Here is a 55149-nt window from a genome sequence, read left to right on the forward strand (position 1 = left end):
GTATATATCTTTTCCTCCTTTGAAAAGTCAATAACACTTATGCTGGGATTATTTTGAAAAGCAGGGATAACAAATTTAGAATATTGTGTTTCTCTATCAGAAACAATAGGAATGAGGATAGAAAAATTAAAAAAGTCCAATCTAAAAAGTAATTTTGTATACTCGCAGGGAGCTTTTTCATTCCTTTGATACAAAAATGCAGACACTCCGTTCAGGGGGTTAATTCCCGGAAATTGTGCTAGTATTCCTTTATTTGGCAAACCGTTTATATATTTTTCTGATTCAGTATTATTGTCAAACGGTGGTTCATTTCTTACATATAATCCCAAAGATGTAATACCTATCGCATATTCATCCCACAAATCAATAGGAAGCAAACTGTATCCCATTTTTAGCAATGCAGCATACACCAAGCGTGGATTATATCTGTTCCTTGGAATCTCAATTGCGAATCCTTCTTCTGTTTCTCGGAAAATTCCTCTTCCACTTTTTTCAATAATATAGTCCTGTGGGAAGTAATTTTTATCCGAATTACTACCACTTCCTCTTTCTAGTCGATAAGTTTTATACGATAACTCTTTATCTTCTGGCATGTCTTTAATAGTAATAGTCCCATTTTTCCCCTTTATCTGAGAAACGAACTTGAATGGAGCAATATATTTACCAAATGCGTCCTCTAATTTTTGCCCAAATGCAAAATTACATTTATCACACTCGAAATGATTAAATAATGTTTTATTACCTATAGATTCCGAAACTGCATGAGCAATTTTGGAAAATTTAACATCTGGATATGATTGAGCACAAAACATGCAGGTTCGTTCATTTTTAGCTATCTGCAATCCATGACATTCACGCCGTACACCCGTGACATCAATTTTTTCAAATTTTATTAGTGGATCATATATTTCATTGAAAATCACTTTGTTCACCAGCCTAACCTGAATCTTAGCACCATTTTTGACCATTACTCTAACGTGATGTTAAATGAAACTTTAGCAATTAAAAAATTTCTCCAATAAAGTTGTAAACAATCCTGACTTCCTGCTCCTTTTGCCCATCAACTTTCTTGACTTCACCGACCAGGATACGGCTGATCAGGCGGTTCAGCACCGTTTCATCCAGTTCCTGAATTGTGGCATACTGCCGAATCTCCCGGATAAAGGTACGGACTTCACTTTCCTGAGCATTGGACTGCTGAAGCATTCGCATCAGTTCCTGCAACCGGCGCTGATTTTCTTCCTGTTCCTGCTCCATAGCGGCGGTCAACTTCATAAAACGCTGCTCAGAAAGCACACCCTTGGCCTTGTCGGTGTAAAGGCTCAGGAACATATCGTCAATTTCTCGGTTTCTGGCTTCCAGACGCTCACGCTCTTTCTGCATCTCGGAAGCATCCGCCATATATCGGCGCTCCATCCGGCTGCTCAACCGCTGATAAAAGGCATCTGCATCTTTGAGCGCCGTCGCTGCCAATTCCTGAATGTCCTTCAGGACAAGATTATACAAATCCCTGGCTTCGATCTTATGGCTGGTGCAGGCGTTTTTGCCCAGCCGGTTGTAGGTCTGGCAGATATAATACGCCTTATCAATCGGCTCCCGCTGCTCACCAGTAAATCGGTTTTTGCCAGTTCTGCCGACCTTTTCATACCGTACCTGCATGGATTTCCCACAGGTAGCGCAGTAGATAATGCCGTGGAACAAATTATAGAACGGGCAGGCGTTTCCCTGCATAATGGTTGGTCTGCGATCGATTAGCTCCTGAACCTTTGCCCATTCCTCCGGTGTCACAATCGCTTCATGACAACCCTCAATGATTTCCCAGTCCTCACGGGGAATGATGTCATAGGTGTTGGAACGAATCCCTTTCTGGTGTGTCCGGCAAACCAGATGAGCGCCCTTATAAAAGGGGTTACGCAGGATATGGCTGATTCTTGCGCCGCCCCACGCATAGTAGTTGACATCGCAGGCTGTATTTCCTTTTACTCTGGTGATGGGAACCTTGTCCTCCATCAGCTGCTTGGCAATCCGCATACAGCCCCAGCCATCCAGTGCCAGGTCATAGATTTTGCGAATCACCGGCGCAGTCTCCGGGTCAAGGATCAAATGTCCCCGATCCTCCGGGTCACGCATCAGCCCCAGGGGAGGCTGTCCGCCACAGAACTTTCCCTGTCGGGAACGGGTCATACGCCCCGCCAGCACTTTCTTGGAAATATCCCGGCTATACATATCGTTCAGGATATTCTTGAAGGGCGTGATGTCCATTTCCTGACGGGTCAAACTGTCCACGCCATCCGTAATGGCAATATAGCGGACATTGTGTTTGGGGAAGAAGATTTCAATATAGCTGCCGGCTTCGATATAATTTCTTCCCAGTCTGGACAGGTCTTTGGTAATGACACAGCTAATTTTGCCGGCCTCAATATCGGAAATCATCCGCTGAAAAGCCGGACGATTGAAATTTCGGCCTGTGTAACCATCGTCCACATAATACTCATACTGGAACATCCCGTTTTTCTCGGCAAATTCCTTGAGCATAAGTTTCTGATTGCTGATACTCATACTCTCGTTATCGCCGCCATCGTCCAGAGAAATACGGCAATAGAGGGCTGTGATTTTCTGATTGACTTGTTTTTTCCTGCTCATAGTAATCTCCTTCTATGAACAGGGACACGATATGTATATTATATCATGTCCCTGTTTTTCCTTCAACCAATTCCCTCAGCTTGCCTTGCGTTCCAGCCATTCTTCAAAGTGTTCGCAGGTTTGCCGTTCAATGAGCTGTTCAAAGGCTTCCTGCATGGTTTTATCACCTGAAAACTCCCGTACCACGATAAACTTTACTTTTTTGCTCTGCTTGTTTTCTTGCTTTTGAGTTTTCTCCATAGGCTACCTCCATAGATCAGAAAAGCCAGACAAAGGGCATCGGCAACGAAGTCCGGCAACGGAATCCGAAAAACCTGTAACCTATCGTCTGGCCATCGTTTCTTACTTTTCAAATTTTCTTGTGAAATCTCGTTGCTTTCGTTGTCAGAGAACAGATACCCGTACCAAAAGCCTTGCTTTACGGGCATTTATCGTGTCTACACCCACATTTTTACAGCAACAAAGTCGGCAACCAGCCGACAACCAACCGGGCAACAGGCCCTGTAAATCAGGCAATCCACTCCTTTGGCAGCTCCAGTTGACGGACCTCTTCCTCGCTCAGCTCCACAAACCCACCTTCGTTGTCGGGCACTTCGTTGCCGGAAATCTCTCGTTCCCAGCCACGCTGCCGCCCATATCCAACAAACATCCGTGGGTTAGAGAAAGGCTTCCAGCCCATCACCACCGTGTTCATGATCTCATTGATGTTGTGCAGTTGCCACCGCTTTGGCTCCTCAAAAGCGTGTCCCAACGCTTCCTTGAACAGCTGCTTGGAGCAGACCACATTTCCGGTGTAGTGTTCCAGGAAGCCCTGAATCTGCCCGGCCTCAGTATCCTCCGGCATGAAGTCTTTCTGAACCTCCACCAGCTGCCGCTGAATCTCCTTTGAAAACTTCATAGAATACTCGCCGCTGCGGTAAATGGTCATAGCCTCCGCCCACATCTGCAACAGATATTCTCTGGAAGCGGCTTCATCCTCCAGAATGTGAACCTCCGCTTTCTCCGGGTAAATCATCACTGGCAGGAACCGGCGGTTCCCGGCCCGGTCAAGTGGGAGAAAGTCCAGCGTGTTGGAGGAACCACCGAACACACACTGCCTCAGCCGGTCTTTGGGCTGGGTCTCATAGGGCGTGCGGTAGGTTTCCTTTTGGCGGCTGATAAAGGAGCGGATCTCCTCGATGCTCTTGGCGTTACTGGTGGCCAGCATCTCCGACATCTCGATGATCCAGTGGCCTTGCAGCTTGGCAAACACCTTGTCATCATCCAGCTTTTTTAGGTCATCAGAAAACCACTCATCCTGTATCGCCAGGAAGCGAAAGAAGGTGGATTTTCCGGCTCCCTGGCCGCCTACCAGACAGAGCAGCTCCTCATACTTGGAGCCTGGATGGAATACCCGGCGGATAGCTCCCAGCAGGAAGTGTTTGAGCATTTCTTCCACATAGTCGCTCTCATCTGCCCCTAAAAAGTGATGCAGGCAAGAGCGTATCCGGGGTATGCCGTCCCACTCCAGGCTGTTCAGCACATCCTGGATAGGGTGATAGCAATTTTCGTTTGCCACGATAGAGAGCGCCGCCATTAGCTTCTTCTCACTGGTCAGGCCGTAGTTCTGTTCAAAGTAAAGGAGCAGATATTTGACATCAGTATCAGTCAAGGCGCTGGTGCTTCTACGCCAGCCCAGATCCCGCACAATATCCACACGGTCGGTCAGCAGATTCAGCCGGATTGCGCCCCGCAAAAACGGATCTTGGCAAAACACTGTGCGGCAATTTCCAATGGTGTTGGCCGGTTGTCCTTTTTCTGTCGTGGAAAGGCTTTCCCGCACTTCATAAACGTTCAATGTATCACTTTTGGCCTGCTGGGTTACAGGCACTAAACTCTGCGATTCGCTGTGCAATGTTTCTCACCTCCTCAAAGGAAAAGCATCTGATTTATTCGCAAAATCAGATGCCTTAAAGCTCCATATCCTGTTTTTCCTGCTGCTTTTTCCGGTTAGATTCTCTCTGTGCGCTATCCTGCTTGGCTTTTTTCAGGAAAGCAAGAATAGATTCCTTGGCCTTTTCCTGAATCTGCTGTTTGCCAGCCTGCTTGACCTCCGGCTGCATCAGCTTCTTCTGGATTTTTGTCAGCGCAGACTGCATGGCGTTTTTGATTTTTGTAATGACCCCATCCAACCGAGCGGCGGCATACTCACGCTCTTTTTGCGGCGCTTTCCGTTCCGGCGAGAGTACCCAGTTTTTCGTTTCCTCCACCAATCGGAGATCCTCCCTATGGGTTTCCTGCCGGACAGTATCGGTGACAACCTCCACCGCCTTGTCATAGGCAATATCCGAAACTTCCTCCACCAGCGTTTCCACATCCTCAATTTTCAGGGTCAGCTCCTCCAGCTTCTGTTCTTGAGAGGCCAGCTGCTCCTTTTGCTTCATCAGAATGTAGTCCTGCTTTTCCAGATACGCCCGCCCACCATAGGACGGCTCCTGCTCCAAATGCACCCCATGTTTGCGGCTGATGTCAAAGAGCATCGTCCGGCATACTGCATCAAAAGTCTGTTTTCGGTTGTTGTGTTTGCCCTTGGGTTTACTCGGATCAGGCAATTCAAACCCCAGTTCTTCCAGCGCCTTTTCCTGTTGGGGACACAGCTCCCCATACCGGTTTTTACAGTCAAACACATGGCGTTCATGGATGTGGGGCGTACCCTCATCCAGATGCAGCGCCCAGTCCAGAATGTGGATATGGGAACCAAAGCGCCGTTCAAACTCCTCATAAAATTCGCTGACAATGAGTGCCAGAGTACCCGGTGGAACGGATTCTTCCATGGTGCCGATCTGGTAGATACTTTCCTCCGGGCAAGTTTTGTTATTTTTCAAAAGGTCTTCTACCGTGCGGTTGCGCTCGGTGTGTCGTGTTTTCTCGTTCCGGGCATTCTGGGCATCCACATGGTCGGAGTAATGCTCGTAGTAGTACATCCGCTCGATTTCTTCGAAGCTAAAATCCGGCTGTTCCGTTTTCTCCCGAAGTTCCGGGGTAGTGAAGCCCCGGTAGCAGTCCCAGTACACATTTTTCTTGGCTCGCTGGGCATCAATGTGTTCGCTGTTCTCGACATCAAACCGGCGGTCATTGTGCCGGGGATTATAGGTGCCATGCTTGCCGGAGCGTCCGTTGTGCCGTGTCAGTTTCAATTTCCATCCCTCCAATCTCTGCTGATTTTTCCCGAATGGGGAGCAGCGGCGAAGCCGCCAAACCTGCGGATTTCTGCGTCAGGTAATACCCAGTACGAATTGACGCAAAGCATCAACTCTCCCTGGGCAAGGCGTTTCACCCTTGACCCGATGGGGCGGCTGCCCTCAACCCGCCAATGGGCCTTGCCCCTTGACCCCAACAGGGCGCTGCCGCCCCTGCACCCAGGCACAAAGGGCTTGCCGCCCTCTGTACTCCTGCCCGGAGAAGCTGACTTTCATCGCTTGTGCGGTTTCTGTCAGCTCCTCCGGCTCTGAATGCTCCTTTTGTCGCATTTCCCGGCAGGGGGATGCAGGGGTATCCCGTTACCAATTCACCGCAAAATACCGGGTGCAGACCCGCCATTTTCCTGTGAATTGACCCGATTTCAGGCGCTTTTCTTGTCCGTCCGCAAGACCTGAAATCCGTGCTGTTTGGCGTATTCTCTGGCAGCCGCCAGCCGCTCCTCACTGTACGGCGGCACCAAACGGATGGACAGGCGGGACTTGTCCATCACATAGGTCACGCTGCCCTCAGTAGTGCTGCGCTCCAACCGGCACAGCTGGGGATACTTCCGGCTGAACTCCGCCAGCCTGCGCTTCAGATCGGCGTTGAAGGTGTAGATACTGGCGGCGTCTTCCGCCTCATTCCAGTTGATGATGGTTTCTTTCTCATACTTAGACAGCTTCGTCATACAGATCCTCCTCATAGTCGGTGTTTTCCTTTACCAAACGCAGGCGGCGCTTGGCACGGTAATACTCGTCCATCTCCGCACGGAGCTGGTGATAAAAGCCGGTGTACCAGCTTTCTGCCATCTCCGTTTCCATCTTCCGGGCCAGCTCCAGCATCCGGTGCTTGGCCTGCGGGTCAACAGTAAGGGCAGTCAGCCATTTGAGCCTTGTCACCGTGTTGTGGTGGTTGGGACAGGCAAAGTCGTACAGCACTTTCTTTTCTCGGATACTCAACTTCATAAAAAACAACCTCCTAAAAGTTTATTTTCCATGTGTTAGTTGCCGGTTTGTCTGCAATCGCTCCTGCCCGGATTTTTCCCAGCGTATTGTCCTCCTTGGTGCGCTCCTGTCATGGCGTCACCTCCCCAGAGGTCATACCCCTTGCAGCCGGTCATTCAATTTTCAAGGTTCTGTGTCTCCTGACAAAACTCATTTTACCGAAAAAACAGGCCCTCTCCCGTATGTCTAAAACGATGGAAAACGGCTTGAAACCAGCATATTTCCACGCTTATGGAATCATGGTATAATGGTTAAAAACGGCAGGATTTTCCTGATGAGAGGGGGAGTTTAGATGCATACAAAACTGTCTATCCCGGAACGATTAAAAGACTTGCGGGTGGTGGACAAGCACCTGACGCTGGAGCAACTGGCCGAGCAGACCGGGCTTTCCAAATCTGCGCTCAGCAAATATGAGAGCGACGATTATAAGGACATCAGCCCCTTTGCCATCGCTACGCTGGCGGAATTTTACGGGGTGTCCACCGATTACCTGATGGGATTGTCAGAAAATAAAAATCACCCAAACACAGAGCTTCAGGCCCTGCATTTGAGTGATGATATGGTTACATTATTGAGCAGCGGGAAAATCAACAACCGGCTGCTGTGTGAGATTGCTACACACGAAAACTTCCAGCGGCTGATGACGGATATTGAGATTTTCGTTGACCGGATCGCCGATATGCGGATTGCCCAGATGAATCTGGTGCTGGAGGCCACCCGACAGGAAGTGATCCGCAGCCATGCGCCGGGGGAAAACGACCTTTATGTCCGCACGCTGGAGCTTGGACAGGTGCAGGAGAGCGATTTTTTCAGCCACACGATCCATGATGATTTGGACAGCATCGTCCAGGACATTCGTAAGTCCCATGTTACCGACCGCACCACCGCCGATCCACAGCCAACTTTTACAGAGGTCAAGGAAAAATTTGACCGTGCCATGCAGTTGGGCAGTAACGAGGAACGGGTGATTCATGAGTTCTGCGACCAGATGCAGATTCCCTTTGACAAGATTGCATCCGAGGATTTCTCAGCGTTTATGCGGATATTGAGCCTGTCCAAGTTGCTGAAGAATCCCAACAATATGAGGGGAAAGGCTCGGCCGCAAGTCTATCACAATGCCAAGAAAAGAAAGAAGAGATAAGACTAAATGAAGTGATACCGACTTGAGCATTTGACTTGCTATGTTTTAGAAAACATCGTAAGTCAAATATGGCAGAAAATGTGTAGCCAAAACATATCTGTTTGGGACGGTAATCAGATTGATCGTCTCCTTTACGACTCTATAGTTGCTCCCCAAGGGCCTGGATTCTACTTGTGATGTAAAATCCAGGCCTTTTGATTCCCAAAGTAATCAAACTGAGGCTTCAAATAATAATGTGATTGGGTTGCCTTGAAACACATATAATTTTGTGATTTGGCTTGTGTTTTTTGCTGTTTTGGCATATAATAAAAGTGTGATTAAGAAGCACTGGATCTATCATAAAAGTGTGATGGGGTGTATATATGGAACGATTGATTTTGAAGAAACTACTGAACTGGAAGAATTCTCCCTATCGCAAGCCTTTAATTTTGAAAGGTGTGCGTCAAGTCGGCAAGACCTGGATTCTGAAAGAATTCGGCAAACGCTACTACGAAAACACTGCTTATTTCAACTTTGATGAAAACGAAGAATATAAGCAATTCTTTGAAACCACAAAAGATGTGGACCGGATTTTGCAGAATCTCATGCTGGCAAGTGGTCAGAAGATTATGCCAGAAAAGACCCTCATTATTTTTGATGAGGTACAGGACTGCCCTAAGGTCATCAATTCTATGAAGTACTTTTGTGAGAATGCGCCGCAATATCACATTGCCTGCGCTGGTTCTCTCCTGGGAATTGCCTTAGCAAAACCTTCTTCTTTTCCGGTAGGTAAAGTCAACTTCATGCAGATTGATCCTATGACCTTTACAGAATTTCTATTGGCCAACGGGGATGAGAATCTGGCAAACTATCTGGAGACAGTAAACACCATTGAGCCGATTCCCGATGCCTTTTTTAATCCTCTGTATGAAAAGCTGAAGATGTACTATGTGACCGGTGGTATGCCGGAATCCGTCAAGATGTGGACGGAGGCAAGAGATGTGGATGCCATGCAGGAAGCCCTGTCCGGGATTATTGGTGCTTATGAGCGTGACTTTGCCAAACACCCTAATATCAGCGAATTCCCCAAGATTTCGATGATATGGAAGTCCATACCGTCCCAGTTGGCAAGAGAAAACAAAAAGTTTATCTACAAGGTAGTCAAAGAAGGGGCACGGGCCCGTGAATACGAGGATGCTTTGCAGTGGTTGGTGGATGCCCGACTGGTGCATAAGATCTACCGCAGTACTGCTCCTGGCCTGCCTGTAGCTGCCTATGATGACCTCTCTGCCTTTAAGATTTATCTGGTAGATGTGGGACTGCTCCGCAGACTGGCGCAACTGGCGCCGACTGCCTTTGGCGAGGGCAATCGGTTATTTACCGAATTCAAGGGGGCATTAACCGAAAATTTTGTGCTTCAGACTTTGATTACACAGTTTGAAGTGACACCTCGGTACTGGACGCAGACAAATCCTCCTTATGAGGTGGATTTCCTGATTCAGCGTGAAAACGATATTTTCCCTGTGGAGGTCAAGTCCGAAGCCAATACCACCAGCAGGAGCCTTAAGAAATTCAAAGAGTTGTTCCCGGATCAAGTTAAACTTCGTGTCCGGTTCTCACTGGATAATTTGAAGTTGGATGATGATGTGCTGAATATCCCGCTGTTTATGGCAGATCAGACCGATCGGCTGATTGGGATTGCACTGGAACAAAAGAAGGCATAAAGGAGATAATACCATGAATTACAGAACAGAGGATGAAGTAAGAGATAGTGCAAAGCTCATTCTTGGTTTTGACAAAACTGAACCTAAAGTTAAACAAGGAACAGGCCAGATTACAACTTTTAACCAGCTGGGATTTAAAGGCATAATTGACAAACCAGATGGATGGTACCTGCCGGATGACAAAGGGATACCTGCAATTATTTTGGAAACAAAATCCGAATCAGAGGACATTACTTTACAAAAGTGGGTCAATGAACTGACAAAAAACTGCAAAATCGCTTTAACACAATATAAGCACGTTGTTGGTATCTTGTATAATGGAAACGGTGTTCGTGTATTTCTCGACAATATTGAGGCAGAGTCTACGGCACCGACATTGCAAGATAAATCCTATTATTTGACGTTGTTTACTAAGAACACGATCGATAAGCAGCAGATATATAACCTCACAAAACGTATAAATGATTGTCTGCATATCGATTTTGGCATTAAGAATTTATATCATCGGATGATTTTCACTGCATGTGCCTTAGTTGGTAAACGCTACGGTGCCTTTATGGTTAAAGGAATGGATTTCACTTTGATGAAAAATTCTATTCTTAGTACGCTCTCCAAATCCTTGGAGGAAAGTAGAAAGCAAAATCTTAAACTTGACCTCCTGATTGAAGTTTACTCTGAAATCAAAATGAACAATACAACCAATCAGGATGCAATCGATAATTTTATTGAGTGGATTACACAGATTTCTGACTGCGTTAATTCTGACTATTGGAATGGCGAAGATGTCATGGGCATCTTTTTTAACGAATTCAATCGTTATAAGAAAAAATCCGAAAGCGGCCAGGTATTCACTCCAGACCATATTACGTCGTTTATGTATCGCCTGATTGACGTAGACAAAGATGATCGTGTTTTGGATGCAGCTTGTGGTTCAGGTGCATTTCTTGTAAAGTCCATGTGCAACATGATAAAAGAAGCAGGCGGTGTAAAAACTAAGAAAGCTGCTGCCATCAAGGACGTTCAACTATACGGCATTGAATTTGATCGTGAAATATTTGCACTGGCCTGTGCAAATATGCTTATTCACAAAGATGGAAAGACAAATCTGGAACAGTTGGATAGCCGGACACAGGAAGCATGTGACTGGATAAAGTCCAAAAATATCACGAAAGTATTAATGAATCCGCCCTTTGAATCTAAGTATGGTTGTTTGACTATTGTCGACAATGTGTTAAAAAGCGTACCAAAGGGGACTAAATGTGCATTTATTTTGCCGGACAAAAAACTGGAAAAGGATAGAAAAGGCAAGAAACTTCTTTAGCATAGTACATTACATAAAATTATTAAGCTTCCGGAAAAAGTATTCTCCGAAGGTGTTACCGCATCAATTTTCATATTCGAGGCCGGAGTACCTCAAAAGGATCGAGAAATTTTTGCCTGTTATATTGAAGATGATGGGCTGGAAACAGTTAAGAATCAGGGCAGACAAGATACTAAAAATCGTTGGCAGAGCATCGAAGACCAATGGATCGACACTATAAGGAAACAATCCGGCCATGTAACCATTCAATGGATTAAACCCAAAGAGCACTTGAGCTATCAAATGCCCAAGAAAGAGTTTGAGATATTTGAAGAAGATTTTGCAAAAGCAGTTACAGACTACCTTATGTTTAGCAAAGGAATCGATGTTAGAGAGTTCAATGAAGCTTTAACATCGAAAATTGTATATAGTAGCAAAATTATGCCTTCTGAAACATCAATTTCTATTCTTATTGATCGGGAAGGTGATTTGAATGAGTAAAATAGATACTACACAATGGAAAGATTATGCTATAGCCGACCTGTTTGAAATAAAAAAGGGGACTCGTCTGACTCGAGCGAATATGAAAGACGGTGACATACGATACATTGGTGCATCAACCTTCAACAATGGTATCACTGCCCAAATTTCGAACGACGAGCATCTTCATCCAGCCAATAGCATTTCAGTAAGCTATAATGGATCTGTAGGAGAAGCTTTTTACCAAGATGAACCTTTTTGGGCTTCAGACGATGTGAATGTTCTTTATCCCAAGTTTCAGCTTACTCGCAATATTGCACTTTTCATCATTCCAATTATTAAGCAAATCGGAAAGCAATACGCCTTCATAGATAAGTGGAAAAAAGAGGATATGGAAAGGGATATGCTTAAACTTCCGGCAAAATCTGATGGAACCCCTGACTTTGATTATATGGAAGAATATATTGATAAGCAAATTGCTCGTTCTTCCACATTTATCGCACAATTCAGACATAGAGTTCCATCTTCGAAAGGGAAAATAACGACAAGCAATTGGAAATCCTTTCGTATAGAGCAGTTGTTTGATGTTGTAAAGGGAAGCCGTTTAACAAAAGCGGAAATGAAGGATGGTACAATTCGATATGTAGGGGCATCATCGTTCAACAATGGCATTACAGCTTATATATCCAATACGGAGCAACTCCATCCCGCAAACACCCTTACGGTATGTTACAACGGTTCTGATATTGGACGAACCTTCTATCAGACAGAGCCATACTGGGCTACAGATGATGTGAATGTTTTATATCCTAAGTTTGAAATGAATGAAGATCTGGCAATGTTTTTTGCTCCAGTCATAAAATGTGTAGGCGGACTACATGAATATGGTGATAAATGGAAACTGGAGGACATGAAGAAAGATGTCATTAAACTCCCGGTAAAGGATGATGGAACTCCAGATTTTATGTTTATGGAATCATACATTCAAAAGATCAAAAAAGCCGCAACAGAACGCATCTCAATTCTTCGTAATATTTAAGATTAAACGCTGGTATGCAGACTGGAGTTCCACAAAGGAGATAGCGGATTATGCAATTATCAAAGATTAAAATAAAAAACTACCGATTGCTTATTGATGCTGAACTGGAAGTCGATCCAAAAACAACCTTAATTGTAGGACGCAATAATACCGCCAAAACCTCGTGCTTCGAGTGCATCGGTAAAGTATTGGATGGAACTCCGTTTTCTTTCAATGATTACCCCTTGTCGAAAAGGGACAATCTATATGCTAATATTGCTTCGTTCATGGCAAAGGAAATTGCTTTTGAAGATCTATGTGAACGGCTGGAACCAATATCCATAGAGTTCCTTGTAGACTATTCCCTGGATGACCCGGAGGATAACTTAGGCGCATTGTCTCCGTTTATCATTGATGTAGATGTGGATACCACTACAGCGTTGATTCGTGCCGAATACAAATTGAAAGCAGACGAGAAAGGTATTTTGAAAATTTTAGAGCCAAACTATTATGAGAATGGGAGCTTTTCTCCTGCTGATGATGTCCATAATGCTATTATAAGCAATTTCCACAAGCTTTTTGAAATGACGATTTGTGCGATAAATCCAAAAAATCCAGAAGAAAAGCAGAGTAAAAAGCAGAAAGAGCTGGCCGAATTATTTCCGTTTCACATTATTCAGGCAGAGCGCCGCCTTGGTGAAGACGGAACCCAAGACAATTCTTTGTCTTCGCTTATCTCTGATTTCTTTGACATGAGTGAAGACGAATTAGATCCAAGTGTTTCTGAAAAAGTTAAGGAACTTCGAGCTATTGTTGAAAACGCCAACAAAAACGTCCAACAACAAAGCGATAGCATCCTAAGCGCTCTGGTTAGCAACGCAGTTGGGTTCGGTTATCCCAATGGAGAAGAACTACAGTTAGGGGTTACAACCCAACTAAGCATTGATGACCAGATAAAGAATCAAACACAACTTTCTTATACTGCTGGAACAAGTAAAGAGCGACTCCCCAGTACTTATAATGGCTTGGGATATAAAAATCTGATCAAAATGGAATTTCTTCTTGCAGCATTCGCCAAAAAGGTAGAAAAATGTGGGGACGCCTGTATACCGTTGCTTTTTATCGAAGAACCAGAGTCTCATATGCACCCGCAGATGCAGCACGCCTTTGCAGAGTACTTAGAAGCGTTTCTGGCGAAAATTACTTCTGTAGGGATTCAAACTTTGATAACTTCGCATTCTGCTCATATTGCGAACACAATGGTTTTCTCTAAAATTCGATATGCGCAAAAAACAAAGGCCGGTGTTATCTATAAAAATCTAAATACGTTTGCTCAGGAGAATCCGTCTAACACTGATTTCATCCGAAAGTATCTTACTCTAACCAAGTGTGATTTATTTTTTGCAGATAAAGCAATCTTTGTTGAAGGGGCGTCAGAACGTTTGTTGTTACCCGACATGATCGATAAATGCGCTAAGGCGGGGGACTTTGATTCTCGGGAATATAAACTACCTGCTCAGTATTATGCCTTGGTTGAAATCGGCGGTGCGTATGCCTATAAATTTATTCCGTTCGCTGAGTTTTTGGGTATCCCATGCCTTATTCTTACTGATTTGGACTCTGTGTCTGGCCAAAAAGGTGCGAATGGGAGAATATATTATAAGTCTGTTCCGGTTTCATGCGGTGAAACAACATCTAATGAAACTCTAAAATGGTGGGTCCGGAAGATCAAAGGGCTTTCAGCGGAAGATAATACTCAAATCGCTCTAACTGATATTACATCGATGTCTCCTGCTGATAAAACTCGATGCAAATGTCACATTGAATTCCAAACAACAGAGAACGGGTTGTGCGGACATTCTTTGGAAGAAGCAATCCGGAATGTCAACCGTGCACATTATGAATTAGGGGATACTCCTACTGAAGACGATCTTGAGTTTTCAGGGAAGAGTAAAACAGATTTTGCTCTTAATCTCATTTGTGAATGTGAGGATTATGCTATTCCAGCCTATATTAAAGATGGGCTGGTGTGGCTCAATGACCAACGGGTGCTTGAGTAAGGAGGTGTAAGTTCGTGAGTGAAGAATACAAAAGGACAAACTACGACCTCGCAAAAGCTGAAGCCGATAAAGTAGATGAACAAATCATTTCAGCACTTCAGAATGGGATTAGCTTTCGTGTGGAGGCTGGTGCAGGCTCAGGCAAGACATATTCGCTGAACAAAGCCATTGAATGGATTCAGGCAAATAAGTGGACGGAGTATCGCCGAAAGAAACAAACTGTAGTTTGCATCACATATACTAATGCTGCGGTGGATGTGATTGCTGAACGACTATCAAAAGATTCATTTATTCTTCCATCGACAATCCACTCCTTTGCATGGAACGCTATCAAACAGTATCAAAGCTTTCTCATTGATATTGTCACAAGCGATCCTGACTTCTTGCCAGATGAAGGAGATTTTTTCAAGGTCACAGAAGTTACATATACCTTGGGGCATCGTTACAAGGAAAATGGAACTCAATATTTATACCACGATGACGTTCTAAAGCTCTTTTGTCGGCTTTTAGATAATGCAAAATTCCGGCGTGTATTCGCAGACAAGTATCCTTTGATTTTAATTGATGAGTATCAAGATTCCTATAAACCGATCATTGATCGCTTTATTAACTTCTTTATCGCAGAGAAAAAAGGCCCTCAATTCGGTTTTTTTGGTGATGCCTGGCAAACCATTTATCAATCCAACAAGGCTTGTGGTCTAATTGAAAATGAGAACCTCGCAATTATCAAGAAAGGCTCAAATTTCAGATCTGCACCACGGATTGTTCGGCTTCTAAATGATTTGCGGCCTGACTTACCCCAAACATCTGCAATAGATGATTTTGACGGAGAAGTGATTGTAATTACCTGTGACGATTACACTGGCCCTCGCCGGACAGAACGTAATCTAAAAGGCGAATTACCTGCGGAGGAATTAAAGAATCGTCTAAGTAATGTCACAGAGAAGATCAAGAGTGAATCATCCGAAGATGATGATCTAAAAGTTCTAATGATAACGCATAAGGTACTCGCTACGCAGCAAGGGTACGAACAACTTTTAGAAATTTTAGCTGACGGTCTGAGAGATAAAGAAGATCCGTTCCTGCTGTTTTTTATGGATACTGTTGAGCCAATCTATAAAGCACTTAAAGATTCAAATATGCAGTTGCTTTTTGATACACTCGGAATGAAACACTTTCCCATTAAGAAAAAATCCGAAAAAGCCAAGTGGAAAGAGCTACAGCAGCAGTTGGAAGATGCTCGCACCAAAAGAGCAATTGATGTATTTGAGTTAATCAAGCGGACCAAATTGATTCCTATTCCCCCCAAATTGGATGGATGGTATCATCTATATCAGAAAGCGCCAGACACAGTGTATGCTTCTAATGCTTCAATTCAGTCATTTTTGGAATTGGACTACCTGCAATTTACCGCAGCAATCGATTTTTTGTTTCCTGATGCTATGTTTTCCACTGAACATGGCGTTAAAGGCGAAGAATATGATAATGTTGTCTTTGTTATCAGCAAAGGTTGGAATCTATATCAGTTTGAAACCTATGCACCGATGATAACAGGACACTCTAATGTTCCCGAAGGAAAGCAAGCTTCTTATGAAAGAAACAGAAACCTATTTTATGTTTGTTGCTCAAGGCCAAAAAAAAGATTGTTTTTCTTTGTGTCGGTTCCAATAGATGCAGTGTTCAGAGCTTTTCTTACTAAACTGGTTGGAACTGATAATATCTATACCTATAGCCAATATCTTGAAACAAATTTAAAATAATCAACACGAAATAGCGCCCATCGATCATTTCTGACGACCGATGGGCGCTACCGTTTATGTTCAATTATTCTTCCATTACTTCAACCATCATCCTGGCGCCCAACTTAAAGCTGCTCTGGAACAGCAGGCACTCTGCCATAGTCCGATATTCCTGAACAGCATCTGTGTACCGGGAGAACAATTCCTTCTGCTCATCTGTCATGGTAGCGAGAAGTTTTTCCTCGTTCCTGGTAATCAACCGGAGTACTTCTTTGTATTCCTTGCAGGCGATTGTATCGTATTCTGGCGGCTCAATATTACCGTACCAGAATTCTTCTAAAATCCTCATACAGCATCCTCCTGATAGATCAGCTCTCGGAGGATGATTTCCTCTGCACGGCTGCGGATGCTGTTCATTGCCCTGACCCATGCCATCTGATCATGAGCTTTCAGTTCCTCCGTGATTCCTTCGGCTTCTTTTATCTGGGCAATGATATAATCCAGCCGGTTCTGTGCCTGCTCATTCAGATCTGCCAGATATGTCCATAGTTTGCCTGTCAAAATCAGGTCGTTATACCGGGCTGGGTGGTATAGCTCCAGATAGGCTTTGTGCATACGGCCCCAAATTCCAATGGGTCGGCTTTCCTCCGGCAGCTGTAAGTCTGGGATGTAATAATCACCGACCAGCGTATAGCCGATGCCGTTTTCAATGGTTTTCTTCGGTAAGTGTTCCATAAGCGACCTCCTGTATTCGATTTTTCTCCGAATCCAGCTGATCGTGTCCCTGTTCATGTCAAATTCAAGGCAGCTGAACTCCTCATCAACAAGTATGGCATATCCTTTCCTAACTTCTGGTAATTCAGTCCGTGGGAGGTCTGCGCGCCCCGGTTCTCGCTTTGGTTGTAGCTGTCTATGGTTTCTTTCCCCAGCACATCCGCGATCTCCTTGGCGTTCTTGCCCCTGCCACTAAGGAAAAGCGTACAATCGCAGTTGTCGGAAATGATTTCCGCCGCGTCCTTGTAAATGGCTTTTAGCTGCGATTGGCTTTGCAAAATGATAGAAGCCGAGATTTCCCGGCTTCGGATGGTGGCAATCAGCTTGTCAAAATTTGGTATCTGGCCGATGTTGGCGAACTCGTCTAAAATCAGCCGTACATGGACGGGCAGCCGCCCGCCGTATTTATCATCCGCCCGGTCACACAGGAGGTTGATAAGCTGGCTCTGCACCATAGCCAGAATGAAATTAAAGGTCGTGTCCGTGTCGCTCATAATGAGGAACAGGGCCGTCTTTTCATCCCCGATGGTGTCAAGCCCCAGCTCGTCGTCCTCCATCAGCTCCCGCACTTCCCGGATGTCAAAGGGCGCTAATCTGGCCCCGCAGCTAATCAAAATCGAGGAACGGGTCTTGCCTGCGGATAACAGGAATTTCTTGTACTGGCGCACCGCAAAATGGTCGGGGTCTTTTTCTTCCAGCCGTTCAAACATCAGGTCAACCGGCGATTGAAATTCCGGGTCGTCCTCGCGGGCCTCCGACGCATTTATCATTTCAAGCAGCGTCGTGAAATTCATTTCATCGTCCGGCGCTTCGTACCAGATATAGCCAATGAGGGCGGAGTACAAAAGCCGTTCCGACTTCACCCAAAAATCCTCGGCGCTCTTTTCGCCCTCCCCCTTGGTGTTACAGATCAGCGTGTTTACCAGCTTTAGGATGTCTTTCTCGGAATGAATGTAGCGGAACGGGTTATACCGCATACTCTTGGAGAAGTTGATGGTATTCAGCACTTTCACCCGGTAGCCGCTTCGCACAAGGAGCTGGCCTACCTCCCCGATCAGGCCCCCTTTGGGGTCAGTGATAACAAAAGAGGTCGGATAGTCCTTGGACACGCACTGCATGAGGTTGGGTTTCACAAAAAATCTCGTCTTGCCGCTGCCGGAGCCGCCAATCACCAGCACATTTTTGTTTCTGGCTGTCTTGGGGTCTTTGGGCCGGTTGTTCATGGTGAGGCGTTCCGTCTGTGTCAGGAGGATATTGTTATCAAACACGGGGTCGATGTACGGGGCTATATCTTTGGGGCCGCCCCATCGTGCGCTGCCGTATTCCACTCCTTTGCGGTATTTCTTGGCGTTTTTGCCTTTCAGGTACACCATCAGCCGCAGCAGCGCCGCGCCGGTCACGCCGATCAACAGGTCAAAGCCGTGGAAGCTGGGGGCGGCGCTCTCAAAAGCCGCCGAAAACCCGTCGAGGAAGTGCAGCAGCTTTTCCGAAATATCCGCCCCGGCCGCCAGCCGGTATGCCTGCCCCAGCTTGCCGAACAGATAGACAAACAGAAGATAGGGCAGGTTTGCGATTATCAGTTTTTTTACTTCTGGCTTCAAAGCGACAGCCCCCTTTCCTTGACGTTCTCCTTGGCCCGTTGCTGGTTCTTGGCCGCAGCCTTTTGTTTCATGGCGGAGAGGGTCTTTCGGATAGAGGGCCGTTCCTCCCGGCTCAACTTCTTGGCGGTAAACTCCTTGAACGCCTGTTCCAGATTGTCCGCCTGCTTAGATTTGAAAATCACGATATAGCGGGGCGGATGGGTGGTACTGTCTTTCCGCAGGCTAAAATCAAGGTCGTATTTCTTGGCGTAGGGCTTAAACAGGCCGATGTTGGCCTCGGTGATTTCGATATTGGACAGCGCGGAGCCGTCCCGTTTGAGCTTCCGCAAGCTCTGTTGGCCGTGGGGCAGTTTGGCCTTGCCCTTTTTCCGGGCTTCCAGATACTTCTTTAGGGCCGCTTGCAGCACTTGGCCGGTGAGCTTGCCGGTCTTGATTGCTAACGCTATGGTTTTCTGATCGACTTCTTCCTGCAACTGCCATCCCTCCTTTGGAAGTCAAGCAGGCAGGCGGCACGGCTTAAATCCGCACCCGCAGGCCGGAGAGGTCGTCGGCGCGTATGCCTACCAGATACCATTTCTCCGCCATTTCCATGCGGGTCGGCCTCCATTTGCCGCCCACCATCACGTCAAAGGTTTCTCCACAGTGCAGGCCGCCGTAGTAGTCCGCCAGATCAAAACGGATGTCGTAGCGGTCTGTCTGCTCGTCAAATATCAATGCACCCTGTTTCATAGGGCCGTCCTCCTTTCAGATTTTGCCGGTGTTCATATCGTGGGCCACCAGCGCCGTGTAATAACCGTTGATGGTGCTTGGCGCATTGAACAGCGACGCCAGCAGGTATTTCTTGATGTTGCGGATTTCCGTGGTGTTCTTCCGCAGGCAGTCAATGACAAACTCAATGTGAGAGCTGTCCAGCTTCATCAGCTTGGCCTTTACTAACTCGGCGGGGTAATCGTCCCCCGCGATACGGATGGTCTTTCTGGCGCTGCATACGGTTTCCACAAGCAAGTCCACGATCTCGTCCAACAGCTCCCGGTCAGTCCGGGTATTCTGCACCAGATGGAAATACTCGATATTGTCCATAATGATTTCCCGATAAATCTCTATGGCGCTCTGTGTCGCCGCTTCCTTTCCATTCCGTTTCGGCGGCCCTGCCGCCCCGTCTGCCAAAGGAGAGGGAGGGGAAAGGATAGGAATGGAATCGGTATTTAATCCATCTGTTGTTGATTTTTCTGTATTTGATATATCTTTATTTAATTGCGTTGGATTTCCCTGCGTAGGTTTTTCCTGTGTTGGTTTTTCCAACATTGGATTTTCCAACGTAGGTGAATCCGGCGCTGGCTGGGGCTGTTCGTAAATGAGATAGTCCGCGCCGCGAAGCCGCCCCTGCCCGTCACGCTCACGGGAACGGACGATATATCCGGCCTGTTCCAGTTCCCGGACAGCCGCCCGGATAGCGTCGATCTGCTCCCGGTTGATAAGCGATAAGCCTTTCAGGGTAAAGTCCCAATCCTCCGGCAAGGACAGCATTTGCGAAAGCAGGCCCTTGGCCTTTAGGGATAGGTCTTTGTTCCGCAGGTGGTGGTTGGACATAACCGTGTAGCCCCGGTTTTTCTCCACGCGAAAAACTGCCATTTCGTCGTCAACTCCTTTCACTTGGAATTTCACCGCGCCGTCAAGGGCGGTGAGCTTGCCCGGCTGGTAGGGACATTCCTCATAGACGCAAAACTGATATTTCCAGTGCGGGCGGTAAAAGCGGCAGGTGCCGCAATCCTCCGGCGCTCCGGCCTCGCCGTTGTCAAAGTGGTCTGCGCCCGGCCTCTCCTGCATGAGCTGTTCAAAGGCCCGGTCGCTGCCGGAAGTAAAGTACATAGGCCGTCGCCTCCTTTCCGCTTTTGGGCAAAAAGAAAAGCCGCAGACTTTTTCAAAATCTGCGGCTTGGCCGGGGAACAGAAAAGGGCGCTGTCATGCTTGGCAACACCCTGTTTCTGTCTGATTATTCAGTTGTTTTGACACGCCCCGTTTTCCGCTGCCCTAAAAACATTGATTTTACTGGGTTTTTTTATGTTTTCTTATGGCAACGCTCTTTTCGCAGCCGTTTTCTTTATCCTACCGTTTTTCGCCCGTTTCCTCCTGCACCGTCAGCACATACGAGCCGTCCCGCTCCTCCGGCGCGATGCTGCCCCGGCACTCCCACCGGCCCTGCCGCCCGTCCTGCCTCACCACGCGGTCTGCGCGGCAGACCGGACGCCCTGCCCCGTCATACAGGGTCAGGGTGACCCGCATGCCCGCGCCCTGCTCTGGGGAAAGATGGTCCCGCTCGCAGGAGCGGCCCGCAAAAAACGCAAAAACCGCCAGCAGCGCCGCCGCCAGTATCCTCCTTAACGCTCCGCCGCATGGCGTACGCCGCTTTTCGCCGTTCATCCGCGCCCCTCCTTTTTTTCAGTATAGCATGCTGCAATTATTTTTACAAGATATTTTGCAAGATAAATGATCATGTAAAATGCGCGCGTATATTCACCGCTTCATTGCACTTATAATATGGAGTAAGGGAGTAAGGCGGTGAAAAAATGTTTCAAGTCAAAAAGACGGAATATGTCAACAAAACCTTTCGCATGCCGCGCGAGCTGGTGCAGGAGCTGGAATCGGTCGCGCAGCAGAAGGACGTGTCCCTCAACCAGCTCGTCACCCAATGCTGCCAATACGCGCTTGACCATCTGGATACCGATGAAACCTGAGGAGAGTTTTTATGGAGCTGATCACCGAACGTCTGACGCTGCGCCCCTTCCGTGAGGACGATACCGAGGCCCTCTACGCCTATTCCAAAGACGAGCCGGTCGGCCGGAATGCGGGCTGGAAGCCGCACGAAAGCCTGCTGGAATCGAGCGACATCCTGCACCTTGTCTTTCTTGACCAGCCGAGCGTGTGGGCGGTCGAACGCAGGGGCGACCGCCGCCTGATGGGTTCGGTGGGCCTGATTGCAGACTCCGCGCGGCAGTACGGCTCGGCCCGCTCGCTCGGCTACGCGCTCGGTGTGGATTATTGGGGGCAGGGCTATATGACCGAGGCGGTGCGGGCGGTCCTCCGCTTCGGCTTTGAGCAGATGGCGCTCGACCTGATCTCGGCCACCTGCTATCCGGACAACCCAGCCTCCCGCCGCGTGCTGGAAAAATGCGGCTTTGCATACGAGGGGACGCTGCACCGCGCGGAGCTGCTCTATAACGGCGAGATCAAGGACCACCTGCACTTTTACCTGACGCACGAAGCGGCCGCACGGGCCGGCCTGTGAACAAAAAATAATTTTCGCTTACATTTCCCCACAAAATATGCTATAATCTTATATAGAACAGCCGAGTTTTATAACGCAGAAGTGCGGAACGCTTCCGCATCGGCCATATTTGCGAGGAGGAATAAAATGTATCACACGGGCGAATTCATCGTTTACGGGACCAGCAGCGTCTGTGAGGTGACCGCGGTGGGACAGCCTGCTTTCGCCAAGGACGAGGGCCGCCTTTACTACACCCTCACGCCCGTATACGGCACGGAAACCATCTATATACCGGTCGATTCCCCGGTGTTCATGCGTCCGGTCATTTCCAGGGAGCAGGCCGAAGCGCTGATCGAATCCATCCCCGCTATTGAGGAGGATAGCTTCACCACCCACAGCCTCCGGCTGGCGAGCGAGCACTACCAGGCCGCGCTGCAGAGCCACGACTGTCATGAGCTGGTGCAGCTGATTAAGACGGTGTACGCCAAATCCCGGCGCAACGGCCGGCGCGTCAGCCAGATCGACCAGCGCTACCGCAAGCGCGCGGAAGATCTGCTGCATAGCGAACTGGCGGTCGCTCTCGGTATCCCGCTCAAGGAGGTGCAGCCCTATATCGCCCGCTCAATCGCATCGCACAAGACATGCGTTCACGCATAACAGAAACCCTGCCGCAGCCGCGGCAGGGTTTTTTCAGCGCCGCCACCGAACAGGACGGCGTTTGTTCACTTTCAGGCTTTTTTGGAGCTTGCGGATGCACCCTCTGCACACCCGTTTGCCCCTGAAATCGACGACCTCCAGCGACTCGCCGCAGAACAAGCATGCCGGCTGGAATTTGGTCAGGCGGATCTCGCCGCCCTCCACGCTGATCTGCAGCAGGTCGTCGCGCGCGATATCCATGGTCCGGCGCAGCTCCATCGGCAGTACGATCCGCCCCAGATTGTCCACTTTTCTCACAATCCCCGTGGCTTTCATATTTATCACCCAGTATCAGTATACCGCCTGCGGTTTTATCTGTCAATTATAAACATCTTTTTGATAATGCAGTATCAATTCGATTACATTACCCTATACTAAAAGGGTGATGAAAATGATAGCAACAGCCGAACGCATCAAGACGCTGCGTGAAAATTTCGGCCTGTCGCAAGCCGAGCTTGCGAGCCGCCTGGATATCACGCGCTCCAGCGTGAACGCCTGGGAAATGGGCATCAGCGTCCCCAGCACACAGTATATCGTCGAACTGGCGCAGCTTTTTGGGGTGTCGACCGATTTTATTCTCTGTGTGCCGCAAACGCAGACCATCTCCATCGACGGCCTGACGGGCGATGATATCGCCCTGGTCCACCGGCTCGTCACGCACCTCCGGCGCAAAAACCAGCGTCCCGAATGAACGCGGGACGCGGTTCTCCGTCCTCAGAGAACGAAAAAAACCGTCACTTTCGTGACGGTTTTTCACTGGTGGGGTTGGCGGGGCTCGAACCCACGACCTCTCGCGTGTGAGGCGAACGCTCTGACCAGCTGAGCTACAACCCCATTCCTCTGGCTGCCTGATTATTATACCAGAACCGAACGGGGTTTGCAAGCCTTTCTGCGGTCAAGTTTTATTGTTTTTATCCAGCCGCCCCATCAGCGCCACGATCAGGGCAATCACGATCAGCACGGTAAAAATGCCCGCCATGCCCTGCCCGAGCAGGACAACCGCCGTCCATACAGCCTCATTCATCCTTTACGCGCCCCTTTCTCACATGAAAAATCCAAGGATCACGCCGCCGGCCACAACCGAGGCGATCTGCCCTGCGACGTTCGCGCCCACCGCGTGCATCAGCAGGTGGTTGGTGCAGTCGGCCTGCATGCCGAGCTTTTCGATCACGCGCGCGGACATGGGGAAGGCCGATATGCCCGCCGCGCCAATCATGGGGTTGACCTTGTTTTTGCAGAACAGGTTGAGCACCTTGGCAAACAGCACGCCGCCGATCGAATCCAGCACGAACGCGATCAGCCCCAGGCACAGGATGAGCAGCGTTTCCTTTGTCACAAACTGCGCCGCGCGCATGGAAAACGAGATTGTGATGCCCAGCAGCAGGGTAATCAGGTTGGCCAGCTCATGCTGCGCGGTTTTGGACAGGCTCTCCAGCACGCCGCACTCGCGGATCAGGTTGCCGAACATCAAAAAGCCCACCAGCGACACGGACGCGGGCGCGACCAGTCCGGCGACGATCGACACCACGATTGGGAACAGGATGCGCGTGCGGCGGCTGACCTGACCGGCTGCGTAAGGCATTTTCATCGCGCGGTCCTTTTTTGTCGTCACCAGCTTGATCGCAAACGGCTGGATGATCGGCACCAGCGCCATATAGCTGTACGCCGCAACCGCGATCGCGCCGACATAGCGCGAGCCGAGCACCTGCGACACCAGGATCGAGGTCGGCCCGTCCGCCGCGCCGATGATACCAATGGAGGCCGCGTCGATGATGTCGAAGCCCAGCAGCGCGGCCGCGATGATGGTCAGGAAAATGCCGACCTGCGCCGCCGCGCCGAACAGGAACAGCTTGGGGTTTGCCAGCAGCGGGCCGAAGTCGATCATCGCACCGATGCCGATGAACAGCAGCAGCGGGAACGCCTCGCTCGCCTCGATACCGGCTTCAAACAGCCATTGGATGATGCCGTTTGTCTCGCCCACGCCCTGCGTCATCTGGTCGATCACGCCGGAAAGCGGCAGGTTGACCAGGATCGCGCCGAAGCCCATGGGCAGCAGCAGCGACGGCTCATACTGCTTCTCGATCGCCAGCCAGATCAGGAACCCGCCGACGCAGTACATCACCACCTGCTGCCAGGTGATCGAAAGCAGACCCTCATACAAAAATTCCATATTACCGCCCCCTATACATAATATATGGCAGAATCTCCGTTCCAGACGCCGTTTTCCGGACCCTGGGATGCCTCCAAAAAACAAACAGACCTGCGTCTTCCCACAGGAAAACGCAGGTCTGGTCATTTCAGGCAACAGCCAGAACGGGATCGCACATCCCGCCATGCTTGTTGGCGCTGCCGCGCGGCATGCCGCGCCGACTACTCCCCTTTGTTTAAGGATATCTTACCATCGGTCCCGCCGGGGTGTCAAGCGGAAACCCGCAAAGGTTTCGCTAAGGTTTATCGGGGTCAGTAGCCAAAGGCGCCGTCCTCCAGCACCCACTTGCCGTCTGCGCCGCGGTACAGGGTGAACGAGTAACCGTCGGCCTCATCGCGCCATGCGCCTTCGCCGAAGCGCGCGTCGCCTATGACGGTAATCACATTGTCGATCGTCAGGCCGTCCTGCTGCACGTTATCCTGCAGCACGCCGCCTTCCATGATGCCTTCCGACTGCGTCCGGTCGCTGGCCGCATCATAGCGCAGGTTTTCGACCGCAAACCCATTTGCCGCCGCGTAATCGCGCACGGCCTGGTACGCGGCCTCGATCTCATCCGGCGGGAACCTCGCTTCAAGGCTGCCGCGATGCTGTTCCCAGACCGCGCGCGCGATATCGTTGCCCGCAACCGCGTTTTCCACCTCCTGCGGCGACCAGCGCCACTGCAGGTCCAGCTCGTACAGGATGTTCTCGGTGTACGCGCCGTCCGACAGACTAAGGTAGTACGCCAGCTCCTCCACGGTGCAGCCGGAAAAGTCGTTTGTTTCCTTGCGCATCATATAGCTGTACGGGTCGAATTCCCAGCCCGAGCCGCCCTCCGTATCTGTATCCCACCAAATCGGCAGGTAGATAGGCTGCGCCGTATCGCCCAGCCGCACGGCCTTCATGCCGACGCGCACCTGGCCGCCGTCCGCAAAGGTATAGACCCAGCTCTCGCCCTGCCACACTGGATGCACGCGCCGGTCTCCCGCCGTGCCGCCCGACAGGCCGAGCGTCCATTCCATCGCCTGCGCCGGATCGCGCAGGGCGGTGAGCGAAGCGTTCGCCAGCAGGGCGCGCACCCGCGCTTCGCTGAACGCCGGCAGACCCAGCCCGCTGTTGTCGTACCGCAGCAGGAAGCGTTCGAGCGAATCGGTCGGCGTGGTTTCATCCAGCACCCACTCCTGTCGGGTCAGGTGATAGCCGCCCTCGTCGGAGGCTTCCAGCACCTCGACCGCGTAGTATGGGCGGTGCTGCCTGTCCCACAGCTCATACGCCACCGTCGCGCTGCCGCCGTCTATCCCGACCGTGTCGCGCTCGGTCCAGACCGTGCTGTCGTAATCCCGCGCATAGCGTGCCAGCCCATCCAGAAACGCCACACCGTTCAGATAGGTTTCCATGCGCGCCCGCCGCTGGGCTTCGTCCGGCGCATGGATGGTGAGCGAGCCGCCGTCCAACGCCCACGCGGCGCGGTCCATCTCCTGATACGCGGCCGCGATGTCCCTATCCTGCGTATCATACTGCACGTCGGACGCAAACGTCAGGTAATAGGTCAGCCCGTCGCGCTCGGCCAGCGTCTTGCCGGGTACCGGCCAGTCCTCGCCAAAGGTGGATTGCAGGTAGTCTGTCGCTTCTACGGCAAGCATCATCACCGTACCCGCCCCATACGGGTCGGAGGTCGCTTCCGGCCACGCGTTTTTCAGGCCGAACATGGCGCAGCCATCCTTCTCGGTTACATACCCCTGCCCGACAAAGCACGCCGGCAGGGTGAGGGTGTAGCCGTAGACGTCGTTCACATAAGCGGTGGAGTCGATCGTGCGGCTGGCTTCCGCCGCGCCGTCCGCTATGCGGAATACGAACGCGGCGGTATGCGCCGTTCCGTCCGCCGCCGTGTAGGACACGGTGACGCCGCGGTACACATCAGCCGGCTGCGTCGAGGACAGCGCCTCCGCCGTGATATGTTTCACGGGATAGCTGTACGACATGCTGGCCGCGCCGCCCTTATAGGAAAAGCGGTCCGTTTCGGTCACCCGCTCGTCGTACTGGCGCGCACCGTCCTCACGGACGACCGCGTCCGCAATCGTGATCTCGCCAGCCGGCGCGGGGTCGAACAAAAGCTCGATGGTGTCGCCCGCCCGCAGCAGCGGGATGCTGCCCGCGGCGTTGCGCACCGCCTGCTCGGTGGTCTCGCCCACGGGCAGGCTCACCCCGCCCGCCGTGGCGGCAAAGCCCCCGTCCAGCGGTTCCGCCAGCCCGACCGGCAGCCAATAAGCGCCGGTTTTCTCCATGCGCACGTCCACGGACGGGCTGCCGTCTGCGAAGTGCAGGCGCACGACCGCCTGCGCGCCGCTTTCGGACACGATCTCCTGCGTGAACCAGCTTTCGCGCGTGATCCGGTGTACATTGCCTTCGACATGCTCGACATTTTCACCGAAGTAGCCGAACACGGCCTCGACCGCGTCGCCCACGCGCGTCAGCGTGTCGAGCGACGCGCCGTTAAAGTTCCCCGCGCCCTCAGGGATGGCCGGCCACGGCAGGCCGGAAGCATAGTACAGGCGGAAGAGCTCGCTCTGGGTATAGCCCGCGTCCTGCCCTGCCAGCTGCTCCTGTATGAACGACAGGTATTCGTCACACTGCTGCATTTCGGAAATGACCCTGCGGCCGTTTTCCTCACCGGCGGTAATCGCAATCGCGGAGCGGCAATCGATCGCGCCGCCGCCGTGCAGCTGGAACACCGCCACCCAGGTATTCTCCGCGTTGCCGGGCGTCAGCGCATACTCTGTGACCGTGGGCGACGAGCCGCCGTATCTGGAATACCAGATTTCTCCCATATCCGGCGTAGACGATGCGGCAAGATCCTGCTGCTGCCGCACGAGCGCCTGCTGCTCCTCCTCGGACAGCACCGGATACAGCGGCCACACGGACTTATAAAACACCGCCCGCGCATATTGCTGCGCAAGGTCGGCGGCGGTGCGGGCGTTTTCCCCGTCGCCGTAGGTGTAGTCCTGCGGCTGGCCGGCCGCCATGATGATGCTGAGCTGTTCGCCATCATCAAAGGTGTGCCGCACCTCGGTCAGGTCGTTTTTGCCGTCGTTGGTCACGTCCCAGCGGCGGACGATCTCCGTGCTGCCGCCGGACAGCCGCAAAATCTCCCTGCACCGCTCCGCAGCGTCGTCCGATGCCGTCCCAGTGTTTTCCGGCAGGCCGAGGTCGTTTTCGTACAGCAGCCGGAAGTCGTCCAGACTGTCTATATTATCCCCCACCATCAATAGTGTTTCTACGTTATCTATGACTACCTTTTGGTTTTCTCTGACAAACCGCAGTCTAACCGCTTCACGGGCCGGTGTCCCTGGCGTTATGCCATATGCCTGTTCTCCCCGTTCATCTGCGCTGTCTCTTTCCCTGATCATCAGACAGGTTTGCGTATCCTGCTCAAATACCAATGCGTATTTTATGATCGGCCACCAAGATGTATTAATTGCCCACGGGTCGGAACTGTCAGAGTCCAGAATATTTTCTGTGTTCGTTTCTTCGCCCAGGCCGCTTGACGCTTTTACTTTTTCCGAGAAAACTTCATACGCACGGTGTCCATCGTTTGTAAGCAGCGCCTGCCCGTATTCATTGGCGGCCGCCATTATCTCGTCCTCGGTCACCCTATCGCCGGCATTCCCTACCGACACCGCGCAGCCGAGCGAGGCGACCAGCACCGCCGCGGCCACGATGAGCGCCGCGCCGCGCTTTTTTGCGCGCTTGTCGAACAGCCCTTCAAAGCGGCGCATGAGCGTCTCCTTATCCCCCGTGAAGCACGACACCAGCGCCCGCCGCCGCACCTGCGCCTGCGCGGACCGCAGGATGGTTTCCCCGTAAGCGCGGCGCTGGCCCCCGTCCATGCCGCGCACCACCGCGTCGTCGCACGCCAGCTCGATATCCTCCTGCGCGAAGCGGGTCAGCAGGCGCACCAGCGGATTGAACCAGTGTACCGACCGCGCCGCCACCAGCAGCAGCTTGAGCCACAGGTCACGGCGCTTGTAATGCGTCAGCTCGTGCCGGAAGATAAACATGGCGTCCTGCGCGGGCAGGTCCTCCCGCGGCAGCCACAGCACCGGCTCGGCAAAGCCCGCGAGCATCGGGCAGTCCGCCGCGCCGCTCACCCGCAGCGGAATGGCGCGGCGGATGCCGAGCGAGCGCTTCTGCTCCTCGAAAATACCGCGCAGCGCCTCGCTCTGCACCTCCGCGGACGTTTCTTTCAGGCGCCGGATATAGCGGCGGTATCCCCGCGTCTGCCAGAACACGTTGTACAGCACACCGGTCAGCCAGAACAACAGCAGGACATTATCCACATGAATAGCATTCATCCACGGTCCGTTCACATTGACCGCCCTGCTTTCAAATTCATTTTTGGTCATCCATGTGCCACGCGGGCGTTCTGCTTGCGCCTGCCCCGCCTGCAATGTGCCATCCGCCGCATCCGTATTCCACCGATATGTGACATACAGCGTCCTCTCGGGCGGCGTGAGCTGTATGGGCGGGTCGGGCAGCGTGAGCTGCACCGGAAAGAGCAGCCGCACCGCCAGCAGCGCCCAGATCACGCAGACCGCCCGCGCCGGATAGCGTTTTTTCAGCGTCCTGCGCAGCAAAAACAGCGCGAGCGCAACCGCCGACACCGTCAGGCCGGCCTGCGTCAGCCCCAGCAGCAATTCATTCTGTGCCATATCCTACCCCTCCTGTCCTTACCGCCCCTGCGCGTCCAGAAAGGCGCGCAGCTCGTCGATATCCCGCTCGGTCAGCGCGCCCGCGTCCGACAGGCTCGCCACCAGATTTTTCACCGAGCCGCCGCACAGGCGCTGCACAAAGCTGCGGCTCTCCCGCTGGAGGTACGCCTCCTCCCGAACGAGCGGCGTATAATAGTTCTGCCGCCCCTGCTTTTCGCACCGCAGGAAGCCCTTTTCGCACAGTCGGGCGAGGAAGGTCAGCACGCTGGTCGCTTTCCACTCCTTGGGCGCGTTCTGCTGTACCTCGGCCGCGGTCACCGGCGGCTGGAGCGCCCAGATCGTTTGCATGACCTCCAGCTCCGCATCCGGCAGGCGTTTGATTTCGTCCATGGTTCCACCTCTTTTTCTACGGTTGTAAAACCTTTTTCCAGTTTCATTCTACATCAGTAGAATTATCCTGTCAAGTCATACTTTGTTTACAGTTTGGAACATTGACAGCCCTCCGGTTTTACGGTATGCTAATAGTGTCCCGATAGGGACAAAAGCCATATTTTTACGGATCAAGGAGCAGTATCATGCGTAAATCGACAGCGCTTGGCTTTGCGCTCTGCGGCACCCTGCTGGTCATTCTCCTGTTCATCGCGGGGCGCATGCTGTACATCAAATTTTATCACCAGTCCTTTACTGATATCGCGGGCAAGGGCGTGCAGGCATCGCTCATGCTGAGCGAAAACGACACCTCGCTCCCCGTGGTGACGGATGAAAAACAGATCGCTTCCTATACCGACCTGCTCGGCGGCTACACCTATACGCCCTATCCGCATTTTTTCCAGCCCGGCGATGATAAGCTGACCGCCAACCGCCTGACCGTCACCTTTGAAAACGGCAGCTCGATCAGCGTCAACGCGGACGGCTTTGTGTTTGTGGACGGCAAGCTGCGCGACATCGAGGGGGGCCGCGGGCAGGAATTTTATCACAAGCTGTATATCCTGTTTTATCCGAACGCGACATAGGAAGAGGGGTGCGGGATGAAAAAGGCGGTATGCCTCCTGCTGGCGCTGCTGGGTACGGCCGCGCTGCTGGCTGGCTGCGCGCAGTCCGTTTCGGTCGGCGTGATCGGCAGCGCGGACGGCCCAACGCAGATCATTGTTTCCGGCCCGCGCGCGGAATAGGCCGGAAACCGGACGGCCCTTTTTCCGGAACGGGCCTGCATTTTTCATATTTGGGGGAATGGACAAGATGAGGGAGCTGCTACTGGACGCGGAGACCCTGTATACGCGCGCGCAGGCGCATGACGCGCTGGCAAAGGCGTTCGGGTTTCCGGCCGATTACGGGCGCACGCTGGATGCGCTTTACGACCTGCTGACCGCCTGCCCGCCCGCGCGGCTGACGCTGCGGCACGCGGAAAAGCTGGTTGACAACATGGGGAACTACGGCGAGCTGCTGCTGCGCGTCCTGGCGGACGCGGCGGCGGAGAACCCGTCGTTCGTGCTTTCGGCCGAATAAAAACAGCGTCCGGACCAATAGGTCCGGACGCTGTTTTCACAGTCGCCTGCCGTTGTATTTCTGCGCGGCGGCGGCGCAGCCCTCCGCAATGATGCAGGCCGCGGCCTCCACCGCGTCCGCGCAGGCCTTGTCGACGGCCTTCTGCTCGTCCGCGGTGAACCTGCCCAGCACCCAGGCCGCCAGGTCGTAATCCGGATGCGGCTTTTTGCCCACGCCGATCTTGACGCGCGGGAAATCCTCGCTGCCCAGGTGGTAGATGATGTTCTTCAGCCCGTTCTGCCCGCCCGCAGAGCCTTTCGCGCGCACGCGCAGCGTACCCACGTCGAGCGATACGTCGTCCGACAGCACGATGATGCGTTCGGGCGGTATTTTGTAAAACGCCGCCGCGTCGCGCACCGCCTCGCCGGACAGGTTCATGAACGTCTGCGGCTTCATCAGCAGCACGCGGCTGCCGCCGAGCGCGGCCTCGCCCACCAGCGCCTTGAACTTCATGCGGTCGATCCTCTGTCCGCTGCGCGCGCACCAGCCTTCGAGCGCGCGGAAGCCCGCGTTATGCCGCGTGTTGTCATATTTGCTGCCCGGGTTGCCCAGGCCGACGACCAGCCATTCCACCGGCCCCGCCGCCTGCGCGGCCTTCTGCTCGTCCAGCTTTTTGAAAATATCGAATACTGACATGGTCCCTCTCCAAACAAAACGCCTCCCCCGACGGGAGGCGTCTGCTGTTTTTTTATTCTACCGACAGGATATAATAGTACACCGGCTGTCCGCCGTCGATGACCGAAATCTCCATATCCTTGTTCTCGCGGCGCAGCAGCGCCTCCACCTCGGCGGCCTGCTCCGCGCTGACGCCCTCGCCGTAGATCACGGTCGCGAACGCGCTGTCGTCGGTCACCATCTCGCGCACCAGCTTTTTGAGCACCGCGCTTTCGCGGCCGCTTGCGCACAGCCTGCCTTCGCACAGGGACAGGTACTCGCCCTGTTTGATTTTCTTTCCGTCGAACTCGCTGTCGCGCGCGGCGTAGGTCACCTGTCCGCTGCGCACCTGCGCCGCCGCGTCGGCCATCGCCGCCGCGAGGCCGCTGTCCTGCTCGCTGTCCAGGTCGGCGGCGAGCATCGCGGAAATCCCCTGCGGGATGGTTCGGGTCGGCACGACCACCAGCTTTTTGCCCTCCGCCAGGTGCGCGGCCTGCTCCGCCGCCATGATGATGTTTTTATTGTTGGGCAGCACGAACACGGTTTCCGCCGGCACCGCGTCCACCGCGCGCACGATATCATCGGTCGAGGGGTTCATGGTCTGGCCGCCCTGCACGACCATGTCCACGCCCAGGTCGGTGAACACATTTTTCAGGCCGTCGCCCGCCGCGACCGCGACAAAGCCGTACTTTTTCTCCGGCGGGGCGATCACGCGCTCGGCCGGCGCGTCCGCCGTACCCTCGATCACCTTGGCGGTGTGCTGCTCGCGCATGTTCTCGATTTTGACCGTGAGCAGCGGGCCGAATTTCAGCCCCTCCTCCAGCGCCCTGTTCGGCTGGTCGGTATGCACATGCACCTTAACGATGTCGTCGTCCTCCACCACGACCAGCGAATCGCCGATATCGCTCAGGATCGCGCGCAGGCGGCCGACATTGCGGGCCTTGTCTTTGCGCGCGGCAATGAACTCGGTGCAGTAGGTGAACGTGATCTCCTCGTCCGCAATGGCGGCAAAGTCCGCGGCGGCCTTTGCCGCCGGCTGTGCGGCCGCGCGCTCCTTGCGGACGCCGCGCAGCCCGTCCAGCATGCCCTCCAGGATGGTCAGGAAGCCGAACGCGCCCGCGTCCACCACGCCCGCCTTTTCCAGCACGGGGTTCTGGTGTACGGTTTCCGCAAGCGCCTCCCGCCCGCGTTCGAGCACCGCGCAAAGCACCTGCTCCGCGGGCAGCGCCGGATCGGCCTGACAGGCCTCGACCGCGTGCTGGGCGGATACGCGCGACACGGTCAGGATCGTCCCCTCGGCCGGCTTCATGACCGCCTTGTAGGCGGTGTCCACGCCCTCGCGCAGCGCGAGCGCCAGCGCGCGCCCGTCCGCCTGCTCCGCCTCGCGCAGCTTTTTCGCCATGCCGCGGAACAGCAGCGACAGGATAACGCCCGAATTGCCGCGCGCGCCGCGCAGCAGCGCGGAGGCGGCCGTGTCCGCGGCCTTTGCCAGCGTCGGCTCTTCCAGTTTGTCCAGCTCGGTCATGGCGGACGCCATGGTCATGGACATATTGGTGCCTGTATCGCCGTCCGGCACGGGGAACACGTTCAGCTCATTGGCGCGCTCCTTGTTTTCCGCAATGGCGAGCGCGCCCTCGATCACCATGGATTTGAAAAGCGCGCCGTCTATTTTCTGATCTGCCATATGCATACTCTCCCTAATCTCTGTTTTCAGGCCGCGTCCGCGCGCCGCGAACGGCGGCGGCATGGGATACGGGGGCCTGCAGCCCCTGTCCATCAGTCCGCGCGGATGCTCTCCACATAAACGTCCACGTTCTTTACGTCCACACCGGTCAGGCGCTCCACATGGTAGCGCACCTCGCCGATGATCGAGCGGCACACGGTCGCAATGTTCACCCCGTGTTCCACCGCGATGTGCAGGTCGATATTGACGCCGCCGTCCGGCGCCTCGGCCACCTTGACGCCGCGGGACTGGTTCTCCCGTCCGAGCAGGTGCGCCAGCCCGTCCGACATCGAGCGGATGGTCATGCCCTTCACCCCAAAGCAGGAGGAAGCCGCATAACCCGCGATGCCGGCCAGCACTTCGTTTGTGATTTCGATATATCCGAGATCAGTCTTGATCGTCATAGAAAACCCTCCCTGTGATTGGTTGGCTGTCTGGTTACTTACCCTATATTTTATATCAAATGCCCTATAAATACAAGCAAAATGCGGAAAGCATGTCATGAATCTATAAATTTCCGGTAACAATAGAAACAAATGTTTGCTTTTCCCGCCATAATACGGTATAATGAAGAAAATGCGAACGTATGTTCCTTTCAGGCAAGGTGTGAAGGAGTGCAGACCCCATGAAAAAAATTTCCCCAAAACAGCAGCGCATCCTCGATTATATCAGCGAATTCTCCCTGGAGCACGGCTACCCGCCCTCCGTGCGCGAGATCTGCGCTGAAATGGACCTGCGTTCCCCCTCGACCGTACACGCGCATCTGAAAAAGCTGCAGGAGGCGGGCTATCTTGAGCCGAGCGACCATAAATCCCGCGCGCTGACGCCGGTCAGCGGCCCGTCCATGGTGCCGCGCGTCCCCATCCTCGGGCGGGTAACGGCCGGCCTGCCCATCCTCGCGGTGGAGGAGCATATCGGATACGTCCCGTTCGAGCCGGCGGCGGGCGGCGGGGAGTACTATGCCCTGCGCATCCGCGGCGATTCCATGACCGGCGCCGGCATCCTGGACGGCGACCTCGTGATCGTCCGGCAGGACGCGCAGGCGCGCAGCGGCGATATCGTCATCGCCCTGCTGGAGGACGAGGCCACCTGCAAAACGCTGAACCTCACGCCGGACGGCGTATGGCTGATGCCGGAAAATCCGGCCTACCCGCCGATCAACGGTACGGGCTGCCAGATCCTCGGCGTGGTCAAAGCGGTCTATCGGGAATATTAAGGAGCGACGCCTATGCCGGCACTGGACGACAGCATCCAATTCGTCAAGGGCATCGGCCCGAAAAAGGCGAAGCTGTTTGAAAAACTGCATATCCGCACCCTGCGCGACGCGCTCGAAACCTATCCGCGCGACTATGAGGACCGCACCCGCATCACCCGCATCGCGGATATCGGCGCGGAGGACAAGTACGCCGTCCGCGCGGTCGTGGGTACCGAGCCCAAGCTCAGCCGCATCCGCAAGGGGCTGACGCTGGTCAAATGCACGATTTTCGACGAGTCCGGCTCGCTGCACGTCACCTGGTTCAATAACCCCTATGCCGCCGCGCTGGTGCGCGCGGGGCAGGAATATGTGTTTTACGGCCGCGTGCAGGGCTTTGGCCGCGCGCGGACGCTCGTTTCGCCCCAGACCGAGAAGGTCGCGCCGGACGCGGACCACCCGGGCCGCATCGTGCCGGTTTACCCGCTGACCGCGGGGCTGACCCAGCGCGACCTGGAGCGCGTGACCGAAGCCGCGCTCGCCGCCGTGCCGGGCGACTGGCCCGACCCGCTGCCCGAGGTGCTGCGCGCCAAATACCGTCTGCCGGACGCGGCCGACGCGCTGGCCGCCATCCACCGCCCGCAGACAGCGGACGAGGTTGCCGAGGCGCGCCGCCGCATGGTGTTCGAGGAGCTGTTCCTGCTGTGCTGCGGCCTGCAGCAGCTCAAGGAGCGCCGCCGCGCCGATTCCGGCATCCTTTTCGCGCAGGACGGGCTGGACGCCTATCTGAACGCGCTGCCCTTCGCCCCCACGGGCGCGCAGCGCCGCGCGATCGGGGAGATCGCGGCGGACTGCGCCTCCGGCCGGCCGATGAACCGGCTGGTGCAGGGCGACGTCGGCTCGGGCAAGACGGTCGTGGCGGCGGCGCTGTGCGCGCTGGCCGCGCAGAACGGCTGGCAGGCCGCTTTCATGGCGCCGACCGAAATCCTCGCCGCCCAGCACGCGGAAACGCTCGCCCCCCTGCTGGGCCGGCTGGGCATTTCCTGCACCCTGCTCACCGGCTCGATGACCGCGGCGCAAAAGCGGTCCGCGCTCGCCGCAATCGAAACCGGCGCGGCGCAGGTCGTGGTCGGCACACACGCGCTCATCCAGCAGGGCGTTGCCTTTCACCGGCTGGGCGCGGTCATTGCGGACGAGCAGCACCGCTTCGGCGTGGCGCAGCGCGCCGCGCTTTCGGCCAAGGGGGAAACGCCGCATGTGCTGGTCATGTCGGCCACGCCCATCCCGCGCACGCTCGCGCTCATCCTGTACGGCGACCTGGACGTTTCCGTGCTGGACGAGCTGCCGCCCGGCCGCAGTCCGGTCGAGACCTACGCGGTGGGGGAAGCTATGCGCCGGCGCATCACCGCCTTTATCGACAAGCAGATCGCGGCGGGCGGGCAGGCCTACGTCGTCTGCCCGCTGGTTGAGGAGGGCGAATTAAACCTCAAAAGCGCGGAGCAGCACGCGAAGGACCTGCAGGCCGCCTTGCCGCACCGCCGCGTCGCCGTGCTGCACGGCCGCATGAAAAACGCGGACAAGGAGCGGGTGATGCGCGATTTCGCCGCGCGGCAGTATGATATTCTGGTCGCCACGACCGTGATCGAGGTCGGCGTGGACGTGCCGAACGCCAACCTGATGGTGGTGGAGGACGCGGACCGCTTCGGCCTGTCCCAGCTCCACCAGCTGCGCGGGCGGGTCGGGCGCGGCGCGCGGCAGTCCTACTGCGTGTTTTTCGGCGCGGACAAGGGCGAAGCCGCCCGCGAGCGCCTGAAGATCCTGTGCCGGACCGGCGACGGGTTCGAGATCGCGCGCGCCGACCTCGCCCAGCGCGGCCCGGGCGACTTTTTCGGCCGCCGCCAGCACGGCCTGCCCGCGCTGCATGTGGCCGACCTGGCCGCCGACCTCGCGCTCATGCAGTCCGCCCGCGAGGAGGCCGAGGCCATCCTGGCCGCCGACCCGCGGCTGGCGGGCTATCCGGCCCTGTGCGCGCGCGTGCAGCGCATGTTCGCCGCGCGGGACGACGAGGCGTTCAACTGAAGGGGATAAAAAGGGCGGGAGCCGCTGCGGCTCCCGCCCTTTTTTTGTTTATGCCCTTATGCGTCCTCTCCGTCCGCCGGCTTTTCCCGCCGCTCGGACAGCACCAAGCCGGCCAGCGCCAGCACTGTCCCCAGCCACATGGCCGGCGTCATGGTTTCGTGTAGAATGAGCGCGGAGCTGACGATGGTGACGATGGGCGTGGCATAGATATACGCGCTCGTCCGCACCGGCCCCAGCAGGAACACCGCGCGGTTCCAGGTCACAAAGCAGGTCGCGGACGCGCCCAGGCCAAGGAACAGCAGGTTTGCCAGATGCACCGGCTCGACCCAGGCCGCCGCGCCCGCGGGGAAGCCCTCCGCGCAGGCCGGCGCCAGCAGGAACAGCAGGCCGTAGCCGAAAATGCGGCAGGTCAGCGGCACCGTGCGGTAGCCCATCGCGCCCAGCCTGCGGATCAGGACCGAATACACGCCCCACACCAGCGCGGCCCCCACGCCGAGCAGCGCGCCCAGCGGACTGAAATGCAGCTCGCTCACGCCCGCCAGCGACGCCAGCGCCACGCCCGCCATCGCGCACAGGAAGCCGAGGAAGAACCAGCGCGTCAGCCGCTCGCGCAGCAGCAGCGCGGCGAACAGGGCGGTAAACAGCGGCGCCGCCGCCACGATCACGCCGACCAGGGACGCGGAAATATAGGTCAGCGCGATATTCTCCATCAGAAAGTACAGCGTCACGCCGGTCAGGCCCGCCAGCGCGAACAGCAGCTCATGCTGCCATTTCTGCGGCCTGACGAACCCGCGTCCCGCGGCGAGCAGCGCCGCAAAGCCCAGCCCGAAGCGGGCGACCATGATTTCCAGCGGCGTGAACGCGCGCAGCAGCACCTTGGTCGAAACAAACGTCGTACCCCACACCAGCACGGTCAGCGCAGCGAGCAAATGCCCCTGCAGCCTGTGATTTTCCCTCATGGTAACCCCTCTCTCTATGCAGCGGGCGCGGCTGGCCGCGCCCCGGCGGGCTCAGCAGATAAAGCCCCCGCCGATCACAATATCGTTGTCATAAAACACCGCGCTCTGCCCCCTTGCGGGCGCGCGGACCGCGTCCTCGAACACGATGCGCGCGCCGCCGTCCTCCGGATAGACCAGCGCGCGGTCGCTGCGCCGGGAAAAGCGCACGCGCACCTCGCAGGGGAACGCGCCGTTTTCCGCGTATTCGGGCGCGATGTAGTGTACGTCGCGCACCCTGATTTCCTTTTCGAACACGTCCTCGAGCGACAGCACCACCTCGTCGGTCTCCGGCCGCAGCGCGTGGACGAACAGACGGCCCGCCGCGGCCACGCCCAGCCCCTTGCGCTGGCCGACCGTATAACAGTGCAGCCCCTTGTGCCGCCCCAGAACGTTGCCTGCCTCGTCCACAAAATTGCCCGGCGGGCAGGCCGCGCCGTGACGTTCGAGCCAGCCCTGCACATCCCCGTCCGGAATGAAGCAGATATCCATGCTGTCCGGCTTCTCGGACACGGACAGGCCGATATCGCGCGCTGCGGCGCGGGTTTCGTCCTTGCCCGCGCTCTCCCCCAGCGGGAACAGGCAGCGCGCGACCGTCCGCCGCGGCAGGCGGTGCATCATATAGGTCTGATCCTTTTCCGCGCGGGCGCGCAGCAGGAGCGCGCGCCCCTGCGCGTCCCGTCCGGTGCGGGCGTAGTGGCCGGTGGCGACATAGGGCGCGCCGATCTCGTCCGCGTAGTCGGTCAGCGCGCGGAACTTGACCAGCGGGTTGCACACCACGCACGGGTTGGGCGTGCGCGCGGTGCGGTAGCAGTCCGCGAAATAGGCGCACACCTGCTGCTCGAACGCCTCGCGCCGGTGCGCGACGTAAAGCGGGATGCCCAGCTCGTCCGCCGTCTGCTGCGCGGCCTCCGCACCGCCCAGGCCGACCTCCAGGAACAGCCCGTGTACCGCAAAGCCCTGCGCGCGCAGGCGCGCCGCCGCAACCGCGGAATCCACGCCGCCTGATAATCCTAACACAACTTTTTCCATCATTCTTGTAAAATCTCCTACTGTTCGGGGCTGCCATCAAAAAGAAAATGAGCGCCCCGCGCTCATTTTCACAGAACGTCCGCCGCTTATTCGCCGGACGAGGTCCACTCCTCCAGCCCTGCAAACGCATTGTACGGCGCGGGGCTGAAATTATCGATCAGGCCCTTGCGGATGATGAGCTGCCCGCACTCGAACGCGATCGGGATAAAGGGCATTTCCTCCGCGAACGCCGTGTAGAACGCCGCGAGATTGTCGCCGCTGCGCGCGGCGGCGACGGCGGCGGACATGGTCTGGCTGGAATAGCCGCCGTAGTTCAGGCTGCCGCCGGAGGAAAGCAGCGGGCGCAGGTCAAAATCCGGCGTCAGCAGCGTTTCCCCGTAGTATACGTCAAAATCGCCGGACTGCAGCATGGACACATAGGTTTCATACGGCTGCCGGTCCACGGTCACCGACACGCCGACCGCTTTCCAGGAGGCCGCGATCTGTTCCGCCGCCGCCAACTTAAACGTATTGTTGGCGTTGACGAGCAGCCGGATGGACAGGGCCGCGTCCCCGCCGCCGCTGCCGGTATCCGTCCCGCCGGCCTCTCCGTCGGCGTCGTCCTCGTCCGTATCCGTTTCGCTGTCTTCCTCGTCCGTATCCGCCTCGCCGCCGTCCTGTCCCGTGTCCCCCGCGCCGCCGGCCTGCTCCAGCCCCTCGCGCAGGAGGCGCGCGGCGGTCTCGGTATCGGCGGACATATTGAGCGTCAGCCCGTCGGCCGCGGGCTGCGGGTTGACCGGCAGGACCGCCGGCGTAGCAAAGGTCTGCAGCTGCGTGTCGCACAGGCTCTGCCGGCCGAGCGCGGCGCTGAGCGCCTGCCGCACCTTGGCGTTGGCAAGGTAGGGGTTGCTGTAGTTGACGCCCAGGTAATGCAGGTCCGCGCTCGCGGTGCGCACGGTGTCGATCGACCCGCCGATGATCGTACTCGCCCCGTCGGGCGCGATGCGCGGCTCGCGCAGCAGCGAAACATCCCCTGTGCGGAAGCTGGATTCCGCGGCATCCGCGCGCGTCATGGGTACCAGCGTGATATGGCGGATGGAGCCGAGGAACCCGCCGTGCCAGCTCTCATTGGCCTCCAGCTTCCACTGGTTGCCGTCCTTGACCGGCTGGAACGGGCCGGTTCCGTCGGCAAAATCGCCGCTTTCGGCCGAGCCCTGCCGGTAGATCGGGATATCGAGCAGGCGGGGAAAATTGATGTTGGGCGAGGACAGCACAATACGCACCTCGCTGCCGGACAGCGCCTCGATCGAGGCCACCTCGGTCAGCCGGTTATGGTACGGCGACGCCTCGTTATACTGCGCGGCCTGCAGGCTGGCGGCCACGTCGGCCGCGGTCAGCTTCTCGCCCGACCAGAACGTCACGTCGTCCCGCAGCGTAAAGGTGAACGTCGTCCCATCGCCCGCATACGACGCACAGAGCACATTCTGCGCGGTAAAATTGCCGCTGACCTCGAACAGGCCCTCGTACAGCGCCTCGCACAGCAGGCGGTTGATGCTGGTGCTGTCCAGCACCGGATTGAGCGTGCCGTTCTGGTACCAGGCCATGCCGAAATATGCGTCCGACACCTCGACCGTGTCAACCGGCCCGTCGTCCCCGCCCAGCCCGCCTTCCCCGCAGGCCGTCAGCAGGCAGAGCGCCGCCAGCAGCGCCGCCAGCGCGCGTTTTTTCCATTTCATAAAACGGACTCCCTTTCCGTCACAGGCAGATCACGCCGCCCTGCACGCCGCGCACGCCGCGGGTCGCGCGGTGCGACCAGAATTCATCGCTGTGGCACATGGTACACAGCCCGCTGTCGATCACGTTTTCCGGCGCGAGCCCCGCGTCCCGCAGCAGCTTTACGCCGATGCCCTGCAGGTCAACGTGGAATTTCGCGCCCTTTTCCCGAATATAGGGCTGTACGGCCGCGCCGAGCAGGCGCTCCATCGCCTCCGGCACATCCGCGTCGGTCTCAAAGCACTCCTGCCGGATGGACGGCCCCAGGACCGCGATCAGGCTCTCGCGCTTCGCGCCCAGGCGCGCCGCCATCACCTCCACGGTTTTGGGCAGGATGCCGCCCGCCATGCCGCGCCAGCCCGCGTGGGCCACGCCCGCGGTATGCGTCGCCGGATCGTACAGCAGGGTCACCACGCAGTCCGCGTAAAAGCCGCAGAGCGGCGTGTCCGGCAGCGCGGTCACGATCGCGTCCGACCGCCACGCCATCGGGCGGTGCAGCCCCATGCCGGCCTGCTCCTCCCCGACGACCGAAACCTCGGTTTCGTGGACCTGACGGGTCAGCGTGAAGCGTTTTTCGTCCACGCCGAGCGCTTCTGCCAGGCGGCGGTAATTTTCCCGCACGCTGGCCTCCTCGTCCCCCCGGCTGAAGCCCAGGTTGAGGCTTTCACAGTGTCCCGTGCTCACGCCGCCGTACTTGGTCGTAAAGGCGTGCCGCACCGGCAGCCGGCGGCAGGTATAATAAACAAATGGTCCGCGCTGAACGCGGCACATGGATCGATGCATGCGTTTTTCCTCCCGATTCAGTTGTATTATTATATCAAATGCAGCCCCCCTCCACAAGGGCGCAAAACCGTTCTTCTCAAAAAGCGCCAAAATCTGCCCGCGCGCGGACGTGTTTTTCTTGACAGTTTGACCAACAGGCTTTACAATATTTTTTAGTATAATACCTGCTGTTATATAGCCTGCGTAAAAATACGCACGGCTTTTTTCAAGGGCATTATAACCGGACCTCTGCCCGACAGGGGGCCACTGCACTCAAAAAAATCAATAGGAGGACACACCAAAGCAATGAACGACATCATCATACCGCTCGTCACCGGTATCGTGTGTCTCGTTGTGGGCGTTGTCATTGGCTTTTTGTACCGCAAGCGTGTTGCGGAAAAAGAGATCGGCTCCGCCGAGACCGAAGCGACGCGCATCATCAACGAGGCCATCAAGGCCGGCGAAACCAAAAAGCGGGAAGCAATTCTCGAAGCCAAGGACGAGATCCACAAGCAGCGCACCGAAGCCGACCGCGAGCTCAAGGAGCGCCGCAACGAGACCCAGCAGCTCGAACGCCGCCTGATCCAGCGCGAGGAGGCGCTGGACAAAAAAAGCGATACGCTCGAGCGCAAAAACGAAGACCTGTCCCGCCAGCTGGAGGCAACCCAGAAGGAAAAGGACGACCTGGCCCGCGTCAAGGCCGAGCAGCTTGAAAAGCTGGAGCAGATCGCCAGCATGACCCGCGACGAGGCGCGCGAGATGCTGGTCCAGTCGATCGAGGCCGAGGCCACGCACGACGCGGCGGTCAAGCTGCGCGAGATCAACCAGCGCGTCAAGGACGAAAGCGAACAGACCGCGCGCGAGATCATCTCCACCGCCATCCAGCGCTGCGCGGCCGACCATGTTTCCGAGGCGACCGTATCGGTTGTGCCGCTGCCAAACGATGAAATGAAGGGCCGCATCATCGGCCGCGAGGGCCGCAACATCCGCACACTCGAAACGCTGACCGGCGTGGATCTGATTATCGACGACACGCCGGAGGCCATCACGCTTTCCTCGTTCGACCCCGTGCGCCGCGAGATCGCGCGCCTGAGCCTGGAAAAGCTGATCGTGGACGGGCGCATCCACCCTGCCCGCATCGAGGAAATGGTGGAAAAATCCCGCCGCGAGGTGGAGCAGATTATCAAATCCGAGGGCGAACGCGCCACCTTTGAAACCGGTATCCACGGCATCCATCCCGAGCTGGTCAAAACGCTCGGCCGCCTGCGCTACCGCACCAGCTACGGGCAGAACGTGCTGCAGCATTCGATTGAGGTCGCGCACATCGCCGGCATGATGGCCAGCGAGCTGGGCATCGACCCCGTACCCGCGCGCCGCGCCGGCCTGCTGCATGACATCGGCAAGGCGATCGACCACGAGGTTGAGGGCAGCCATGTGCAGATCGGCGTCGACCTGGCCCGCAAATACAAGGAGGCGTCCGGCATCGTCCACGCGATCGAGGCGCACCACGGCGACGTGGAGGCCAAGACCACCATCGCCTGCCTGGTGCAGGCGGCGGACGCGATCTCCGCAGCGCGCCCGGGCGCGCGCCGCGAGAACCTGGAAAACTATATCAAGCGCCTGGAAAAGCTGGAAGGCATCGCCAACGAAACGCCCGGCGTTTCCAGCTCGTACGCCATCCAGGCGGGCCGCGAGATCCGCATTATCGTCAATCCGGATAAGATTTCGGACGACGCGATGGTGCTGCTCGCCCGCGACGTGGCCAAAAAGATCGAGGATGAGCTGGATTATCCCGGCCAGATCAAGGTCAACATGGTGCGCGAGACCCGCGCGGTCGATTACGCCAAGTAACGCTCTGCAAACAGGAAACAAGGGACAGACCAGCGTTTGTCCCTTGTTTTTTACCCTTTTACGGCTTCGGCTCGTCCGGCGGGGCGCCTTTTTTCCTGCGCCGTCGGAACCGGAGCGCCGCGCCGCCGCCCACGCCAGCCGCGAGCAGCAGCGGCCAGGCCGCGACCGCCCACAGCACCGCGCCGCGCACAAAACCGGCCAACCCGCGCCAGCCGCTCTGCGCCGCCTGCATGAGCTGCGCGCCAAAGCCCGTGCCGCCGGAAACCGCGGTCAGCGCCTGCACCTCGCGCAGCGATACCGTGATGGTTGCGAAATCGACCAGGTTATCGTAACGGCGCTTTTCGCCGCTCAGGCTGTCGATCTCATATTCGCAATCCGCCAGGGCGTTTTCCAGCGAAATGATGTCTTCCATCTGGGCGGCCTGGCCGAGCAGCGCCACCAGCCGCTCATGCTTGGTCTGCAGCGTGGCCAGGCGCGTTTCGAGATCGGTGTACTGCTCGGTCACATTCTCGCTCCAGCGGCTCGACGACACCACATGGCAGGTTTCGCCGAGCTGGGTGAAGCACACCTCGAATTTCTCCTGCGGCACGCGCAGCGTATAGCTGGCGTACCGGCCGCCCAGCTCGCCCGACACGCTGCTCGCCTCGATATAGCCGCCCGCGCCGGCTGCCAGCGCTTCGATATCCGCGCCGGCCTGGTCGAACGCCTGCGTCTCCAGCGTCAGGTCCGCGGACAGGATGAACTTTGCGTTTTGCCGCACCGCGGCAAAATCAACCGTCCCGCCGCCCTCCGACGGCGCGGCCGCGCTCTCCGTCCAGCCGGCGCTGTTGTCCTCCGCCGCTGCCGTGCTGCCGGAAGCGTCCGCGCCGCCCGACGCGCCGCAGGCCGTCAGCGCCAGCAGCAGGGCCAGCGCAGACAGCAGAGAAAATCCTCGTCTTTTCATGTCAGGACACCCCTTTCCCTTTGTTGGATATCCTGTTAGACGGGGATTATTTTCCCTCCGTTCCCGATTGTTTCCGCTTTGTAAACAGCTCTTTCGCGCCGATATACAGCAGAAACACGCCGAACGCACGGCGCAGCCAGCCGGTATCCATGCGCGCGGCCGCAAGCGCCGCCGCAACCGAGGTCAGCACGCCCGCGGCCACGCACCACTTGACCGCGTTCTTCTGCACCAGCCCGTTTTTGATATGCGAATACAGCGCGGCGGGGGCGCAGGCGATAAAGTACAGCAGGTTGATCCCGCCCGCCTGGTATTGGTCGACGCCTGCAAACAGCGTCAGATACAGCAGCAGGAGCGAGCCGCCGCCGATGCCGAAGCCGGACAGGATGCCGGTCAGCAGGCCGGCCGCCACCGCGATCATCGTCATCACAGCAGCAGCACCGCCCTTACGCCGCCATACAGAATCAGCAGTCCGAACACCCGCCGCAGCCAGACCATGCTCATTTTCTGGAAAATACGGCCCGCGATCACGCCGCCCGCCGCGCCGCCCAGCAGATAGGGCCACGCCGCCGCCACGTCCAGCCCGCCCTTCATCCAGTAGATCGCCGCCGATACCGCGCTGAGCGGCAGGATGACCGCGACCGAGGTCGCGAACGCGCGGCGCTGCTCCATGCCGCACCAGCTTACCAGCAGCGGCACCAGAAACAGCCCGCCGCCCGCGCCGAAAAAGCCGTTGGCCGCGCCCGCCAGCGCGCCCGTTACGGCATACCTGGTATTGTTTTTCATAAAAAAGCCCTCCGGCGACAGTTTGCGCCGGAGGGACCTTTTTTATGTGCGTTTCCCGCCGTTACCAGATGCCCAGCACGCGCTGCATGGCCAGACTGACGCACGCGATGCCGACCCAGCAGCACAGCCCCATCAGAATCGGCTTGCCGCCCGTCCGGACCAGCTTGACGATGTTGGTATTCAGGCCGATCGCAGCCATCGCCATGACGATAAAGAATTTGGACAGCGCCTTGAAGGGTGAAAACGCCGCCGCGGGTACGCCCGCCGCCGTGCAGGCCGTCGTCACGACCGACGCCAGCACAAAGAACAGGATGAAAAACGGAAAAACCTTTTTAAGTGAAAACGTGCCGCTCGTGACGCCGCGCGACTGTCTGGCCTTTGCCGCGCGCCAGACGGCAAGCGCCAGCGTGATCGGGATGATGGCGAGCGTGCGCGTCAGCTTGACGATGGTTGCGGTGTCCAGCGTATTGCTGCCATGGATTCCGTCCCATGCTGCCGCGGCCGCCGTGACGGACGAGGTATCGTTGACCGCCGTACCCGCGAACAGCCCAAATCCATCGTTCGACAGGCCGAGTGCGCCGCCCAGCGTCGGAAAGGTCAGCGCGGCGATCACGTTGAACAAAAAGATAACCGATATCGCCTGCGCGATCTCCTCATCGTCCGCGCCGATGACGGGCGCGGCCGCCGCGATGGCCGAGCCGCCGCAGATCGAGGAGCCGACGCCGACCAGGGTGGAAATGTTGGCTTTCATCTTCAGCAGCCTGCACAGCAGGAACGACACGGCCAGCGAGGTCGTGATCGTGGACACGATGATCGGCAGCGACTGCGCGCCCACCTTGGCGATTTCGGACAGGTTCAGCCCGAACCCCAGCAGGATGACCGCGTATTGCAGGATTTTTTTGGAGGTGAAGGCGATCCCCGCCTGCACCCTGCCCTTATCGTTCCAGAAAAGCGTAAGCGTCATACCGATTAAGATAGCGAACACCGGCCCGCCCACGACCGGCGCCGCCTGTCCCAGCAGCCATGCCGGCGCCGCGATGGCCAGGCACAGCAGCAGGCCCAGACCGTTCTTTTTGAAAAATTCCATCTTTGCGTTACCTCTCTCTCCACATTGTTTCCCATTTTTGTCTGGAAATAGTATACGCCGCCGCTTTTATTATGTAAAATTATCATTCTTTATTTTATCATAATTTTATGTTATGATAAGGGCAGGAGTTGATCCCTATGCTGGATTTTCGTGTGGATACCTTTCTGGCGGTCTGCCGCTGCATGAGCTTTACGCGCGCCGCGGACGCGCTGCATATCACGCAGCCTGCAGTCTCGCAGCACATTCGGGCGCTGGAAGCGCAGTACGGCGCCCGCTTTTTTTCCTTTGAGGGGAAAAAGCTGGCCCTCACCGACGCGGGGCGGCTGTTCCTGCGCACCGCGACCACCATGCGCCACGACGCACAGCACCTGCGCGACGCGCTGGGCAGCCTGTCCGGCGGCGGGCGGCGGCTGGTGTTCGGCGCGACGCTCACCATCGGGGAATACATCATGCCCGCCCCGCTCGCGCGCCTGCTGGCCGCGGAGCCGGACGTCAGGCTCCGCATGATCGTCGCCAACACCGCCGAGCTGCTGCGCGAGCTTGATCGGGGCGACATTGATTTTGCGATTGTGGAGGGCTTTTTTGAGAAAAGCGAATACGACAGCCTGCCCTATCTGACCGAACGCTATGTAGCGGTCTGCGCGCCCGACTACCGCTTCCGGCAGCCGGTGCATACCCTGGAGGACCTGCTCGGTGAGCGCCTGCTCACCCGCGAGCCCGGCTCCGGCACGCGGGAGATCCTGGAGCGCCGCCTGCGGGAGCATAACCTGACCGTGCGGGACTTCCGCGCGGTCACCGAGATCGGCAGTCTGAACGCCATCAAAGCGCTCGTCCGCATGGGGCAGGGCGTCGCGTTCCTGTATGAACCAACCGTCCGTGCCGAGCTGGAAAGCGGCGCGCTGCGTGAGATCGCGCTGTCCGGTTTTCCGGTCCTGCACGATTTTACCTTCCTCTGGCGGAAAAACAGCGTGTTCGCGCAAGCGTACCGCGAAATTTTCGGCCTGCTGCGCGCCGCGGCCGACAGCAAAAGGGAGGAAGCCTGAGGCTTCCTCCCTTTGATTTGTTTCCGCGGTTATTTGCCGGCCCAGTTTCCGGTCGCCAGCGCGGACAGGTAGGCGTTGATGAACCCGTCGATCTCGCCGTCCATCACGGCGCCAATGTTGGCGTTTTCAAAGCCCGTGCGCGTATCCTTGGCGAGCGTGTAGGGCATAAAGACGTAGGAGCGGATCTGGCTGCCCCATTCGATCTTTTTCTGGTCGCCCTTGATATCCGAAATCTTTTCCAGGTGCTCGCGTTCCTTGATCTCGACCAGCTTGGAGCGCAGCATGCGCAGGCAGTTGTCCTTGTTCTGGAACTGGCTGCGTTCGGTCTGGCAGGAAACCACGATGCCGGTCGCCTTATGGATCAGGCGCACGGCGGAGGAGGTCTTGTTGATGTGCTGGCCGCCCGCGCCGCTCGACCGGAACACCTGCATCTCGTAGTCCTCGGGCTTGATCTCGAAATCCGCCGAATCATCCGGAATATCCGGTATGACCTCGACCGCGGAGAACGAGGTATGGCGGCGGCCGGAGGCGTCGAACGGCGAAATGCGCACCAGGCGGTGTACGCCGGATTCGCCCTTGAGGAAGCCGTAGGCGTTTTCACCCTCGATCAGGATGTCCGCGCTTTTCAGGCCGGCCTCGTCCCCATCCTGATAGTCCATGATCTTATAGGTATAGCCGTGGCGCTCGGCCCAGCGGGTATACATGCGGTACAGCATCTCGCACCAGTCCTGGGCCTCGGTGCCGCCCGCGCCCGCGTGGAAGGACACCAGCGCGTTGTTTTTATCGTATTCGCCGGTAAGCAGGGTGGACAGCTTCTGCTCGGCCACGCCTTCCTCCAGCTCCTGATAGCCGCTTTCCAGCTCTTCGAGCATGGACTCGTCGTTTTCCTCAATGGCCATTTCGCAGATGGTCAGCAGGTCGTCGCACAGGCTGCTCATGCGCTCATAGGCTTCGATCTTGCCCTTGAGCGCGCCCATGCGGGAGACGATCTTCTGGCTCTCCTCCGGATTGTCCCAAAAGCCGGGCTGGGCGGACTTGATTTCCAGCTCCTCCACCTCGCGCTTTGCCTGCTCCATGCCCAGCGAGCGGTACAGTTCCTCCAGCTCGGGCTTCAGGTTGTTCAGCTTGACCTTGTATTCCTCGAATTGCAGCATGCAAAATGCTCCTTCATGAATTTTTCAGTACCTTATAGTATAACGGCCCATCCCGCAAATGTAAAGATTTTTTCCAGTTTTGCTTGACAAATGCGGCGCCAGTCTCTATATTTAGGTCTGTATGAGTAAAAGGGAGTAGCTCACGCGCCTGTCCGACGCGTGGTCGGCATCGCCATACCCGGCTGTTTCGGCAGCCCGTGCCGTTCCGGAAGCAGCGAGACTTTTATTGCCTGGGGCGCAATAAAAGTCTCTTTTTTTGCGCACAGATATGTTATTTTTTCTTAGGGGTGTTTTTTATGCAGTCATTCATCATGCTTGTTCTCGGCTTCGCGCTGCTCGTATGGGGCGCGGACAAATTTGTCGCGGGCGCGTCCGCGCTGGCGCGGCGGCTGGGGGTGTCGCCGCTGCTCGTCGGCCTGACCATCGTGGCCTTCGGCACCTCCGCGCCCGAGCTGGCGGTCAGCGTGACCGCCGCGCTGCAGGGCGCCAATGAGATCGCGGTCGGCAACGTCCTGGGCTCCAACATTTTCAACCTGCTGGTCGTGGCCGGCCTTTCCGCGCTGATCTGCCCGCTGGTGATGGACCGCACGCTGCTGCGGCGCGACTGGCCGCTGTCCCTGCTGGCGGCGGCCATGCTCTGCGCGATGATCGCGCCCGACCTGACCCTCTCGCGGCTCGAAGGCGTGGTGCTGCTCGCCGTGTTCGCGCTGACGCTGTTCCTGCAGATCCGCGCCGCGCTGACGGGCCGCAACCCGCTCGACGACGCGGCTGAGGAGATCGCCATGCCGCCGCTGATGATCGGCGTGAATATCCTGCTCGGCCTTGCGTGCATCATTCTGGGCGGGCAGCTCGCGGTAAGCGGCGCGACCGGCGTCGCGCGCATGTTCGGCCTGTCGGAAACGCTGATCGGCCTGACCATCGTGGCCATCGGCACGTCGCTGCCCGAGCTGGTGACCTCGCTGGTCGCCGCGCGCAAGGGACAGAATGAAATCGCCATGGGCAACGTGATCGGCTCCAACATTTTCAACATCCTGCTCATCCTCGGCGTTTCGTCCGTGATTACGCCGATTCCGGTGCTGTCCACCTCGATCGTGGACTGCCTTGTCCTGATCGGCATCACCATCGTTTTTTACCTGCCCGCGTGCAGGGGCCGGCTCGGCCGTTTCCCCGGCGCGTTGATGGCGCTGTGCTACATCGCATATACCGTGTACCTGATCGCGCGGTAAGCCCCGTCCCCTGTTCACAAAAAATTTGTTTGTATCCGCGTATTTATGTGGTATAATAGGTCTGATATGATGAAAAAGGGACGCGTATTCCCTCCTGAAAGGCTGAATCAAACAGATGGCAAATTTTTTGACCAAACTCTTTGGCTCCCATTCGAGTCATGAGCTGAAAAAGATCAATCCCATCGCGGACAGGGTCGACGCGCTGGAGGAGCAGTATAAAAAGCTGTCCGACGCCGAGCTGCGCGCCAAGACCGACGAGTTCAGGACCCGCTACCAGAACGGCGAAACGCTCGACCAGCTCCTGCCCGAGGCGTTCGCCACCTGCCGCGAGGCGGCGTGGCGCGTGCTGGGCATGCGGCACTACCGCGTGCAGATCATCGGCGGCATCGTGCTGCACCAGGGCCGCATCGCGGAGATGAAGACCGGCGAAGGCAAGACGCTGGTCGCCACCCTGCCCGCCTACCTCAACGCGATCGCCGGCAAGGGCGTGCATATCGTCACGGTCAACGACTACCTCGCCAAGCGCGACAGCGAGTGGATGGGCAAGGTTTACCGCTTCCTCGGCCTGACCGTGGGCCTGGTGATCCATGAGGTCGAGCCGGCCCGACGCCGCGCCATGTACGAGGCGGATATCACCTACGGCACGAACAACGAGTTCGGCTTCGACTATCTGCGCGACAATATGGCGATCTACAAGCAGTCCATGGTGCAGCGCGGCCACGCGTTCGCCATCGTGGACGAGGTGGACTCCATCCTGATCGACGAGGCGCGCACCCCGCTGATTATTTCCGGCCAGGGCGAGCAGTCCTCCGCGCTGTACCAGCTCGCGGACCGCTTCGCGGCCGGCCTCAAGCAGCTTCGCGTCAAGGAAGTTGACGCCAAGGAGGAGCAGGACGATATCGACGCGGATTATATCGTGGACGAAAAGGCCCGCACCGCAACCCTGACCCCGCACGGCCAGGCCAAGGCGGAGGCGTATTTCCAGGTGGCCAATCTGTCCGATCCGGAGAACACCACGCTGCAGCACCACGTCAACCAGGCCATCAAGGCGCGCGGCGTCATGCAGCGCGATGTGGACTATGTCGTGCGCGACGGGCAGATCATCATTGTCGACGAGTTCACCGGCCGCCTGATGTTCGGCCGCCGCTATAACGAGGGCCTGCACCAGGCGATCGAAGCCAAGGAGGGCGTCAAGGTCCAGCACGAGAGCAAGACGCTCGCCACCATCACCTTCCAGAACTATTTCCGCCTGTACGGCAAGCTGTCCGGCATGACCGGCACTGCGCTGACCGAGGAGGAGGAGTTCCGCCACATCTACAAGCTGGACGTCATCGAGATCCCCACCAACAAGCCGGTCGCCCGTAAGGACAATCCGGACGCGGTGTACAAGAACGAGCGCGGCAAGATCAAAGCCACCATCGCGCGCATCGAGGAATGCCACGCCAAGGGACAGCCCATCCTGGTCGGCACGGTGTCCATCGAGAAATCCGAGGAGCTGTCCAAAATCCTCAAGGCCAAGGGCATCAAGCACACCGTCCTGAACGCCAAGTACCACGAGCGCGAGGCGGATATCGTCGCGCAGGCGGGCAAGCCGGGCGCGGTCACGATTGCAACCAACATGGCCGGCCGCGGCACGGACATCATGCTCGGCGGCAACGCCGAAACCATGGCGCTCGACGAGCTGAAGAAGGGCGATTACACCCCCGAGCTGCTCTACGAGGCCAACGGCCACGCGGAAACCGACGACCCCGAGGTGCTCGCCATCCGCGCGAAGTTTGAAGAGCTGTACCGGAAATACAAGCAGGAAACCGACGCGGACGCGGAAAAGGTGCGCGCGGCGGGCGGCCTGTATATCCTGGGTACCGAGCGGCACGAATCCCGCCGCATCGACAACCAGCTCCGCGGCCGTGCCGGCCGTCAGGGCGACCCGGGCGAATCCTCGTTCTATATCTCGCTTGAAGACGACCTGATGCGCCTGTTCGGTTCGGAAAAGATCCAGAATATGATGGATTCCCTCGGCATCGAGGAGGACGAGCCGATCGACCAGAAGATCCTGTCCGGCGCGATCGAAAACGCGCAGAAAAAGATCGAATCCCGCAACTTTGCCACCCGTAAGCATGTGCTGGAGTACGACGACGTGCTCAACACCCAGCGCCAGACCATCTACAGCCAGCGCCTGCAGGTGCTTGAGGGCAAGGATGTCAAGGACAGCATTGTCAAAATGATCGACGACACCATCGCCCGCGCGGTACACGCGGCGGTCGGCGAGCATACCGTCATCGAGCCTGCGATGGTCGAGCAGGCACGGCGCCCGTTCCTCGGCGTATTCCTGCGGCCGGAGGACTGCACGTTCACGCCCGAGGAATGCGACGACCTGACCGCGGACCAGCTCACCAACGTGCTGGCGGACCAGGCGCACCGCGTTTACGAGGCAAAGGAGCAGGCGCTCACGCCGCCGATCATGCGCGAGCTGGAGCGCGTGGTGCTGTTGAAAAACGTGGATACCAAGTGGATGGACCATATCGACGCGATGACCGAGCTGCGCAACGGCATCGGCCTGCGCGCCTACGGCCAGCACGATCCGGTGGTCGAGTACAAGCGCGAGGGCTTCGACATGTTCGACGCGATGATCGACGCTATCCGCGAGGACACCGTGCGCATGATCTTCCTGGCGCAGGTGCGCACCCGCGAGGAGCCCAAGCGCGAGCAGGTCGCTAAGGAGACGAGCGCCGCCGGCGCGTCCGACGGCACGGCCAAGCCCGAACCCAAGCGCGTGGGCAAAAAGATCGGCCCGAACGACCCGTGTCCGTGCGGCAGCGGCAAAAAGTACAAAAAGTGCTGCTACCTCAAGGCGGATAACCCGTATAAATAAAAGCGCCCCGCGGCCTGCCGCGGGAAAAAGAGGGCGGCCCGTCGGGCCACCCTCCTCTTTTTATTCCTCCCGCCTGCCGCCGGCCTGCTGCTGCCGGCGTCTGAAATCCAGATAGCCCTGCAGGATCAGCGACGCGGCGACCGCGTCCACGCTCTCGCGGTGCTTTTTGCTCTTTTTGCCGCTCTGGTGCAGGATATCGTGCGCGGCGACCGTGGTGCGCCGCTCGTCCCAGAGCGTCACCGGCAGGCCGGTGCGCTCCTCCAGCGTGCGCGCCAGCGCCTCGCACTTTTCCGCGCGCGGCCCCGCCGTGCCGTCCATGTTTTTCGGCCAGCCCAGTACGATCTCCTCGATCCTGTTTTCCGCGGCAAAGGCCGCCAGCCGGTCCACCAGCCTTTCATAATTCCATTCGTGGATGACGCTCGGCGAGCCGGCCAGAAAGCCCGATGGGTCGGAAACCGAAAGGCCGGTGCGCGCGTCCCCGTAATCGATGCCCAAAATACGCATATGTATACTCCTATATCTTGTGGTTAAACTCAGTATATCATAAAAACATAAAAATTTCAGCACTTTTTCGCAAAAAACCCTTGACCGGCCACCACCCCCATGCTATACTGAAAGAACCTATGCAGGTTCTTTTTTTGCGCCCATTTTTCGCGTGTCTCGAAAAACGGCGCCGGAACACTGGCAAAGGGAGGCAAACAGTCCCGCGCCCATGCCGCAGGGGTATGGGATGGGGCGAAATATTAAAAGGAGGTGCCGTTATTTATGCGCGTTAAGATTACGCTCGCCTGCACGGAGTGCAAGCAAAGGAACTATGACACGAACAAGAACAAGAAGAACGATCCGGACCGTCTGGAAATGAACAAGTACTGCCGTTTCTGCCGGAAGCACACGCTGCACCGCGAGACGAAGTAAGAGAAAGGAAGTAGCTTCATGGCTGAAGAAACCAAGGTTAAGAAGCCCGGTCTCTTTGCACGGATTGGCAAGTGGTTCCGCGAACTGAAAAGCGAGTGCCGCAAAATCGTCTGGCCCACCCGCCAGCAGACAGTGAACAATACGCTTGTCGTTATCGCCTGCGTTATCGTCATCGGTATCTTTATCTGGATCCTTGACCTCGTATTCAATCTCGGCATCCAGACGCTGCTTACGCATTTCGCCGCCTAAAAGGAGGCATTTATGTCAGACGCTGCAAAATGGTATGTGGTCCACACATACTCCGGCTACGAAAACAAGGTAGCCTCTTCGATCGAAAAAGCGGTCGAAAACCGCAAGCTGCACGACCTGATCCCCGCGGTCAACATCCCGACCGAGACCGTCACCGAGGTTAAGGACGGGAAAAGCCGCGAGGTTGAGCGCAAGCTCTTCCCGGGCTATGTGCTCGTCAAGATGGTCATGACCGACGAAACCTGGTACCTGGTCCGCAACACGCGCGGCTGCACCGGCTTTGTCGGGCAGGACAAGTCCGGCGGCTCCAAGCCGATCCCGCTGACCGAGGACGAGATCGCCGCGATGGGCGTGGAGAAGCGCGAGATCGAGGTCAACTACGCAGTGGGCGACAGTGTGCGCGTCATCGACGGGCCGCTGGCCGGCTTTATCGGCGTCGTTTCGGCCCTTGAGCCGGACAAGAACAGGGTAAACGTCACGGTTTCCATGTTCGGGCGCGAAACCCCCGTCGAGCTTGAGCTCGACCAGGTGGAAACACTCGAGGAGTGATCCACCGGAACGCACGTTCCGTTTTCACGGCAAGTGGGAGAGTATGAACGCATACTCGCCAGCCACCACATTTTTTGAAGGAGGAACCTTTCGACATGGCACAGAAAGTAGTAGGTTATATCAAGCTCCAGATTCCCGCGGGCAAGGCGACCCCGGCTCCCCCGGTCGGTCCGGCCCTCGGCCAGCATGGCGTTAACATCATGGCCTTTACCAAGGAATTCAACGAGCGCACCAAGAACGATGCCGGCATGATTATTCCGGTTATCATCACGGTCTACGCGGACCGTTCGTTCAGCTTCATCACCAAGACCCCGCCGGCGCCGGTCCTCATCAAGAAGGCCTGCGGCATCGAATCCGGTTCGGCCGTACCGAACAAGACCAAGGTCGCCAAGCTTTCCAAGGCGGACTGCCAGAAGATCGCGGAGACCAAGATGCCCGACCTGAACGCCGCTTCCCTGGAAGCCGCGATGAGCATGATCGCTGGTACCGCGCGCTCGATGGGCATTACCGTCGAGGAATAATTTAAGAATAAGCTGAATGGATTTTGACCGCGCTTTTTGCAGGCGCCGGTCAAAGTGGGAGGGTTAGGTTTAGCCTATTCCCGCATTACCACTTAAGGAGGATTTATTGTGCATAAAGGTAAAAAGTATGTAGACAGCGCAAAGACGATCGACCGTACCCGTCTGTACGATCCGTCCGAGGCGCTCTCCACCGTTATTTCGACCGCAAAGGCCAAGTTCGACGAAACCATCGAGCTGCACGTCAAGCTGGGCGTTGACTCCCGCCACGCGGACCAGCAGGTGCGCGGCGCGATCGTGCTGCCGCACGGCACCGGCAAGAACGTGCGCGTTGCCGTTTTCGCCAAGGGTCCCAAGGCGGATGAGGCGCTGGCCGCCGGCGCCGATATCGTAGGCGCGGAGGACCTGATGGAGCGCATCCAGAAGGAGAACTTCTTTGAGTTTGACGTGGTTATCGCCACGCCGGACATGATGGGCGTTGTCGGCCGCCTGGGCCGCGTGCTCGGCCCCAAGGGCCTGATGCCGAACCCGAAGGCGGGTACGGTTTCCATGGACGTTGCCAAGGCTGTTCAGGAGTCCAAGGCCGGTAAGATCGAGTACCGTCTGGACAAGACCAACATCATCCACTGCCCGATCGGCAAGGCGTCCTTCGGCACGGAGAAGCTGCAGGACAACTTTGACGCGC

General features: G+C 56.5%; 56 protein-coding genes, 1 tRNA gene and 1 pseudogene (1 of these 58 only partly in view). 25 read left to right on the plus strand and 33 right to left on the minus strand.

Going from position 1 to position 55149, the window contains the following annotated elements; translation table 11 throughout:
- The 7 genes from ACYQ3S_RS11635 to ACYQ3S_RS11665 form a co-directional block, all read right to left on the minus strand.
- A partial coding sequence (locus ACYQ3S_RS11635; protein WP_459689289.1) for an HNH endonuclease occupies positions 1-932 on the minus strand: 932 nt, incomplete at its 3' end.
- A 70-nt stretch (positions 933-1002) separates the two neighbouring features.
- The gene (locus ACYQ3S_RS11640) at positions 1003-2643 is read right to left on the minus strand and encodes a recombinase family protein (protein ID WP_459689291.1); all 1641 of its coding nucleotides are present in this window, start codon (positions 2641-2643) and stop codon (positions 1003-1005) included.
- Positions 2644-2718: 75 nt separating this feature from the next.
- Positions 2719-2883 carry a hypothetical protein gene (locus tag ACYQ3S_RS11645; protein ID WP_204219375.1) on the minus strand — a complete coding sequence of 55 codons (165 nt, stop codon included), beginning with the start codon at positions 2881-2883 and terminating at the stop codon, positions 2719-2721.
- 268 nt (positions 2884-3151) lie between these two features.
- The gene (locus tag ACYQ3S_RS11650) at positions 3152-4480 is read right to left on the minus strand and encodes a virulence-associated E family protein (RefSeq protein WP_459689293.1); all 1329 of its coding nucleotides are present in this window, start codon (positions 4478-4480) and stop codon (positions 3152-3154) included.
- A 112-nt stretch (positions 4481-4592) separates the two neighbouring features.
- Positions 4593-5819 carry a serine/arginine repetitive matrix protein 2 gene (locus ACYQ3S_RS11655; protein ID WP_459689295.1) on the minus strand — a complete coding sequence of 409 codons (1227 nt, stop codon included), beginning with the start codon at positions 5817-5819 and terminating at the stop codon, positions 4593-4595.
- A gap of 425 nt (positions 5820-6244) precedes the next feature.
- A complete protein-coding gene (locus ACYQ3S_RS11660; RefSeq protein WP_459689297.1) occupies positions 6245-6550 on the minus strand; it encodes a molecular chaperone in 306 nt (101 codons plus the stop codon).
- Positions 6534-6827 carry a hypothetical protein gene (locus ACYQ3S_RS11665; RefSeq protein WP_369883270.1) on the minus strand — a complete coding sequence of 98 codons (294 nt, stop codon included), beginning with the start codon at positions 6825-6827 and terminating at the stop codon, positions 6534-6536. The genes ACYQ3S_RS11660 and ACYQ3S_RS11665 overlap by 17 nt, the downstream gene beginning before the upstream one ends.
- 331 nt (positions 6828-7158) lie before the next feature.
- On the opposite strand from ACYQ3S_RS11665, the gene ACYQ3S_RS11670 reads away from it, so the two are divergent.
- The 7 genes from ACYQ3S_RS11670 (at position 7159) to ACYQ3S_RS11700 (ending at position 16328) form a co-directional block, all read left to right on the plus strand.
- Entirely contained in the window at positions 7159-8007 is an 849-nt protein-coding gene (locus ACYQ3S_RS11670; RefSeq protein ID WP_459689299.1) for a helix-turn-helix domain-containing protein, read from the plus strand.
- Positions 8008-8369: 362 nt separating this feature from the next.
- Positions 8370-9710 carry an ATP-binding protein gene (locus ACYQ3S_RS11675; RefSeq protein WP_459689301.1) on the plus strand — a complete coding sequence of 447 codons (1341 nt, stop codon included), beginning with the start codon at positions 8370-8372 and terminating at the stop codon, positions 9708-9710.
- Positions 9711-9723: 13 nt separating this feature from the next.
- Positions 9724-11031 carry an HsdM family class I SAM-dependent methyltransferase gene (locus ACYQ3S_RS11680; RefSeq protein WP_459689303.1) on the plus strand — a complete coding sequence of 436 codons (1308 nt, stop codon included), beginning with the start codon at positions 9724-9726 and terminating at the stop codon, positions 11029-11031.
- A gap of 282 nt (positions 11032-11313) precedes the next feature.
- Complete coding sequence (locus ACYQ3S_RS11685; protein WP_459689305.1) at positions 11314-11511, plus strand: hypothetical protein; 198 nt, start codon at positions 11314-11316, stop codon at positions 11509-11511.
- Positions 11504-12529, plus strand: coding sequence for a restriction endonuclease subunit S (locus ACYQ3S_RS11690; RefSeq protein ID WP_459689306.1), 1026 nt, complete (start codon positions 11504-11506; stop codon positions 12527-12529). Before ACYQ3S_RS11685 ends, ACYQ3S_RS11690 begins: the two co-directional genes overlap by 8 nt.
- A 50-nt stretch (positions 12530-12579) precedes the next feature.
- Positions 12580-14568 (plus strand): ATP-dependent nuclease, encoded by a 1989-nt coding sequence (locus ACYQ3S_RS11695; protein ID WP_459689308.1) that lies wholly within the window; start codon positions 12580-12582, stop codon positions 14566-14568.
- A 14-nt stretch (positions 14569-14582) separates the two neighbouring features.
- A complete protein-coding gene (locus ACYQ3S_RS11700; RefSeq protein ID WP_459689310.1) occupies positions 14583-16328 on the plus strand; it encodes a UvrD-helicase domain-containing protein in 1746 nt (581 codons plus the stop codon).
- A gap of 64 nt (positions 16329-16392) precedes the next feature.
- Here the strand turns inward: ACYQ3S_RS11700 and ACYQ3S_RS11705 are convergent, their stop codons facing one another.
- From ACYQ3S_RS11705 to ACYQ3S_RS11735, 7 genes and pseudogenes are all read right to left on the minus strand, one after another.
- Positions 16393-16656 (minus strand): DUF6809 family protein, encoded by a 264-nt coding sequence (locus ACYQ3S_RS11705; protein WP_459689311.1) that lies wholly within the window; start codon positions 16654-16656, stop codon positions 16393-16395.
- The gene (locus ACYQ3S_RS11710; RefSeq protein WP_459689313.1) at positions 16653-17042 is read right to left on the minus strand and encodes a TnpV protein; all 390 of its coding nucleotides are present in this window, start codon (positions 17040-17042) and stop codon (positions 16653-16655) included. The genes ACYQ3S_RS11705 and ACYQ3S_RS11710 overlap by 4 nt, the downstream gene beginning before the upstream one ends.
- A 98-nt stretch (positions 17043-17140) precedes the next feature.
- Positions 17141-18682, minus strand: a pseudogene (locus ACYQ3S_RS11715) (VirD4-like conjugal transfer protein, CD1115 family); the annotation flags it as partial.
- Positions 18679-19155: a PcfB family protein gene (locus ACYQ3S_RS11720; RefSeq protein ID WP_459689315.1), complete on the minus strand. Its 477-nt coding sequence runs from the start codon at positions 19153-19155 to the stop codon at positions 18679-18681. The pseudogene ACYQ3S_RS11715 and the gene ACYQ3S_RS11720, both read right to left, overlap by 4 nt.
- Positions 19156-19198: 43 nt before the next feature.
- Positions 19199-19411, minus strand: coding sequence for a DUF5348 domain-containing protein (locus tag ACYQ3S_RS11725; protein ID WP_459689317.1), 213 nt, complete (start codon positions 19409-19411; stop codon positions 19199-19201).
- A gap of 15 nt (positions 19412-19426) precedes the next feature.
- Positions 19427-20551, minus strand: coding sequence for a DUF6017 domain-containing protein (locus ACYQ3S_RS11730; RefSeq protein ID WP_459689319.1), 1125 nt, complete (start codon positions 20549-20551; stop codon positions 19427-19429).
- A 237-nt stretch (positions 20552-20788) separates the two neighbouring features.
- Positions 20789-21103, minus strand: a complete 315-nt coding sequence (locus tag ACYQ3S_RS11735; protein WP_147573791.1) for a hypothetical protein — start codon at positions 21101-21103, stop codon at positions 20789-20791.
- Positions 21104-21249: 146 nt separating this feature from the next.
- On the opposite strand from ACYQ3S_RS11735, the gene ACYQ3S_RS11740 reads away from it, so the two are divergent.
- From ACYQ3S_RS11740 to ACYQ3S_RS11750, 3 genes are all read left to right on the plus strand, one after another.
- Positions 21250-21417 (plus strand): hypothetical protein, encoded by a 168-nt coding sequence (locus ACYQ3S_RS11740; protein WP_162838363.1) that lies wholly within the window; start codon positions 21250-21252, stop codon positions 21415-21417.
- 11 nt (positions 21418-21428) lie between these two features.
- Entirely contained in the window at positions 21429-21968 is a 540-nt protein-coding gene (locus ACYQ3S_RS11745; protein ID WP_107631488.1) for a GNAT family N-acetyltransferase, read from the plus strand.
- Positions 21969-22094: 126 nt separating this feature from the next.
- Positions 22095-22604 (plus strand): CarD family transcriptional regulator, encoded by a 510-nt coding sequence (locus ACYQ3S_RS11750; protein WP_459689321.1) that lies wholly within the window; start codon positions 22095-22097, stop codon positions 22602-22604.
- A gap of 33 nt (positions 22605-22637) precedes the next feature.
- Here ACYQ3S_RS11750 and ACYQ3S_RS11755 read toward each other — a convergent pair whose 3' ends face one another.
- Complete coding sequence (locus ACYQ3S_RS11755; RefSeq protein ID WP_459689323.1) at positions 22638-22919, minus strand: AbrB/MazE/SpoVT family DNA-binding domain-containing protein; 282 nt, start codon at positions 22917-22919, stop codon at positions 22638-22640.
- 115 nt (positions 22920-23034) lie between these two features.
- Between ACYQ3S_RS11755 and ACYQ3S_RS11760 the strand changes: the two genes are divergently transcribed.
- Positions 23035-23334: a helix-turn-helix domain-containing protein gene (locus ACYQ3S_RS11760; RefSeq protein ID WP_459689324.1), complete on the plus strand. Its 300-nt coding sequence runs from the start codon at positions 23035-23037 to the stop codon at positions 23332-23334.
- 66 nt (positions 23335-23400) lie between these two features.
- On the opposite strand, the gene ACYQ3S_RS11765 is transcribed toward ACYQ3S_RS11760, so the two are convergent.
- The 5 genes from ACYQ3S_RS11765 to ACYQ3S_RS11785 form a co-directional block, all read right to left on the minus strand.
- Positions 23401-23477, minus strand: a tRNA-Val gene (locus ACYQ3S_RS11765).
- A 61-nt stretch (positions 23478-23538) separates the two neighbouring features.
- A complete protein-coding gene (locus ACYQ3S_RS11770; protein WP_459689326.1) occupies positions 23539-23667 on the minus strand; it encodes a hypothetical protein in 129 nt (42 codons plus the stop codon).
- An 18-nt stretch (positions 23668-23685) separates the two neighbouring features.
- Entirely contained in the window at positions 23686-24813 is a 1128-nt protein-coding gene (locus ACYQ3S_RS11775; protein ID WP_459689328.1) for a sodium ion-translocating decarboxylase subunit beta, read from the minus strand.
- 290 nt (positions 24814-25103) lie between these two features.
- Entirely contained in the window at positions 25104-29540 is a 4437-nt protein-coding gene (locus tag ACYQ3S_RS11780) for a M56 family metallopeptidase (RefSeq protein ID WP_459689329.1), read from the minus strand.
- An 18-nt stretch (positions 29541-29558) separates the two neighbouring features.
- Positions 29559-29930, minus strand: a complete 372-nt coding sequence (locus ACYQ3S_RS11785; RefSeq protein WP_459689331.1) for a BlaI/MecI/CopY family transcriptional regulator — start codon at positions 29928-29930, stop codon at positions 29559-29561.
- Positions 29931-30115: 185 nt separating this feature from the next.
- On the opposite strand from ACYQ3S_RS11785, the gene ACYQ3S_RS11790 reads away from it, so the two are divergent.
- The 3 genes from ACYQ3S_RS11790 to ACYQ3S_RS11800 all read left to right on the plus strand — a co-directional run bounded on the left by ACYQ3S_RS11790 (position 30116) and on the right by ACYQ3S_RS11800 (position 31046).
- Positions 30116-30553, plus strand: a complete 438-nt coding sequence (locus tag ACYQ3S_RS11790; protein WP_459689333.1) for a hypothetical protein — start codon at positions 30116-30118, stop codon at positions 30551-30553.
- A 15-nt stretch (positions 30554-30568) separates the two neighbouring features.
- The gene (locus ACYQ3S_RS11795) at positions 30569-30712 is read left to right on the plus strand and encodes a hypothetical protein (protein WP_459689335.1); all 144 of its coding nucleotides are present in this window, start codon (positions 30569-30571) and stop codon (positions 30710-30712) included.
- Between the two features lie 67 nt (positions 30713-30779).
- Positions 30780-31046: a barstar family protein gene (locus tag ACYQ3S_RS11800; RefSeq protein WP_054327378.1), complete on the plus strand. Its 267-nt coding sequence runs from the start codon at positions 30780-30782 to the stop codon at positions 31044-31046.
- A 36-nt stretch (positions 31047-31082) separates the two neighbouring features.
- On the opposite strand, the gene pth is transcribed toward ACYQ3S_RS11800, so the two are convergent.
- From pth to ACYQ3S_RS11815, 3 genes are all read right to left on the minus strand, one after another.
- A complete protein-coding gene (gene pth, locus ACYQ3S_RS11805) occupies positions 31083-31721 on the minus strand; it encodes an aminoacyl-tRNA hydrolase (RefSeq protein ID WP_459689337.1) in 639 nt (212 codons plus the stop codon).
- A gap of 52 nt (positions 31722-31773) precedes the next feature.
- Positions 31774-33423 carry a DAK2 domain-containing protein gene (locus tag ACYQ3S_RS11810; RefSeq protein ID WP_459689339.1) on the minus strand — a complete coding sequence of 550 codons (1650 nt, stop codon included), beginning with the start codon at positions 33421-33423 and terminating at the stop codon, positions 31774-31776.
- A 92-nt stretch (positions 33424-33515) separates the two neighbouring features.
- Positions 33516-33866 (minus strand): Asp23/Gls24 family envelope stress response protein, encoded by a 351-nt coding sequence (locus ACYQ3S_RS11815; protein ID WP_459689340.1) that lies wholly within the window; start codon positions 33864-33866, stop codon positions 33516-33518.
- 221 nt (positions 33867-34087) lie between these two features.
- Between ACYQ3S_RS11815 and lexA the strand changes: the two genes are divergently transcribed.
- Together lexA and recG are read left to right on the plus strand one after the other, a co-directional pair.
- The gene (gene lexA / locus ACYQ3S_RS11820; RefSeq protein ID WP_459689342.1) at positions 34088-34678 is read left to right on the plus strand and encodes a transcriptional repressor LexA; all 591 of its coding nucleotides are present in this window, start codon (positions 34088-34090) and stop codon (positions 34676-34678) included.
- Between the two features lie 12 nt (positions 34679-34690).
- Entirely contained in the window at positions 34691-36733 is a 2043-nt protein-coding gene (gene recG / locus ACYQ3S_RS11825) for an ATP-dependent DNA helicase RecG (protein WP_459689343.1), read from the plus strand.
- Between the two features lie 56 nt (positions 36734-36789).
- On the opposite strand, the gene ACYQ3S_RS11830 is transcribed toward recG, so the two are convergent.
- From ACYQ3S_RS11830 to pgeF, 4 genes are all read right to left on the minus strand, one after another.
- The gene (locus ACYQ3S_RS11830; protein WP_459689345.1) at positions 36790-37692 is read right to left on the minus strand and encodes a DMT family transporter; all 903 of its coding nucleotides are present in this window, start codon (positions 37690-37692) and stop codon (positions 36790-36792) included.
- A gap of 51 nt (positions 37693-37743) precedes the next feature.
- Entirely contained in the window at positions 37744-38763 is a 1020-nt protein-coding gene (gene mnmA / locus ACYQ3S_RS11835; RefSeq protein ID WP_459689347.1) for a tRNA 2-thiouridine(34) synthase MnmA, read from the minus strand.
- Between the two features lie 83 nt (positions 38764-38846).
- Positions 38847-40475 (minus strand): ABC transporter substrate-binding protein, encoded by a 1629-nt coding sequence (locus ACYQ3S_RS11840; RefSeq protein ID WP_459689348.1) that lies wholly within the window; start codon positions 40473-40475, stop codon positions 38847-38849.
- A gap of 19 nt (positions 40476-40494) precedes the next feature.
- Complete coding sequence (gene pgeF, locus ACYQ3S_RS11845; protein ID WP_459689349.1) at positions 40495-41295, minus strand: peptidoglycan editing factor PgeF; 801 nt, start codon at positions 41293-41295, stop codon at positions 40495-40497.
- 285 nt (positions 41296-41580) lie between these two features.
- Between pgeF and rny the strand changes: the two genes are divergently transcribed.
- Positions 41581-43125, plus strand: coding sequence for a ribonuclease Y (gene rny / locus ACYQ3S_RS11850; protein WP_459689351.1), 1545 nt, complete (start codon positions 41581-41583; stop codon positions 43123-43125).
- A 58-nt stretch (positions 43126-43183) separates the two neighbouring features.
- On the opposite strand, the gene ACYQ3S_RS11855 is transcribed toward rny, so the two are convergent.
- The 4 genes from ACYQ3S_RS11855 to ACYQ3S_RS11870 all read right to left on the minus strand — a co-directional run bounded on the left by ACYQ3S_RS11855 (position 43184) and on the right by ACYQ3S_RS11870 (position 45938).
- A complete protein-coding gene (locus ACYQ3S_RS11855) occupies positions 43184-44068 on the minus strand; it encodes a DUF4349 domain-containing protein (protein WP_459689353.1) in 885 nt (294 codons plus the stop codon).
- A 46-nt stretch (positions 44069-44114) separates the two neighbouring features.
- Positions 44115-44492, minus strand: coding sequence for a TSUP family transporter (locus ACYQ3S_RS11860; RefSeq protein WP_459689383.1), 378 nt, complete (start codon positions 44490-44492; stop codon positions 44115-44117).
- Complete coding sequence (locus tag ACYQ3S_RS11865) at positions 44492-44851, minus strand: TSUP family transporter (RefSeq protein ID WP_459689354.1); 360 nt, start codon at positions 44849-44851, stop codon at positions 44492-44494. The genes ACYQ3S_RS11860 and ACYQ3S_RS11865 overlap by 1 nt, the downstream gene beginning before the upstream one ends.
- Positions 44852-44912: 61 nt before the next feature.
- On the minus strand, positions 44913-45938 hold the full coding sequence (locus tag ACYQ3S_RS11870) for a YeiH family protein (protein WP_459689356.1): 1026 nt from the start codon (positions 45936-45938) through the stop codon (positions 44913-44915).
- 137 nt (positions 45939-46075) lie between these two features.
- Between ACYQ3S_RS11870 and ACYQ3S_RS11875 the strand changes: the two genes are divergently transcribed.
- Positions 46076-46981, plus strand: coding sequence for a LysR family transcriptional regulator (locus ACYQ3S_RS11875; RefSeq protein ID WP_459689358.1), 906 nt, complete (start codon positions 46076-46078; stop codon positions 46979-46981).
- A 29-nt stretch (positions 46982-47010) separates the two neighbouring features.
- Here the strand turns inward: ACYQ3S_RS11875 and prfB are convergent, their stop codons facing one another.
- Positions 47011-48135, minus strand: coding sequence for a peptide chain release factor 2 (prfB, locus tag ACYQ3S_RS11880; protein ID WP_459689359.1), 1125 nt, complete (start codon positions 48133-48135; stop codon positions 47011-47013).
- 296 nt (positions 48136-48431) lie between these two features.
- Here prfB and ACYQ3S_RS11885 point away from each other — a divergent pair, with 296 nt between their 5' ends.
- Together ACYQ3S_RS11885 and secA are read left to right on the plus strand one after the other, a co-directional pair.
- Positions 48432-49361 (plus strand): calcium/sodium antiporter, encoded by a 930-nt coding sequence (locus tag ACYQ3S_RS11885; RefSeq protein ID WP_459689361.1) that lies wholly within the window; start codon positions 48432-48434, stop codon positions 49359-49361.
- A 115-nt stretch (positions 49362-49476) separates the two neighbouring features.
- Complete coding sequence (gene secA, locus ACYQ3S_RS11890; RefSeq protein ID WP_459689362.1) at positions 49477-52233, plus strand: preprotein translocase subunit SecA; 2757 nt, start codon at positions 49477-49479, stop codon at positions 52231-52233.
- A gap of 60 nt (positions 52234-52293) precedes the next feature.
- Here the strand turns inward: secA and ruvX are convergent, their stop codons facing one another.
- Positions 52294-52737: a Holliday junction resolvase RuvX gene (gene ruvX, locus ACYQ3S_RS11895; RefSeq protein WP_459689363.1), complete on the minus strand. Its 444-nt coding sequence runs from the start codon at positions 52735-52737 to the stop codon at positions 52294-52296.
- Between the two features lie 261 nt (positions 52738-52998).
- Here ruvX and rpmG point away from each other — a divergent pair, with 261 nt between their 5' ends.
- The 5 genes from rpmG to rplA all read left to right on the plus strand — a co-directional run.
- The gene (gene rpmG, locus ACYQ3S_RS11900) at positions 52999-53148 is read left to right on the plus strand and encodes a 50S ribosomal protein L33 (RefSeq protein WP_054326512.1); all 150 of its coding nucleotides are present in this window, start codon (positions 52999-53001) and stop codon (positions 53146-53148) included.
- 18 nt (positions 53149-53166) lie between these two features.
- Positions 53167-53397 carry a preprotein translocase subunit SecE gene (gene secE / locus ACYQ3S_RS11905; protein ID WP_054326513.1) on the plus strand — a complete coding sequence of 77 codons (231 nt, stop codon included), beginning with the start codon at positions 53167-53169 and terminating at the stop codon, positions 53395-53397.
- Between the two features lie 12 nt (positions 53398-53409).
- Entirely contained in the window at positions 53410-53946 is a 537-nt protein-coding gene (gene nusG / locus ACYQ3S_RS11910; RefSeq protein ID WP_054326514.1) for a transcription termination/antitermination protein NusG, read from the plus strand.
- A 95-nt stretch (positions 53947-54041) separates the two neighbouring features.
- Positions 54042-54467 carry a 50S ribosomal protein L11 gene (rplK, locus tag ACYQ3S_RS11915; RefSeq protein WP_054326515.1) on the plus strand — a complete coding sequence of 142 codons (426 nt, stop codon included), beginning with the start codon at positions 54042-54044 and terminating at the stop codon, positions 54465-54467.
- A 108-nt stretch (positions 54468-54575) separates the two neighbouring features.
- A protein-coding gene (rplA, locus tag ACYQ3S_RS11920) for a 50S ribosomal protein L1 (protein WP_147573781.1) crosses the window boundary here: on the plus strand, positions 54576-55149 show its 5' portion. Its footprint extends 122 nt past the window's final position; the window shows 574 of its 696 coding nt (coding positions 1-574); the start codon lies at positions 54576-54578; its stop codon lies beyond the right edge, outside the window.

This window comes from Agathobaculum sp. TL06 (genome assembly GCF_054658635.1).

Coding starts and splice junctions, on each gene's coding strand:
- ACYQ3S_RS11815 (WP_459689340.1), bottom strand. CDS start 33,866: ATGACGATCAAGACTGATCTCGGATATATCGAAATCACAAACGAAGTG.
- ACYQ3S_RS11790 (WP_459689333.1), top strand. CDS start 30,116: ATGCGTAAATCGACAGCGCTTGGCTTTGCGCTCTGCGGCACCCTGCTG.
- ACYQ3S_RS11840 (WP_459689348.1), bottom strand. CDS start 40,475: ATGAAATGGAAAAAACGCGCGCTGGCGGCGCTGCTGGCGGCGCTCTGC.
- ACYQ3S_RS11675 (WP_459689301.1), top strand. CDS start 8,370: ATGGAACGATTGATTTTGAAGAAACTACTGAACTGGAAGAATTCTCCC.
- ACYQ3S_RS11860 (WP_459689383.1), bottom strand. CDS start 44,492: ATGACGATGATCGCGGTGGCGGCCGGCCTGCTGACCGGCATCCTGTCC.
- rny (WP_459689351.1), top strand. CDS start 41,581: ATGAACGACATCATCATACCGCTCGTCACCGGTATCGTGTGTCTCGTT.
- ACYQ3S_RS11710 (WP_459689313.1), bottom strand. CDS start 17,042: ATGGAACACTTACCGAAGAAAACCATTGAAAACGGCATCGGCTATACG.
- ACYQ3S_RS11705 (WP_459689311.1), bottom strand. CDS start 16,656: ATGAGGATTTTAGAAGAATTCTGGTACGGTAATATTGAGCCGCCAGAA.
- ACYQ3S_RS11745 (WP_107631488.1), top strand. CDS start 21,429: ATGGAGCTGATCACCGAACGTCTGACGCTGCGCCCCTTCCGTGAGGAC.
- ACYQ3S_RS11795 (WP_459689335.1), top strand. CDS start 30,569: ATGAAAAAGGCGGTATGCCTCCTGCTGGCGCTGCTGGGTACGGCCGCG.
- ACYQ3S_RS11800 (WP_054327378.1), top strand. CDS start 30,780: ATGAGGGAGCTGCTACTGGACGCGGAGACCCTGTATACGCGCGCGCAG.
- ACYQ3S_RS11665 (WP_369883270.1), bottom strand. CDS start 6,827: ATGAAGTTGAGTATCCGAGAAAAGAAAGTGCTGTACGACTTTGCCTGT.
- ACYQ3S_RS11735 (WP_147573791.1), bottom strand. CDS start 21,103: ATGAACGGCGAAAAGCGGCGTACGCCATGCGGCGGAGCGTTAAGGAGG.
- ACYQ3S_RS11730 (WP_459689319.1), bottom strand. CDS start 20,551: ATGTACTTTACTTCCGGCAGCGACCGGGCCTTTGAACAGCTCATGCAG.
- rpmG (WP_054326512.1), top strand. CDS start 52,999: ATGCGCGTTAAGATTACGCTCGCCTGCACGGAGTGCAAGCAAAGGAAC.
- pgeF (WP_459689349.1), bottom strand. CDS start 41,295: ATGCATCGATCCATGTGCCGCGTTCAGCGCGGACCATTTGTTTATTAT.
- ACYQ3S_RS11670 (WP_459689299.1), top strand. CDS start 7,159: ATGCATACAAAACTGTCTATCCCGGAACGATTAAAAGACTTGCGGGTG.
- ACYQ3S_RS11755 (WP_459689323.1), bottom strand. CDS start 22,919: ATGAAAGCCACGGGGATTGTGAGAAAAGTGGACAATCTGGGGCGGATC.
- ACYQ3S_RS11875 (WP_459689358.1), top strand. CDS start 46,076: ATGCTGGATTTTCGTGTGGATACCTTTCTGGCGGTCTGCCGCTGCATG.
- ACYQ3S_RS11660 (WP_459689297.1), bottom strand. CDS start 6,550: ATGACGAAGCTGTCTAAGTATGAGAAAGAAACCATCATCAACTGGAAT.
- ruvX (WP_459689363.1), bottom strand. CDS start 52,737: ATGCGTATTTTGGGCATCGATTACGGGGACGCGCGCACCGGCCTTTCG.
- ACYQ3S_RS11680 (WP_459689303.1), top strand. CDS start 9,724: ATGAATTACAGAACAGAGGATGAAGTAAGAGATAGTGCAAAGCTCATT.
- ACYQ3S_RS11810 (WP_459689339.1), bottom strand. CDS start 33,423: ATGGCAGATCAGAAAATAGACGGCGCGCTTTTCAAATCCATGGTGATC.
- ACYQ3S_RS11885 (WP_459689361.1), top strand. CDS start 48,432: ATGCAGTCATTCATCATGCTTGTTCTCGGCTTCGCGCTGCTCGTATGG.
- ACYQ3S_RS11645 (WP_204219375.1), bottom strand. CDS start 2,883: ATGGAGAAAACTCAAAAGCAAGAAAACAAGCAGAGCAAAAAAGTAAAG.
- ACYQ3S_RS11870 (WP_459689356.1), bottom strand. CDS start 45,938: ATGGAATTTTTCAAAAAGAACGGTCTGGGCCTGCTGCTGTGCCTGGCC.
- ACYQ3S_RS11750 (WP_459689321.1), top strand. CDS start 22,095: ATGTATCACACGGGCGAATTCATCGTTTACGGGACCAGCAGCGTCTGT.
- ACYQ3S_RS11855 (WP_459689353.1), bottom strand. CDS start 44,068: ATGAAAAGACGAGGATTTTCTCTGCTGTCTGCGCTGGCCCTGCTGCTG.
- secE (WP_054326513.1), top strand. CDS start 53,167: ATGGCTGAAGAAACCAAGGTTAAGAAGCCCGGTCTCTTTGCACGGATT.
- ACYQ3S_RS11760 (WP_459689324.1), top strand. CDS start 23,035: ATGATAGCAACAGCCGAACGCATCAAGACGCTGCGTGAAAATTTCGGC.
- ACYQ3S_RS11725 (WP_459689317.1), bottom strand. CDS start 19,411: ATGAAACAGGGTGCATTGATATTTGACGAGCAGACAGACCGCTACGAC.
- secA (WP_459689362.1), top strand. CDS start 49,477: ATGGCAAATTTTTTGACCAAACTCTTTGGCTCCCATTCGAGTCATGAG.
- ACYQ3S_RS11830 (WP_459689345.1), bottom strand. CDS start 37,692: ATGAGGGAAAATCACAGGCTGCAGGGGCATTTGCTCGCTGCGCTGACC.
- ACYQ3S_RS11695 (WP_459689308.1), top strand. CDS start 12,580: ATGCAATTATCAAAGATTAAAATAAAAAACTACCGATTGCTTATTGAT.
- ACYQ3S_RS11685 (WP_459689305.1), top strand. CDS start 11,314: ATGCCCAAGAAAGAGTTTGAGATATTTGAAGAAGATTTTGCAAAAGCA.
- mnmA (WP_459689347.1), bottom strand. CDS start 38,763: ATGATGGAAAAAGTTGTGTTAGGATTATCAGGCGGCGTGGATTCCGCG.
- ACYQ3S_RS11785 (WP_459689331.1), bottom strand. CDS start 29,930: ATGGACGAAATCAAACGCCTGCCGGATGCGGAGCTGGAGGTCATGCAA.
- ACYQ3S_RS11865 (WP_459689354.1), bottom strand. CDS start 44,851: ATGAAAAACAATACCAGGTATGCCGTAACGGGCGCGCTGGCGGGCGCG.
- ACYQ3S_RS11740 (WP_162838363.1), top strand. CDS start 21,250: ATGTTTCAAGTCAAAAAGACGGAATATGTCAACAAAACCTTTCGCATG.
- ACYQ3S_RS11690 (WP_459689306.1), top strand. CDS start 11,504: ATGAGTAAAATAGATACTACACAATGGAAAGATTATGCTATAGCCGAC.
- ACYQ3S_RS11780 (WP_459689329.1), bottom strand. CDS start 29,540: ATGGCACAGAATGAATTGCTGCTGGGGCTGACGCAGGCCGGCCTGACG.
- ACYQ3S_RS11775 (WP_459689328.1), bottom strand. CDS start 24,813: ATGGAATTTTTGTATGAGGGTCTGCTTTCGATCACCTGGCAGCAGGTG.
- rplK (WP_054326515.1), top strand. CDS start 54,042: ATGGCACAGAAAGTAGTAGGTTATATCAAGCTCCAGATTCCCGCGGGC.
- prfB (WP_459689359.1), bottom strand. CDS start 48,135: ATGCTGCAATTCGAGGAATACAAGGTCAAGCTGAACAACCTGAAGCCC.
- pth (WP_459689337.1), bottom strand. CDS start 31,721: ATGTCAGTATTCGATATTTTCAAAAAGCTGGACGAGCAGAAGGCCGCG.
- lexA (WP_459689342.1), top strand. CDS start 34,088: ATGAAAAAAATTTCCCCAAAACAGCAGCGCATCCTCGATTATATCAGC.
- nusG (WP_054326514.1), top strand. CDS start 53,410: ATGTCAGACGCTGCAAAATGGTATGTGGTCCACACATACTCCGGCTAC.
- recG (WP_459689343.1), top strand. CDS start 34,691: ATGCCGGCACTGGACGACAGCATCCAATTCGTCAAGGGCATCGGCCCG.
- ACYQ3S_RS11770 (WP_459689326.1), bottom strand. CDS start 23,667: ATGAATGAGGCTGTATGGACGGCGGTTGTCCTGCTCGGGCAGGGCATG.
- ACYQ3S_RS11640 (WP_459689291.1), bottom strand. CDS start 2,643: ATGAGCAGGAAAAAACAAGTCAATCAGAAAATCACAGCCCTCTATTGC.